The organism is Methanolacinia paynteri (assembly GCF_000784355.1).
Lineage (GTDB): Archaea > Halobacteriota > Methanomicrobia > Methanomicrobiales > Methanomicrobiaceae > Methanolacinia > Methanolacinia paynteri.
Map to the genome: position 1 here is coordinate 240362 of NZ_KN360928.1, position 57671 is coordinate 298032.

The 57671-nt window shown below is 47.4% G+C and carries 49 protein-coding genes (2 of these 49 running past the window's edge); 18 read left to right on the forward strand and 31 right to left on the reverse strand.

What is annotated here, in order from left to right; genetic code table 11:
• Positions 1–696: the beginning of a sodium-translocating pyrophosphatase gene (locus METPAY_RS04625; protein ID WP_048149559.1), read on the reverse strand. The gene continues 1341 nt to the left of window position 1, outside the view; 696 of the gene's 2037 nt are visible here — the first part of the coding sequence; its start codon is at positions 694–696; its stop codon lies off the left edge, out of view.
• Positions 697–982: 286 nt separating this feature from the next.
• Here METPAY_RS04625 and METPAY_RS04630 point away from each other — a divergent pair, with 286 nt between their 5' ends.
• From METPAY_RS04630 to METPAY_RS04640, 3 genes are read left to right on the forward strand one after another with little or no spacing between them, the layout of a single operon-like run.
• Positions 983–2065 (forward strand): iron ABC transporter substrate-binding protein, encoded by a 1083-nt coding sequence (locus METPAY_RS04630; RefSeq protein ID WP_245611524.1) that lies wholly within the window; start codon positions 983–985, stop codon positions 2063–2065.
• Positions 2066–2091: 26 nt separating this feature from the next.
• Positions 2092–3249 (forward strand): FecCD family ABC transporter permease, encoded by a 1158-nt coding sequence (locus tag METPAY_RS04635; RefSeq protein ID WP_052418662.1) that lies wholly within the window; start codon positions 2092–2094, stop codon positions 3247–3249.
• Positions 3246–4019 (forward strand): ABC transporter ATP-binding protein, encoded by a 774-nt coding sequence (locus METPAY_RS04640; RefSeq protein WP_211251517.1) that lies wholly within the window; start codon positions 3246–3248, stop codon positions 4017–4019. Before METPAY_RS04635 ends, METPAY_RS04640 begins: the two co-directional genes overlap by 4 nt.
• A gap of 13 nt (positions 4020–4032) precedes the next feature.
• Here the strand turns inward: METPAY_RS04640 and METPAY_RS14090 are convergent, their stop codons facing one another.
• The 4 genes from METPAY_RS14090 to METPAY_RS04660 all read right to left on the reverse strand — a co-directional run bounded on the left by METPAY_RS14090 (position 4033) and on the right by METPAY_RS04660 (position 7639).
• Positions 4033–5232 carry an META domain-containing protein gene (locus METPAY_RS14090; RefSeq protein ID WP_052418663.1) on the reverse strand — a complete coding sequence of 400 codons (1200 nt, stop codon included), beginning with the start codon at positions 5230–5232 and terminating at the stop codon, positions 4033–4035.
• 175 nt (positions 5233–5407) lie between these two features.
• Positions 5408–6052, reverse strand: a complete 645-nt coding sequence (locus METPAY_RS04650) for a TMEM175 family protein (protein WP_048149567.1) — start codon at positions 6050–6052, stop codon at positions 5408–5410.
• A 4-nt stretch (positions 6053–6056) separates the two neighbouring features.
• Positions 6057–6776, reverse strand: a complete 720-nt coding sequence (locus tag METPAY_RS04655) for a hypothetical protein (RefSeq protein ID WP_048149569.1) — start codon at positions 6774–6776, stop codon at positions 6057–6059.
• A gap of 62 nt (positions 6777–6838) precedes the next feature.
• On the reverse strand, positions 6839–7639 hold the full coding sequence (locus METPAY_RS04660; protein WP_048149571.1) for a tetratricopeptide repeat protein: 801 nt from the start codon (positions 7637–7639) through the stop codon (positions 6839–6841).
• A gap of 90 nt (positions 7640–7729) precedes the next feature.
• Here METPAY_RS04660 and METPAY_RS04665 point away from each other — a divergent pair, with 90 nt between their 5' ends.
• Both METPAY_RS04665 and METPAY_RS04670 read left to right on the forward strand, forming a co-directional pair.
• Positions 7730–8371, forward strand: coding sequence for a hypothetical protein (locus METPAY_RS04665; protein ID WP_048149573.1), 642 nt, complete (start codon positions 7730–7732; stop codon positions 8369–8371).
• A gap of 3 nt (positions 8372–8374) precedes the next feature.
• On the forward strand, positions 8375–8761 hold the full coding sequence (locus METPAY_RS04670) for a hypothetical protein (protein ID WP_048149575.1): 387 nt from the start codon (positions 8375–8377) through the stop codon (positions 8759–8761).
• A gap of 11 nt (positions 8762–8772) precedes the next feature.
• On the opposite strand, the gene METPAY_RS04675 is transcribed toward METPAY_RS04670, so the two are convergent.
• The 3 genes from METPAY_RS04675 to METPAY_RS04685 all read right to left on the reverse strand — a co-directional run bounded on the left by METPAY_RS04675 (position 8773) and on the right by METPAY_RS04685 (position 12408).
• Positions 8773–9537 (reverse strand): hypothetical protein, encoded by a 765-nt coding sequence (locus METPAY_RS04675; RefSeq protein WP_048149582.1) that lies wholly within the window; start codon positions 9535–9537, stop codon positions 8773–8775.
• 75 nt (positions 9538–9612) lie between these two features.
• Entirely contained in the window at positions 9613–10767 is a 1155-nt protein-coding gene (locus METPAY_RS14095; RefSeq protein WP_052418664.1) for a response regulator, read from the reverse strand.
• Positions 10768–10878: 111 nt separating this feature from the next.
• Positions 10879–12408 carry an SLC13 family permease gene (locus METPAY_RS04685; protein ID WP_048149584.1) on the reverse strand — a complete coding sequence of 510 codons (1530 nt, stop codon included), beginning with the start codon at positions 12406–12408 and terminating at the stop codon, positions 10879–10881.
• Between the two features lie 357 nt (positions 12409–12765).
• On the opposite strand from METPAY_RS04685, the gene METPAY_RS04690 reads away from it, so the two are divergent.
• On the forward strand, positions 12766–13509 hold the full coding sequence (locus tag METPAY_RS04690) for an SAM-dependent methyltransferase (protein WP_048149591.1): 744 nt from the start codon (positions 12766–12768) through the stop codon (positions 13507–13509).
• Positions 13510–13520: 11 nt separating this feature from the next.
• A complete protein-coding gene (locus METPAY_RS04695) occupies positions 13521–15038 on the forward strand; it encodes an MBL fold metallo-hydrolase (protein ID WP_048149593.1) in 1518 nt (505 codons plus the stop codon).
• Positions 15039–15155: 117 nt separating this feature from the next.
• Here the strand turns inward: METPAY_RS04695 and METPAY_RS04700 are convergent, their stop codons facing one another.
• The 4 genes from METPAY_RS04700 to METPAY_RS15240 form a co-directional block, all read right to left on the reverse strand.
• Positions 15156–15692 carry a hypothetical protein gene (locus METPAY_RS04700; protein WP_048149594.1) on the reverse strand — a complete coding sequence of 179 codons (537 nt, stop codon included), beginning with the start codon at positions 15690–15692 and terminating at the stop codon, positions 15156–15158.
• 110 nt (positions 15693–15802) lie between these two features.
• Entirely contained in the window at positions 15803–16681 is an 879-nt protein-coding gene (locus tag METPAY_RS14100; protein ID WP_052418665.1) for a response regulator, read from the reverse strand.
• A 4-nt stretch (positions 16682–16685) separates the two neighbouring features.
• Positions 16686–18374 (reverse strand): PAS domain-containing sensor histidine kinase, encoded by a 1689-nt coding sequence (locus tag METPAY_RS14105; RefSeq protein WP_052418666.1) that lies wholly within the window; start codon positions 18372–18374, stop codon positions 16686–16688.
• Positions 18374–18646: a hypothetical protein gene (locus tag METPAY_RS15240; RefSeq protein WP_211251518.1), complete on the reverse strand. Its 273-nt coding sequence runs from the start codon at positions 18644–18646 to the stop codon at positions 18374–18376. Before METPAY_RS15240 ends, METPAY_RS14105 begins: the two co-directional genes overlap by 1 nt.
• Positions 18647–18768: 122 nt before the next feature.
• Here METPAY_RS15240 and METPAY_RS04720 point away from each other — a divergent pair, with 122 nt between their 5' ends.
• Positions 18769–19173, forward strand: a complete 405-nt coding sequence (locus METPAY_RS04720) for an NDR1/HIN1-like protein (RefSeq protein WP_048149599.1) — start codon at positions 18769–18771, stop codon at positions 19171–19173.
• A 48-nt stretch (positions 19174–19221) separates the two neighbouring features.
• Here the strand turns inward: METPAY_RS04720 and METPAY_RS04725 are convergent, their stop codons facing one another.
• The 4 genes from METPAY_RS04725 to METPAY_RS04740 all read right to left on the reverse strand — a co-directional run bounded on the left by METPAY_RS04725 (position 19222) and on the right by METPAY_RS04740 (position 25439).
• Positions 19222–20868: an ABC1 kinase family protein gene (locus tag METPAY_RS04725; RefSeq protein ID WP_048149601.1), complete on the reverse strand. Its 1647-nt coding sequence runs from the start codon at positions 20866–20868 to the stop codon at positions 19222–19224.
• Positions 20869–20964: 96 nt separating this feature from the next.
• Positions 20965–21987: a hypothetical protein gene (locus METPAY_RS04730; RefSeq protein WP_157198997.1), complete on the reverse strand. Its 1023-nt coding sequence runs from the start codon at positions 21985–21987 to the stop codon at positions 20965–20967.
• A 72-nt stretch (positions 21988–22059) separates the two neighbouring features.
• Positions 22060–23760 carry a PAS domain S-box protein gene (locus tag METPAY_RS04735; RefSeq protein WP_245611525.1) on the reverse strand — a complete coding sequence of 567 codons (1701 nt, stop codon included), beginning with the start codon at positions 23758–23760 and terminating at the stop codon, positions 22060–22062.
• A 467-nt stretch (positions 23761–24227) separates the two neighbouring features.
• Complete coding sequence (locus METPAY_RS04740) at positions 24228–25439, reverse strand: PQQ-binding-like beta-propeller repeat protein (RefSeq protein ID WP_048149614.1); 1212 nt, start codon at positions 25437–25439, stop codon at positions 24228–24230.
• Between the two features lie 133 nt (positions 25440–25572).
• Between METPAY_RS04740 and METPAY_RS04745 the strand changes: the two genes are divergently transcribed.
• Positions 25573–26595 carry a type II glyceraldehyde-3-phosphate dehydrogenase gene (locus METPAY_RS04745; RefSeq protein ID WP_048149616.1) on the forward strand — a complete coding sequence of 341 codons (1023 nt, stop codon included), beginning with the start codon at positions 25573–25575 and terminating at the stop codon, positions 26593–26595.
• Between the two features lie 12 nt (positions 26596–26607).
• Here the strand turns inward: METPAY_RS04745 and METPAY_RS04750 are convergent, their stop codons facing one another.
• Complete coding sequence (locus tag METPAY_RS04750) at positions 26608–29034, reverse strand: tetratricopeptide repeat protein (RefSeq protein WP_048149618.1); 2427 nt, start codon at positions 29032–29034, stop codon at positions 26608–26610.
• A gap of 113 nt (positions 29035–29147) precedes the next feature.
• A complete protein-coding gene (gene modA / locus METPAY_RS04755; protein ID WP_048149621.1) occupies positions 29148–29972 on the reverse strand; it encodes a molybdate ABC transporter substrate-binding protein in 825 nt (274 codons plus the stop codon).
• Between the two features lie 174 nt (positions 29973–30146).
• Here modA and METPAY_RS14110 point away from each other — a divergent pair, with 174 nt between their 5' ends.
• Positions 30147–34844 (forward strand): PAS domain S-box protein, encoded by a 4698-nt coding sequence (locus METPAY_RS14110; protein ID WP_052418668.1) that lies wholly within the window; start codon positions 30147–30149, stop codon positions 34842–34844.
• A gap of 7 nt (positions 34845–34851) precedes the next feature.
• Here METPAY_RS14110 and METPAY_RS04765 read toward each other — a convergent pair whose 3' ends face one another.
• Positions 34852–35598 carry an ABC transporter permease gene (locus METPAY_RS04765; protein ID WP_048149622.1) on the reverse strand — a complete coding sequence of 249 codons (747 nt, stop codon included), beginning with the start codon at positions 35596–35598 and terminating at the stop codon, positions 34852–34854.
• A 2-nt stretch (positions 35599–35600) separates the two neighbouring features.
• On the reverse strand, positions 35601–36518 hold the full coding sequence (locus METPAY_RS04770; RefSeq protein ID WP_048149626.1) for an ABC transporter ATP-binding protein: 918 nt from the start codon (positions 36516–36518) through the stop codon (positions 35601–35603).
• Between the two features lie 128 nt (positions 36519–36646).
• Here METPAY_RS04770 and METPAY_RS04775 point away from each other — a divergent pair, with 128 nt between their 5' ends.
• Positions 36647–37792, forward strand: a complete 1146-nt coding sequence (locus tag METPAY_RS04775) for a PQQ-dependent sugar dehydrogenase (RefSeq protein ID WP_157198998.1) — start codon at positions 36647–36649, stop codon at positions 37790–37792.
• A gap of 219 nt (positions 37793–38011) precedes the next feature.
• Here METPAY_RS04775 and METPAY_RS04780 read toward each other — a convergent pair whose 3' ends face one another.
• The 3 genes from METPAY_RS04780 to METPAY_RS04790 form a co-directional block, all read right to left on the reverse strand.
• The gene (locus METPAY_RS04780; RefSeq protein ID WP_048149628.1) at positions 38012–39295 is read right to left on the reverse strand and encodes a Fic family protein; all 1284 of its coding nucleotides are present in this window, start codon (positions 39293–39295) and stop codon (positions 38012–38014) included.
• 114 nt (positions 39296–39409) lie between these two features.
• Positions 39410–40402: a hypothetical protein gene (locus tag METPAY_RS04785; protein WP_048149630.1), complete on the reverse strand. Its 993-nt coding sequence runs from the start codon at positions 40400–40402 to the stop codon at positions 39410–39412.
• Between the two features lie 372 nt (positions 40403–40774).
• Entirely contained in the window at positions 40775–41182 is a 408-nt protein-coding gene (locus METPAY_RS04790; protein ID WP_048149632.1) for a bacteriohemerythrin, read from the reverse strand.
• A 183-nt stretch (positions 41183–41365) separates the two neighbouring features.
• Here METPAY_RS04790 and METPAY_RS04795 point away from each other — a divergent pair, with 183 nt between their 5' ends.
• Positions 41366–41845 carry a DUF6653 family protein gene (locus METPAY_RS04795; RefSeq protein WP_048149635.1) on the forward strand — a complete coding sequence of 160 codons (480 nt, stop codon included), beginning with the start codon at positions 41366–41368 and terminating at the stop codon, positions 41843–41845.
• Here the strand turns inward: METPAY_RS04795 and METPAY_RS04800 are convergent.
• On the reverse strand, positions 41842–42639 hold the full coding sequence (locus METPAY_RS04800) for an ABC transporter ATP-binding protein (protein WP_048149988.1): 798 nt from the start codon (positions 42637–42639) through the stop codon (positions 41842–41844). The two genes, METPAY_RS04795 and METPAY_RS04800, sit on opposite strands and share 4 nt — an antisense overlap.
• Positions 42640–42728: 89 nt before the next feature.
• Between METPAY_RS04800 and METPAY_RS04805 the strand changes: the two genes are divergently transcribed.
• Positions 42729–43664: an ADP-ribosylglycohydrolase family protein gene (locus METPAY_RS04805; RefSeq protein WP_048149637.1), complete on the forward strand. Its 936-nt coding sequence runs from the start codon at positions 42729–42731 to the stop codon at positions 43662–43664.
• Here the strand turns inward: METPAY_RS04805 and METPAY_RS04810 are convergent.
• Together METPAY_RS04810 and METPAY_RS04815 are read right to left on the reverse strand one after the other, a co-directional pair.
• Complete coding sequence (locus tag METPAY_RS04810) at positions 43661–44005, reverse strand: hypothetical protein (protein WP_048149641.1); 345 nt, start codon at positions 44003–44005, stop codon at positions 43661–43663. The two genes, METPAY_RS04805 and METPAY_RS04810, sit on opposite strands and share 4 nt — an antisense overlap.
• Positions 43995–45191 (reverse strand): aminotransferase class V-fold PLP-dependent enzyme, encoded by a 1197-nt coding sequence (locus tag METPAY_RS04815; protein WP_052418669.1) that lies wholly within the window; start codon positions 45189–45191, stop codon positions 43995–43997. The genes METPAY_RS04810 and METPAY_RS04815 overlap by 11 nt, the downstream gene beginning before the upstream one ends.
• 62 nt (positions 45192–45253) lie before the next feature.
• Between METPAY_RS04815 and METPAY_RS04820 the strand changes: the two genes are divergently transcribed.
• Positions 45254–46102, forward strand: coding sequence for a class I SAM-dependent methyltransferase (locus METPAY_RS04820; protein WP_048149643.1), 849 nt, complete (start codon positions 45254–45256; stop codon positions 46100–46102).
• Positions 46103–46122: 20 nt separating this feature from the next.
• On the opposite strand, the gene METPAY_RS04825 is transcribed toward METPAY_RS04820, so the two are convergent.
• A complete protein-coding gene (locus METPAY_RS04825; protein ID WP_048149646.1) occupies positions 46123–47871 on the reverse strand; it encodes a radical SAM protein in 1749 nt (582 codons plus the stop codon).
• On the reverse strand, positions 47868–48524 hold the full coding sequence (locus tag METPAY_RS04830) for a class I SAM-dependent methyltransferase (protein WP_245611526.1): 657 nt from the start codon (positions 48522–48524) through the stop codon (positions 47868–47870). Before METPAY_RS04830 ends, METPAY_RS04825 begins: the two co-directional genes overlap by 4 nt.
• Positions 48525–48674: 150 nt before the next feature.
• Between METPAY_RS04830 and METPAY_RS04835 the strand changes: the two genes are divergently transcribed.
• From METPAY_RS04835 to METPAY_RS04845, 3 genes are all read left to right on the forward strand, one after another.
• Positions 48675–49211: a hypothetical protein gene (locus METPAY_RS04835; RefSeq protein ID WP_157198999.1), complete on the forward strand. Its 537-nt coding sequence runs from the start codon at positions 48675–48677 to the stop codon at positions 49209–49211.
• A gap of 201 nt (positions 49212–49412) precedes the next feature.
• A complete protein-coding gene (locus METPAY_RS04840) occupies positions 49413–49778 on the forward strand; it encodes a DUF5658 family protein (protein WP_048149653.1) in 366 nt (121 codons plus the stop codon).
• 104 nt (positions 49779–49882) lie between these two features.
• The gene (locus tag METPAY_RS04845) at positions 49883–51310 is read left to right on the forward strand and encodes a cryptochrome/photolyase family protein (RefSeq protein ID WP_048149656.1); all 1428 of its coding nucleotides are present in this window, start codon (positions 49883–49885) and stop codon (positions 51308–51310) included.
• Positions 51311–51448: 138 nt separating this feature from the next.
• On the opposite strand, the gene METPAY_RS14115 is transcribed toward METPAY_RS04845, so the two are convergent.
• The 3 genes from METPAY_RS14115 to METPAY_RS04860 all read right to left on the reverse strand — a co-directional run bounded on the left by METPAY_RS14115 (position 51449) and on the right by METPAY_RS04860 (position 56059).
• Positions 51449–53815, reverse strand: a complete 2367-nt coding sequence (locus tag METPAY_RS14115; RefSeq protein ID WP_084600691.1) for a PAS domain S-box protein — start codon at positions 53813–53815, stop codon at positions 51449–51451.
• Between the two features lie 140 nt (positions 53816–53955).
• A complete protein-coding gene (locus METPAY_RS04855; RefSeq protein ID WP_048149657.1) occupies positions 53956–55143 on the reverse strand; it encodes an ABC transporter permease in 1188 nt (395 codons plus the stop codon).
• Positions 55133–56059, reverse strand: coding sequence for an ABC transporter ATP-binding protein (locus METPAY_RS04860; RefSeq protein ID WP_048149658.1), 927 nt, complete (start codon positions 56057–56059; stop codon positions 55133–55135). The genes METPAY_RS04855 and METPAY_RS04860 overlap by 11 nt, the downstream gene beginning before the upstream one ends.
• Before the next feature lie 208 nt (positions 56060–56267).
• Here METPAY_RS04860 and METPAY_RS04865 point away from each other — a divergent pair, with 208 nt between their 5' ends.
• Positions 56268–57671, forward strand: the 5' portion of a protein-coding gene (locus tag METPAY_RS04865) for a PAS domain S-box protein (protein ID WP_048149660.1). 1416 nt of this gene lie beyond the right edge of the window; the window shows 1404 of its 2820 coding nt (coding positions 1–1404); its start codon is at positions 56268–56270; the stop codon falls past the right edge of the window.

Consider the following 57671-nt stretch of genomic DNA (forward strand, 5'->3'; position numbering starts at 1 on the left):
GTCGGCACCCATTCCCGCGATATCACCGACATTGTCTCCGACGTTGTCTGCGATTGTTGCCGGGTTCCTGGGGTCGTCCTCGGGGATTCCTGCCTCTACCTTTCCTACAAGGTCGGCACCGACGTCTGCGGCCTTTGTGAATATACCGCCGCCGACACGGGCGAAGAGTGCGATCGATGATGCACCGAGAGAGAATCCTGCGAGAGTGTTGACGATTACAGTCATATCAGAACCTGCAAACACGTTTGCAAGAGCGATGAAACATACCGAGAGACCGAAGAGACCGAGACCTACAACGCTCATCCCCATTACGGTTCCTGATGCAAAGGAGACCCTGAATGCAGGCCCGATGCCGTTCGTTGCAGCGTTTGTGGTTCTTCCATTCGCTGATGTGGCTGTAAACATTCCGATGTATCCTGCCGTTGCGGAGAGCACTGCACCGGCGACAAAACACCCGGCAGTGAGCGCTCCGTTCGGGAGCAGGACTGCAATTACAATTGCAAACACCACGACAAATACAGCAATTGCCCGGTACTGGCGGTTAAGGTAAACCATCGCACCGGTGTGGATTGCCGCGGTGATCTTTTTTACGACCTCGTTGCCCTCGCCCTCTTTTTTGACACTCATAAACGAGTATCCTGCAAAGAGAAGAGCGATTAAGGCACATACAGGTGCAAGATAGATCAACATATCCATAATACTACCAACTATCCCCTGGAATATTCTGGTGAGATATTCCCGAGTATCATTTCCTATTAATTTTGGTTTTTATAATAAAAATAATCCGTTTTTTATCGACCAACCGTTACGGCCCGTTCGTCATTTGACGAATATATGATCATCTCAATAATTATAAAAAGACCAGATCAGAAGTGGGGTCGTGTAAACTAAATTAATTGAACTGTATTGATTTGTTAAAGCTAATTCTAATATACAGTAATAACCAAAATTTACGAATACACAAAAATGGTGATTGAACTTGGTGCTGAAAAATAAAAAGGTGCTATTCTCTCTGGTTTTACTGATCTTTGTGCTTGCAGCGGCTTTTGCTGCAGGATGTACATCATCCACATCGCCGGCAGGAGATCAAAACCAGACCCGAACGATTACGGATATGGCAGGAAGGACCGTTGAGGTTCCGGTTGAAATCAACAGTGTTCTCTGTACATCTCCGCCGTCTACAGAGCTGATCTACCTGATTGCTCCCGACCAACTGGCAGGATGGAATTCAAAACTTTCAGATGTAAACAAGCAGTACATTCCGGAAAAATACCAGACCCTCCCTGTTATCGGAGGATGGTTCGGGACACAGACCGGAAATTATGAGACTTTCATCGAGATGGACCCCGACGTAGTCATGGAGGGATTCAATATTGAAGGCAATGTCTCGGATACGATCGTTGAAAGGCAGGAAAAGATGGGAGACATTCCTGTCGTAGGTCTTGAAGACACGACCAATGCAGCCGGGTACTCAGATGCCATCAGGTTTGTCGGGGATCTTTTCGGAGAAGAGGAGAGGGCTGACAACCTGATCACTTTCTACGAGGATATTCTCAATAAAGTCGAAGCCAGAGTTTCAGTGCTCAACGATTCGGAAAAACCGACAGTATACTATGCCGAAGGACCCGAAGGGCTCCAGACGGACCCCGAGGGATCCCAGCACTCGCAGCTGATATCGCTCTGCGGCGGAATCAACATCGCAGACTGCCAGATCACACCGGGCTACGGGAGAACTACGGTCTCGATGGAGCAGATAATAGAATGGGACCCCGAGATTATTCTTGCAGGCGACCCCGGATTCTATAAATCCGTCTACACCGATCCCAACTGGCAGGAGATCCAGGCCGTAAAGAACGGAAAGGTCTATCTTATCCCGACAACAGCATTCTGCTGGTTCGACAGGCCGCCGGGAGTAAACAGGATTATCGGAATCGCCTGGACTGCAAAGGTTCTCCACCCCGAATTGTTCGAGGACTTCGACATGAGGGAGATGGCGCAGTACTTCCATGAGAACTTCATACACCAGGCGCTGACCGAAGAACAGATGGATGAACTCGGCCTTTAGGCCACTATTTTTTTGGGAATTGACGGATGAATGAAGAGATAACCCTCGATCATTGCGAAGCCGTGACGGGGAAGGTTCACGAAACAATAAACCAGCTGGTTAACGGCATACGCAAAAGGGAGACATTTATAAGGTATCTTATATATCTCTCCGTTCCGGTAATCATCGTAATCTCATTATTTATTGGCAGGTACCAGATGGATCCCTTCCAGACCATTCAGGTCCTCGTCCTTGGGGTCTCCGATCAGGTTCTCTCCTTCATTCACAATGCCGAACATGCCGTCCTGCCTTCGGTCTTTACAGGGGAGTTCACGCCCCAGAGCTATGAATTGAAAGGCGAGACCGTCCTCTTCAACATCAGGCTGCCGAGGATACTCGGGGCAGCTCTCGTAGGCGCCGCCCTCGCGGTTGCGGGTGCGGCATTCCAGGGCCTGTTTAAAAATCCCCTTGTATCACCGGATATTCTCGGTGTCTCATCGGGAGCGGGATTCGGTGCCGCACTGGCAATTCTGCTTATCGGAAATGCGCTGGCAATCCAGGCATCCGCATTTGCATTCGGAATTGTAGCGGTTGCCTCGACATGTCTTATAGGAAAGATCTACAAAGGTTCGGGTACCCTCGTCCTGGTGCTCGCAGGAATAATCACGGGTGCATTCTTCTCGGCACTGCTTTCGCTTGTAAAATACATGGCCGACCCGTACGACACCCTGCCGGCGATAATATTCTGGCTTATGGGAAGTCTCGGAAGCGTATCGATGGACGACCTCGTCCTTGTATCCCCGGCGATAATTGCCGGGATTATTGTGATCTACCTGCTCAGGTGGAGGATCAACGTCATGTCCCTCGGAGAAGAGGAGGCGCTTGCACTCGGTGTTGACACGAAGAAGACTATGAGGGTAATAATCATCTGCGCAACGCTTATGACGGCCTCTGCGGTCTGCATAAGCGGTGTCGTAGGCTGGATCGGTCTCGTAATTCCTCACCTGGGGAGGATGCTCACAGGGCCTGACTTCAAGACCCTCGTCCCTGTTTCGGCATTCCTCGGTGCCACCTACCTGATCCTGATCGACGACCTTGCACGAACGGTTGCGACAGTCGAGATCCCGCTCGGAGTTCTGACCGCACTGATAGGGGCTCCGTTCTTTGCGTATCTGCTGTCGAAAAAGTCGGTGGGATGGGTATGATCCTCGATATCGAGAAACTCACATTCTCATACGACAAAAAGAACTACCAGTTTCGCGGCATCTCATTTTCCATAGACAGGGGCGAGGTCTTCTCGATTCTCGGGAGAAACGGTACGGGAAAATCGACTCTTATCAAATGCATACTCAATGTGCTTGTGCCTGAAGCAGGCAGAATAACAATCGAAGGACGGGACGTCAGGGGATGGAAGAGACAGGAGCTTGCATCGAATGTCGCATACGTACCCCAGTCGAAGAACATCGTATTTCCGTTCACGGTATTCGACTATGTCCTGATGGGGAGAACTCCCCATGTCCCGTCATTCTCCATACCAAAGGAGAGTGATGTAGAGATAACCGAAGAATGCCTGAAGAAGCTCGGGATATCGCAACTGAAAGAGAAACCCGTATCCGAGATCAGCGGCGGTGAACACCAGATGGCAGCGATCGCAAGGGCGGTAGCCCAAGAGCCCTCCATAATCATCATGGACGAACCGACCTCACACCTCGACCTGGGCAACCAGCAGAAGGTCCTTCGCATGACCGAAAAACTCGGTTCCGAAGGGATCTCTGTCCTGATGACCAGCCATTTCCCGGACCACGGCTTTATAGTCTCCGACAAGGTGGCAATAATGGAGAACGGGAACCTTATCGCAACAGGCTCCCCGGAGGACGTAATCACGAACGAGAACCTGAAGACCGCATACGGGATCGACGTCACTGTCAGTTATGTCCCTGAGGCCGGAAGAAAGGTCTGCATTCCCGCAAAATAGAGTTTTGAGTTTTTTATTCCGAATCTTCACCAACAGACAGTTCTGAAAAAATCATGATCGTGTTTCCTTCGGAATTCATGAGTTTCAAATTCCCGCCGGCAATCGAATATTCTGCTGTAGTCTCAAGAAGAGACAGGTAGCGTGATTCGAGATCCATCTTCCCCTCACAGTACATCTCCGTCATCCCGATCATTCCGAAGGTAAGCGATCGGTTTCCGTCAGTTTCGTAATCAGAAAAATAGGTGTTGCAGCCGGCATTTCCGCCTGCCTTCCCGTCTTCAAGCTTCAACGTTATTTCCATATCAGCAGGCATGAAGACCGTCGCATTATCCTTATCGTAATATGACGCCAGGTACCATCCGATGCCTTCAGGGGATCTCCTTTCGAACATGAGGGATTCAGCCCCTAAAAAGTTCAGGAGGTAAAGTTTATCCTCGTTTACATATGCACCGCCAATAAGTTCAAGATCATCAATATACCTGTATTCAGTCTCAAGCCCCTCCCCGGCCGGGCATATATTCCCTTCCGTTTCGATTTCGCCTATGGTAAGCCTCCCCTTTTCAAGTGAGTAATCCGTATAATAATTCTTGCACCCTGAATACCCGGAGAGTTCCCCGTCTTCACCGAAAGTCAGTGTTACAGTTACGTTTCCGGAATAACCGCTTTGGGGATTCCCGTCAATATCGGGGTAAAGATACCATGTGTACCCGACAACATCTCCGGGATCCGCCATGCGGCCGTGATTAAGCCTGTCCGGCTCTTTTCCCGAATCTACGAATACAAGCATTTCATTGTCGTCGGAATCGGCGAACACGAGCTTTCCGTCGAGAATATATGCCCTGCTCGCGTTTGTCAGTCGTTCAAGGAAATGTTTTTCGACCCCCATTACATCGAATTCCATCATATCTTTATCACTGCGTATGCACTCCTTATCCGTATGGAAAAGTGATACTATCGAGATACTCCCTTCATCAAGGAAGTATGCAGAAGAATACCCGTTGCAGCCCGCAGAACCTGCAATTAGTCCAGGATTGATACATTCGAGATCCACCTCAATGTCATCCGGAACATAGACCCGTCCCTCTTCTGTCAAGTAATATTCCAGATTCCAGACTGCAGACCGGAGATCAGACTGGTTTGCCGGAACCCACTCAGCGTTGCCCGGAGAGCTCCCGGTACACCCGGAGGCAAATACAAACGCAAGGCCGATCAACAGAACAAAAACCCCTGCCGGCTTTAATTTAAAATTTACATGCAAATCACTTTGTGATTTACATGAAACATTCCATGGAACCTTCGTTTCATAAACGTTTTTGAGAATTATTCCAACCCCCTTTATATTTAGACAGAGGCAGGAATGTATTAAAATATCCCGATCCGATCCGTTTTTAATCCGTCTTTTTATCAGGAGAGTAAATCCTCTTCATCAGGACACTAATCAGATACATTACTACCGGGATCAGGAGGAAGAGATATGTCGAATTTGATGCCGAAACCAGATTTGCATAGGCTATGATAATTATACTGATAAAAGGAATCATCATCCCGCGTGCAATACCGGACATATAAGCCTCCCTTGATACATTCTCAGAAACAAGCCTCCCCTTCCCTGCTATATAGATCCACGAAGCTGTGGTCAGAAGGCCTATCATGCAGAGGTTTCCTGCATAAAAAGTAACTGCAAGCGGATACTCTGCATATGTTCCGACGAGATCCGTTGTAAACGGTACAAGAGCAACAAAAAAGAGTGTCAGAACGTTGAGCCATATAAATACCTTGTCGACATGCGTGATGTAGTTGACCTGCCTGTGGTGAGCCATCCAGAAAGATATCAGCACGAAAAATGCGATCGCGTAATGAAGGATCTGGGGAAAAGTCACGGCAAGAGAGTCTATGAACCGCCCGTCGGCACCAACAGGGGGGAGTTCATCCACATCGATGGTAAGCACTGCAAGCGTAAGTGCAATAGCGTATATTCCGTCCGTTAAAGCCTCAATTCTGTTCTTACCAAGAACTCTTGTCCTTTCACTCATTACCTCACCTTATATCCCCGCATTTTTTCATATGATCGATCGTCTTTTCGGTAAAGTCCCTGGTATCGTGGAAATATTCGCGGCACAGAAGGAATATTCTGGCGGCATCGCCGAGAGCCCTGTGGTTCTTGAACAGGTGCCTTTTTCGTCCCGGTATCTGATACCTGAAATTCGACGAAACAATCTCATTCCCTTCAACTTTAAAACTATGCGCCACCGAAAGTTTGTCCAGCGAAGGGAGGGTTCTGATCACCGGACACTCTTTTTTAACTATCCTCTGGAGATCGTTGAGTTCATATCCCGAGAGATCATATGCGGCATGTTTGAAGATAGACTTCTCCATCGAATCGGAAAAAAACCAGAACGACGATATTTCGAACTCACGTTCAAGATATGCCATATAATCCTTAACCGATCTGTGCACCTCATTGAATGCGCCGATACTCCTCCTAATCTCACCGGTCCCGGCCCTGTACCTTCTGTCATATTTAATATCGTAAAGATCTTTTCCCTGGTTGACCACGACCACTGAAAAACCTGTTTTCACACCGTTCCCGTCGACAACATTCTTTCTGACTACGAGATCTATATCGGATAAAAACTTCTTCTGCCTGTATGATACAATGTCTGTGTCGGGATCGTAAAGGACCACTCCGATCTCGGTCGGGATATTTATCTGCCTCCCTTTGATCCCGTAGACCTGACCGGCCTCAAAGTCAAGCATTGCCGAGCAGGCCAGACGAACACCTCATAAATATTTATCGCAGGAAAATGAAAAAAAATCTCCTATAGGCCCTCAAGAATATCCTGGTAATTTTCTATACTCTGCTGGTAACTTCCGACAATCTTGGATGCAACAAGAGCATATGCAAGAGGATCCAGCTCTACTGCTTTATTATAAGCCTCAACAGCCTTCATATTCGACTGGTACGCATTGAAGTTGTATTTATTGACCCTCTCGGAAGGGTCCTTGCCGAGATCGGCGTAGAGATCCTTAAGCTGCCCCTGTTCGTACATCGACTTGAAAAGGTAAGCATCGCCAAGACCGATCCATGACTTCGAACTATTAGGTTCAAGGGCGGTCATCTTCAGGTAACAGTCTATCGCCTCGTCATACCGCTGAAGCTTTATCAGAACCTGGCCCCGGCTATAGAGAGTATCCGCAGTAGGGTCCTCGATATACATTTGAGTATAATATTCCTCGAGTTTGCCGTAGGCATCCACCGCTTCGCTCGTATTGCCGGCTTTGATAGTCAGAGAAGCAAGATTCTGCCAGTCCTCCTTCGTGGCCTCTTCAGGTATATCATATACTATATACCTCTGGAGTTCCAGCGCCTCATCCTGATTGCCCGTCTCGGTAAGGATCTTTGCCTTGACAGCGAGTGCATCCCTGTTGTCGGGTTCATCCTCCAGGACCCATTCGCACATTGACAGTGCAAAATCATACTTTTTGGAATCATGAAAACTCTCGGCGAGACCGACACCGATATCGGTTTTAAGGTCGGATTTCCCGAAAATAAAGCCGAACGACAGGAACACCAGAATGACAATTACAGCAATGACCAGAAATATTTGCCATAACTTCATAAGAATAATTTACAATCGGTATTCTTATTCTGTTCGATATTCGTACATTCAAACAGGAAGATAAAAAAAGAACAAAAATTATCCTTTATTATGAGACGATGCCGCACCACGGAAGGCCTTACCGGTCTTGAGATTATTATCATCATTGCAGTTCTTCTCATCTTCATGTACATCGCAGCATCGGCGATCACCGGCGCTTACGGAACGACAGAGAAGAAGGAAGGCGGCATGGTCGTCAATGCGGTCACCCCCGAATCGGAGATCCTTGTTATCGACGGGGAGACGGACGGCATCCAGGACACCGGAGGTGCTGTTATGAGCGTAAACCTGATCTGCGAAGATTCCGATCCGTCATCGATGGGAAGCTGCCTGATCCCCGTACGGCTTCTTGTCGGGAGCACCGGAAGCATCGATATAACGACAGTGAAGGTATTATTTAATCATAATTCTGTTACCGAGACACTTCCGTTTACAGCAGCCGGCACCATAAGCAAACCGGCATGGACCGTAGCCGACAGGAGCAGCGTTATACCTCTCCTGGATGCGGACGAGGACCTCTCCCTTGAAGCGAACGAGATTTTTACGCTCCTGATCTACCCGGAAAATCCCGTTCCTGCAGAAGATTTCTTTACAATAACAATATCGGCAGAGAAGATGACTCCGCTTGTACAGGAGTTCAGGGTTCCGCCGTCGATCAGGTCCCAGAGGATTGTTGAACTATTTCGGGAATGAATTATGAGGATCGTATTCGGGAAAGAGGAAAAGATCGGACTAATGCTTTTGCTCGCGGTAATCGCCATATCCGGTGTGATCTTCATTGTCCTGGATAACGCAGGAAAAGAGAGCTTCGCATCCGCATACAGCCCTTCCTCGGAGATCGGTGATCTCGTATCATACGACGGTGAGGCGGACGAGATAATTTATACGAATACAGGCGGGCACTTAATCGTTAAGTCAGGAAATATAACGATTTTTATCAGGAACGGTGCAGGCCTGGACCCGGAGCCCGGAATGCTGATTCACACAGTGGGCACAGTTGATATTTATAACGGGGAGCGGGAGATTTATGTCTCCGAACCGGCAGATGCCGGATTCATCAACAAAACCTCCGGGATTGAATAGATTAAAGAAATTCAGCTGAAGAGATCGTCGTCGTCACGCGTGAGTACAGACTGTCTCTTCGGCTTTTCCTCGGTCTTTGCCTTCTCTTCAGGGGCTGCTTCGGCAGGCTCCGGTTCTTCTTCAGAAGGTTCCTCGTCACTCCACCTTTTCGGGACAAGCTCCTTCTCGGGCATCTCGGGAAGCGTATCTCCTTCCGGAAAGAGTCCGCCGTCCGCCGGACTGTCCTTTCCTCTCTGGTCGGTATACCCGAAGCCCGTATAGAACGGATCTTTGTCCAGTTTGGAACCCTTTTTCGGTTCTTTTTCCTGTTCGGGCTCTTTAGAAAATGAACGTTCCGGAGACTCAAAAAGCTCATCCATCTCGTCCGAACCGAATGAGGAGCTTTTTTCAACCTTTTTCACCGGCCGTGAATATTCATCTCCTCTTTTCCCGGATGAAACCCTGCCGGCAGATACCATCTTTTCACGTTTTTTCTGGGTGGCTGATCCGAATCCCGTATCGAATATATCGGAGTCTCCGCCGATGACTGAGCTTTTCTGTGAAACCTTCTCGTCTCTCGGTTTTGCCGACCCGAAACCGGTGTAGAACGGATCGTTGGATTCTTTTGTTTTGGATCTCTCCTGCCGGGATTCTGCCTTCTCTTCCTTCTTCACGACCTGACCAAAATCGTGTTCTTCCCTTTCCTTTCTGGGAAATTCGCCGCCCGTTATTTTTTTGCGGTGCCCTTCGACACCGTCACCATCGAAATCTCCTGAGATTATTTTTTCATGCGGCATATGGAACAGAGTATGGTTTTTATCATCTATAAATTCTCGCGAAGATACTAAAAATGAAATATAAAGGCCCGATTGCTACTCTTTACAAAATCTTTCCGTGATTTCGTTGCCCACGGAGACTATTCCGCAGAGTTCCCCCGTCCTGTCGAATATGCCGCTGTTGGTCCAGCTTATAAGAACTGTACGGCCGTCTTTTGTTATATTTTCATTTTCGTTGTTTGTGAACGAACCCGGGTCCCTGGCGATCTGGGCAATCAGCCCACCCAGATCCTTTCCGCTATTATCCCTGGCGGAGACTATGGTGCCAACAAGGTTTCTGCCCAGCACCTCGGATTTTTCATACCCGAAAAATTTCTCCGCAAAAGAATTGAAATATGTCAGAATCCCGTCAGGAGTCCATTTAATAATTATTGAACTGGCATTCTCGATGATCTGGGACAATTCGTCCTCACCGGGACCGCTGCCGGATTCCATAATATTTTTTTCTCCGGGGATTTCGCCGGCCTTAATAAAAAGAGCCATATCACCCCTGAATGCTATTCTCCTGATTTTAAAACGCAGTCTTAAGGTGGCTCCGTCAGATCTCACAACCCCGGAATCGACGTAGTTTTCATCTCCCGGCTGAAGAGAGGCGACAAGCATCAGACGATGTTCATCATCGCCAATTCCTATGTCAGCCAGCATAAGATCATTTTCCCCGGCCTCTTTCAAACCCAGAAGAGATAGGAATGTCTTGTTTGCAATAACAGACGAGTCAGGGGATTTACCTGTGATGAAGGTGGGCTCCTTCAGCTCTTCAAGCAGAATCCTGTAGGTCTCATCCTCATTTTCGATGAAATTCTCCGCCTTTCTCCCCGCAACAGCATGAACTACTTTATGTATCAGTTCCGCGAACTGAACACCGGGATCGCCTCCTTTCTGGACATAAAAATCGACACCGCTTTTAACAGCTTCAATAAATACCTCTTCCCTTCCCCGTCCGGTGAATATAATAAATGGTATATTGCCGTAGTCTCTCCTTACTGCGATAAGCAGTTCCAGGCCGTCCATATCGGGCATCTGGTAATCAGAAATAATTGCATCAAATTTTTCCTCCTTTAAAAGCTCAAGTGCAGTGAAGCCTGATTCCGCAACCGTGACATTGCAGATACCACTCCTTTCAAGATAGATCTTTCCTATATCCAGAAGAGAAGGCTCATCATCCACATAGAGGACTAAGAGAGGAGACATTAAACTCATATTTATTGAAACCGCTATAAATTTTTTTCATTTTTATTCAAAATATGGAAATAGTTTTGATTTTTTTATCTGAAAATCGCCCGGCCGGAGGCTAAAAAAGTTTTATCCGCCTGAGATCACAGGTTCGAAGGCCCACGCAGGCATCTCGACGCCAAAGCCCAAAACCCACATGAATACGGTGAACATGAATATTACAAGCAGAATTATTCCAATGATGTTAAGCACCCATCCTGCCTTTATCATGTCTTTTATATTGATATAACCGGACCCGTAGGCAACGGCATTCGGGGGCGTTGCAACAGGAAGCATGAACGCCATCGAGCAGGCGAAAGTCGCCGTCAGCATGAGAATATACGGGTGGACCTCCATACTTACTGCCGTAATTGCCATTATGGGCATCATAACCCCGGCAATAGCAGTATTTGAAGTGACCTCGGTCAGCAGCGAAACAAGGATCGCGACTATCAGCACTGCAATAACGATATGTATGGTGTGTATAAATCCGAGACGCTCGATAATCTCATTGGCCAGTCCGCTTGCTATGAACGCCTTTGAAAGACAGATCCCCCCGCCGAAGAGTATCAGAATTCCCCAGGGAATCTTCTTTGCCCATTCCCAGTTCATCGTATAGATCCCCTCCGACCTGCTTACGGGAAGAAGGAAGAGCAGTATGGCGCCGGCTATGGCAATGGTCGAATCGCCGACACCGGGAAGAAAAGTATTGATTCCCGGAATTACGATATCGCCGATATTCTTCTGCGACCTTAGAATCCATGCGACAGCCGTTCCCGTGAATACCAGCAGGGTCCACTTTTCGCCTTTGCTCATGGCCCCGAGTGCCGAGATCTTCTCCTCGATTATGTCTTTTCCGGCCGAGATCTTCTCGGGAAGGTCCCTGTATGCCCCGTATGTCAGCCATAGCCATCCGATAGGTAAGAATACACAGGAAAGCGGCAGGGCGAAGAGCATCCATGTAGAGAAATCAATCGGAGGCGCAGCGGGGAAGATCGCCTGCATCTGAGCTATAAAGAAACCGTTGGGAGGGGTCCCGATGATGGTCGCCATCCCGCCGATTGTTGCGGCGTAGGCGATCGATATTACGATGCACTCGGAAAAATTTCTCTGTTTCAGGTCCATCTCTTCAAGCTTTGTCTCGATATTCGGGAGTATGGTTGCAATTATCGCAATTGCAATCGGGATCATCATCATGGCGGTCGCGGTATTGGAGATCCACATTGACAAAAATGCAGTTGCAATCATAAACCCGAGGATGAGCCTCCGCGGAGAAGAGCCGGTTTTTCTGATTATATGAAGTGCTATTCGTTCATGCAGACCCCAGCGCTGCATGGACATTGCTATTATAAAACCGCCCATAAACAGAAAGATGACTTTGTCCCCGTAAGCGCTGCAGGCTTCGGCGGGAGTGAGAACTCCAAGCAGGGGAAAAAGCACGATGGGAATAAGTGCGGTCGCCTGAATCGGTATCGCCTCGGTTACCCACCATACGATCATAAGGGCTGTAACCGCTGCAGCATATTTTGCCTCAACGGGAAATGCCGAAGGGTCGACAGGATATAATACGATGATAATAAAAGCTAGTATCCCGATAATCCGGCCCAGGGTCTTTTTCATACTTTAGATCATTGAGTTTAAAATTATAAATAAAGTCCTTTTTACATTAAAGCAAAATTCAGGACTTTTTTTTAATTTAAAGAATAATTGTCAATAATTTCAATACGATTGCCGGATAATGCCCCAATAATTTACAATAAACAAGAATAATCCATGCGATATGGGATTTAACCGATTTTCTCAGTTGTTTCTTATTATTTCCGACCGACTGCATATTGCCGGATACAATGCCCCATTCAATGGTGAATCCTTAAAATCCGGCCCCTGCATAGAACGGGTGCACCATAACATAAATGCCGTATAGGCAACCAATAATAATCGGTAAAAACCGGATTGAATTCCGGCGGTAGATAGCTAATGAATTTTCAGGATCTTGTAACGATATCGCAGGGGCCCCTGGGCATTATGAATCCTTTTTCACAGGAAAAGGCCCTGCTGGCAGGAGAGATGGCACGCCTTTCGGAAGGCATGACCGTCATCGACTTCGGATGCGGCAACGGAACACTCCTCGGCATATGGGGGCGTTCGTTCGGAGTCTGCGGGACAGGTATTGAGATCAGGGAGGAAGCCTGCTCCAATGCGGGAGAACTCCTTGCAAAGCTCGATCTTTCGGAAAATATTCATGTTTTTCTTGCCGACGCCTCCTTATACGATCCTGAAGATGAAACATATAACGTTGCGGTATCATTCGGAGCATCCCAGATCTGGGGCGGGATACCGGATGCAATCTCTTCGATGAAGAGTTTCCTGAAACCTGACGGGATCATAATCATCGGTGAAAGGTACTGGAAGAAAGACTCGGTTGCAGCCGAATTTTCAAGGGAATGGCCCGAGATCATGACTGAATACGAGATCCTCCAGTCCGCTAGGGAGAACGGATACGACATCACGAGGGTCATACGATCCAGTGAAGACGAGTGGGACGATTACGAGTCTTCCATATGGGAGAACTGCCTCGACTGGATGACTGAAAATCCTGATCATCCTGAAAAAGACGAGGTTTACAATTATTTCCTGAGAATCCAGGATGAATACCTCGCATATGGAAGAGAATACATCGGCTGGGCGGCATACATCCTGGTGCCATCTCTTTCACCATAAGGAGAATTGATATGAACAGGTTTTCTTTTGTTGCGCACATTCCCGATACACGCCAGTCTTTACAGACAGCATCACAGATTATCTTCGAAAACAACGGCAATATCAACAGAATTCACTACGACAGGCAGATCGATCCGCATACTGCCTTCATAGAGGTGACCTGCACATGCGAAGACTACCAGGCAATAAGGGAAAAGCTGGTCTCAAGCGGATTCCTGAGAACCTCGATCAGGAGCCTCCCTTTCCTCAAGTTCAAGGTGAAAGTCCCGCATAAAAGCGGCTCCCTGCTTGAATTCCTTAAGATTACCTCCGGGTCCGAAGCCGGAATTACATCGATCGACTTCGACGATACAGGCAGCATGCCTGACATCGTTTCCGTCAGCCTGATACTGAATGATACCGGGAAAGCCGAGGAACTGATGAACGTCCTGAGAGATACATATCCAATCGAAATCCTGGAATACGATGTTACCGGGGAATCGCTCGACAGGACGATATTCTATGTCAGGTTCGCCCAGCAGATCAGGAAATATCTCGAAGACGACAAGGACGAGGAGCTCCTCATGGACTTCCTGAAGGATATCAACCATACGGTCCAGGAGCTTACACATCTCGGAAACGATCCCGAGGAGGTCTTCGATAATTATTTGAGATGCGGTGAATACCTGCAGTCTACGACAGGAAACGGATTCTATGCCGATGTCCAGGAGATAAGGCTGTCGGATTCCCTGACGCTTTTCTGCTTCCAGCTTCCAGGCGGAGGAAGCATATTCCTTTTTGAAAACCCCGACGAGATCGTGATGATAGATACCGGCTATGGGATATATGCAAAGGATGCACGGAAGCTGTTCGAGTATTACGGCCTTGATATCGACGGGAAGCTGAAATATATCGTCACGACGCACGGAGATGCCGACCACTGTGGTGCGGGAGGGGCATATGAAGTCACTGCGTACATGCACCCTGTGACACTCGAGATCATAAGGAGAGGAAACCGTGCATGGGGATCGAAGAGCGAGAATTCGATCCTCGAACGGGTCTATACAACGATGATAGCCCTCTTTTCAAGATGGAACCCCCCGAAGGAGGAGAACATCAGGTTGTTTCCGGGATCTTCCGATGAGTTCAGGTCCATATTTCCAATTATAGGAAGAATGAATATCGCCGGGGTGGACTTCGAAGTTCTCATAAGCGAAGGCGGACACCAGTCGGGCCAGCTTATCCTCTTCAGCCCGGATAAGGGACTGCTGTTCACCGCCGACAGCCTGATGAACTTCCACAGCTTTTCAAAAGACAGGAGAACCTACAACTCCATCGCGGACTTCCTTGTTACGTCGGTTAACGTAGACAGCGATCTTGCAAGAAACGAGAGAAAGGCGCTTTTGGAGATAGCATCGGAATTCGAGAAGGATACAGGTATGAAATGCCTTGTCTGCGGCGGCCACGGCACTATCTCCGTTTTAAATGAGGAAGGAAAGCTCGAAACATACGAGGAGCCCGAGCACTACACGCATAATCTCGTCCAGTGATAACATGGTACTCTAAATTGGTTTTTGGATCTTTGAATGGGTAGAAGATTAGATACCCCCCACAATAGTGTGCGTTTTCCGGCCGCAGGCCGGCTATCACAAGGCGCAAATCCCTAATTATTCCCCGATATAATCGGATATTTTCGTAAGAACATATGTATACACCCACTCCTGGAGAGACTGCTCGTCGAGAGGAGATGATTTTAGTGCAACTGCATAGCAAAGAGCCAGTGCGTTGTCGAGGTTGTATTCTTCAGGAACTTTAATCTCATCCTGTGGAAGTACCAGGGCAAGATACTCCTCATCTTCGGGTGCGAAGTCACATTCAATAATCTCGGCATCCCCGATACTTCCGACACCACCGGCGGCCCGGCCTTCCCAGGTATAACTTGAGCTCATGCTCTTCTGCATCGGTGCAAGCTTAATCGAGCTGTTCCTGACAATAATAACGGCTTTTGACAATACGGCCGGACTTCCCCCTTTTTTAAGAAGCGATAGGGATTTGTCTGCGTTTTTTACTGCTTTTGAATAGATGGCATTCTTATAGGCACCAAGCATCGAAGCGATTGCATGCCCGGTCCGCTCATCAACGCCTCTGACCGATTTACTGATCCTTTCGACATATTCCTGCAGATATTCCTCGGCTTTAGTCATTATATTCACCCTTTGAATTATCGTTTGGTTTGAAATTTAATAATTACTTTTCAAAACGTATATTCCTGCCAGGCGGTTTGCCTTCGGAATAAAATTATGCATGAAGCAGTTCAGTAGTTTTTCATTATCTTCTCGATCTCAAGAGCATGTTCCGAAATCTCTTTGGCAACTCCGTCTTTTCCATTGCATAGAGAAAGAATCGAGGATATATGTCCGGTAATTTTGTTTATGCCGTCCAGGATCTCCCTGCTTCCATTATTATCGATAAAACTGATTAATATTGAATAATTTCCGCCGGAACCGATAAACCTGAGAAGATAACTGGCCCCGCTTTCTGCAAACCCGGATCTCAATACTACACTCCTCCTTCCTTCCGCAATAGAGCGGGAGACCGTTTCAGCCAGTCCGGGGATATAGTCATCAAGGTCTGCTTTGTTCTTCCAGAGCTCCCTCCCCGGTACTCCGAGGATAGCACAGGCCTTTTCGTTGATAGCCGCGATTGTACACCTCTCCTTATCAGGTTCATAGCCGGCTACACAGATGCCGAAATCGAGACTGTTTAGGATCTCCCACTGGGTTCTTTTGCTCTCCTTCAGCTCCCTCTCCGCGATCTCCGCACGATGCTTGTTCAGGACTGTCTCGATTGTCGTATAAAGCTCCTTGGGACGTACCGGTTTTGTCAGGTAACCGTAAGGATTTGTTCCTATAGCCCTCCTCATGGTTTCCTCATTTGTGTATGAGGTAAGATATATGACAGGAATATCCGATGTTTGTGCAATTTTTACGGCCGCATCTATACCGTCGATCTCACCGTCTAGGTTGATGTCCATTAAAACCAGATCCGGTTTCAGCTCCCCTGCGATCCTGATGGCATCCTCCGGTGATGTCGACAGCCCGACAACATCATAGCCGAAGGAGGACAGTGTTCTTTCGATGCTCATTGCCACAATTACCTCGTCTTCTACGATTAGAACTTTTGAACCTGACATATTCCTACTCCTCAGTTCTCCTGAAAGCCGCCCGGGGGATTAAAATCTCGAACCTGGCTCCCTGACCCGGAATTCCTGTTTCACGTATGCTTATGCCTGTGATGTCAAGGATCTCCCTGACAAGAAACAGGCCGATTCCGGTGTTCCTTCCGAACCCTCTCCCGAATATCTTTTCCTTTAAATCCTCTTCAATCCCACACCCGTCATCCTCGATTATAAGAGTGCACCTCTTTTTGTTCAGTTCGTACCAGGCGGTTATTCTTTTTGCACCGCCGTGACGGGAGGAGTTGTCGAGAATATTGAACAAAACCTTCTCAAACATAGGATCGGCGTAAATTTCAAGGCCCCCGGTATTGTCAGTTATTTCAATATTCATCAGGTTGGCATCCTTTTCAATTCGGGAAATTAACTCCGATACATTCTGCCATCCCGGGGAGCTGATACCGAGGTTCTGGTAATCTTTTGTAAACGTGATCTGCTCCTCTATCATCGCGGTTGCCCTGAATATTATCTCAAAAAGATCCCATTCTTCAGAATTCTTTTCCAGATAATCCCCGGCAAGAAGCAGCTCCTCCGAAAGCCTGATGGCGGTCACCTGGTTAAGTATGTCGTGACGGGTGATCTCGGATAAAAGGTTAAGTTTTTTATTGGCCTTAATTACAGTCTCCCTGTATTCATGAAGATTCGTCACATCCACCCTTATGCCAATCAGCTTTACAGGAGAACCCTCGTTATCCCTCTCGACAATCTTCCCGAATGAGTTCATCCATCTCCATTCCCCTTTTGGATTTTTCATCCGGTATAAAGCAGAATAGATCTTCGTTCTGCCTTCGAAGTGATCTTTTAAGGCATCTCCAATCATGTCCCGGTCATCTGGATGAACTGAATCCCAGAAATCCCTGTAGCTGTTAACAGTTCTTTTCTTTTCGAATCCCCCGGATATCTCATCCGGGCTCATTACTACCATTTTTTTGGTTTTCTCCCACATCTCCCATATTGTAATACCTGCGCTTGTCATTGCAAGTGCAAGATATTCGCGATCCTGCCTGATCTCTTCCTCGATCTTCTTCTCCGGAGTGATGTCTCTCAGTGTAACGGCAACTGATGAAACATCACCTCCGTTGTCTTTTACAGGATAAATGATAAGCCTGTAGAACCGGCCGTCGAACTCCTCGTCAAACTGTACCGGCATCTTTGTATTCAGGACATTTTCAAACTGCTCTTTCCTCTTCTCCCGTCTTCCGTCTGTCAACAGGTCATATAACAAGGACCCTGCCAGTTCATCTTCTCCCTTTTTTAAATATGCAGCGGCCTTGTCATTCATCTTTAGAATCCTCCCTTCCCTGTCTACCAGGATTTTTACATCAAAGGCGGAATCGATGATTGCCTTCAGCTGTTTTTCGCTATGCACCAGGGCATTTTCCGCTTCAATCCGGCGGATTACATAGAAAGAAACAATCACCCCCCCCGCTATACAGCCGAAAAGGAATAAAAGCCGGTTATACAGCGAATATGACGAAATGTTGAAAAAAACCGAATCCATAAACGATCCGGGATAATGAAGCACCAGCGAATTGAAATATTCCCTGATATAGAGGTACTCAAGACAGGCGCTAAAGATCCAGAACATGGAACCGAAAAGGAGGGAACACGCCATAATTACAACTGCAATCCTCCGGTTCTCTTTATTCATCAGGCAGCCCCCGCAGTCCTGAAAGATAAACACCCAATCTTTTTCATTAATTTCTTAAGAACTCCCCCCTCATGCCATCCGGCGGCTCTTTTCGATCCCCATGATGTGAGGGCCGTATTTGGAGACCGGTTTACGATATTGCCGGAATGAATAAAAATAGAAATAGCAGCCACTATCAACAGAATCGCCACCAGCACTGCAACGTGGATCCTGTAGTCTTTAGTAGCCCTGTGTGACATGCAAAAGGCCCTCAAAAGTATAAAAATATCCAAACCCGCAAGATTCTTCTTATACCGATGATAAAATGAAGGGAACTATTTAATATATTCCTTTTGATCGTTTGCATATGAAAGGATTCGAAAATTAAAAGGCAATTCGAAGCATTTGGATCAATATGCAGGAGTCAAAAGAACCTTCGATAGAGATCGCATCTGTCGGGATCGGCGATATCGGGATTGAAAGCACCACACTCAATGTAGCTCTTTCGATCAACAATCCCATGCCCCTCGGGGGTACCCTGAAATCAGTAAAGTTCGGAGTTTTTTTACTAAAACAGGATACCGAATCCTTTTTGGGAAACGGTGAAAAAGACAACGTCAGGATCGAAGGAGGGGGAGTCACCCGGGCGGAGATCCCCGTAAAGCTGAAAAACGCTGCAGTTATTTCAGCCGCAGGCGGACTGATAGGAGGCGATCTTGATATTGTTATCAGGGGTACCGCCGCAGTCGACCTGAAGATCGCCGCACCGGAGATCCCTTTTGAAAAAAAAGTTAAGATCAACGGTTTTCTGAAAGGATAAAAAAAGATCTTTTAAAATATCCCCTTTCCGTTGCCGGGTATTTTTCCCTCACTTCTTCTTATCCCGGTACAGGACTTTTATAAGCGTTGCAAGGCCCAGGACGAAGGCGATCAGGTAGATTATAACCGTAAGGGCTATGAGATAATCGGAATATTCAAAGTCTGCTGAGAACATCACAATAGATGCTCCTATAACGAGTGCCGAGGATACGAGTCCCATAAGGATCTTGTCAGACGCTCTCTCTATCGTGCTGCTCAGGTTCTCGACATCCTTTGCAACTATATCAACCTGAATATTTCCCTTTGCCATCCTGTCGAGTGTCCTGTTGATAATCTTCGGAAGCTTCATTATGCTCTCTGCACTCTCCAAAAGCGTGTGGGAGGTCTTTTGGAAGCTCGACCTTGAAAGATACCTTGCCTCCAGGATCTCCCTCAGGTAAGGTCTGGCCTCGCCATAGAAGTTGAACTTCGGGTTCAGCTCCGTTCCAATTGAAAGCACCATTACGATTACCTTCAGCAACGACATCAGGGTTCCCGGGATCTGGATCTTGTATAAGTTCATGATCCTCGGAATCGATTCGAGAGCAGAACCCGCATCAACGCTTTCAAGCTCGATGCCTTCGACATCGAAGAGGGCATAATAGAGCTGGTCCTTTATATCGTCCTCATTATCCTCGGTAATATTAACGCCGAGCTTCTGGAAGGTCTCGACTATCAGGTTGACATCGGTATCTACGATCGCCAGAAGGAGTTTAATAAACAGATCCCGCCTCTCAGGCCTGATTATCGCAATAGCCCCCAGGTCAAGGAATGCTAGCTCACCCGAGGGAGTTACCTTCAGGTTTCCGGGGTGCGGATCGAGATGGAAGAATCCGTCCTCGAAGATCATCTTAAGGTATGCCGTGAAACCGAGAGAGGCAAAATCAGTCGGGTCATAACCCATAAACCTGATCCCATCCACATCGTCGACCCTTATACCGTCGATGAATTCCATCATCAGGCATTCGGGGCCGGAATATTTCCAGAAGATCTTAGGAAACTTTATTCTTTCCCTGCCGGCAAAATTACGCCGGAATATATCGGCGTTTTTTCCTTCGGATACAAAATTCAGCTCCTTTTTGATCATCTTCGAGAAATCGTCGACCATTGCTGAGAGGTTGTAGGCCCTGACTGCAGGATTGACCCGTTCATACCTCTTGGCCATACTTTCGATTATCAGGGTGTCGGTCTCTATCGTCTCTCTAATATTGGGGCGCTGCACCTTTACAGCGACAATTGTCCCGTCCTTGAGAATGCCACGATGCACCTGGCCAATCGAAGCCGCGGCAAGAGGCGTCTCATCAAAAAATTCAAATGTCTCGTCAATAGGTCCGCAGTACCTCTCAATTGTCGGCCGGAGCTCTTCAAACGGAACCGGACCGACATGGTCGTGAAGCTTCTTGAACTCCCTTACAAGCTCAGGAGGAAGGGATTCGGTTCTCGATGCAAGCATCTGGCCGAATTTTACAAATGTTGGGCCAAGTTCCTCGAGGGCGAGACGCATTCTCTCGTATACCGACCTTTCATCCGGCTTTGTCTTCTTATCAAAGAATTTTCGCTTTGTGGCGTCGGGATCGATCTCATCCAAAAATATTCCGAAGCCATATTTGATCCCGACGTCGACAATCTGGCCGTACCTTCTAAGACGGGTAACCATGAATGAATTAACGAATTAATAATACAAAAATTATACGTAAATGATATGGTATTTTCAGAAAAAATAAGCTTATTTTTTATTTTTCAGGGAATATTTTTATCTGCGCCGGAAACTTCTGACGGCCGTACCGATTAAGAGCGCCGAAAATATCGAAACGACGGCAAGAACCGGTGAAACGGGTGATTGTGTCGCTGTCGCCGCAGTGGTTGTCTCCACCGTCATCTTTGTCCCCGTAGGTCCGGCCGATTCCTGTGAAGTCGGCTTCGCGGTGATTTCCGGTGTTTCGACAGGTTCGTAAAGGGTGATGTATTTCTGGAGTGCATTTCCTTCAGATACCGCTTCTATCGTAAAGATATATGTTCCCGGCTCCATTCCCGCTGTATCGATATCTACGCTCCAAAGGTTATACGGCATGCCGTATTCGACAGTACTCTTTCCTGCCATCTCCGTGGTATATGCAGCCCCCCCGGACTGCTTGGATGAAGGTATATCCCCGGAAACAGGTGAAAACGTATACACCAGCTGCTCTCCCTGAGCGATGTTTGTCGTTCCTTCAAGTTCGATTATCGATCCAGCCTGCCAGGCTTCAGTTTCATCTGCCCTTAACCAGGGCTCTTCGAGGAAGAAGGTCGTTACCGTATATGTATCGTCGATATTCTGCGAATCCAGCAGATTCATAAGGGCATAAGCCGCTGCCGAACCCTGCAGCTTTCCCTGTCCTTCGATTACGAAGCTGCCTCCCGCAGTCGAAACCGCGCTTGTCTGGCCCGATGAAGGCCAGCTTTCCCTGACTGTTACATCGAATACACCGTTGTACATCGGGTGCTGTATAATCACAAAGTACTGTCCTGAAGACAGGGAGCCTGTCAACCCGCTGCCTATCTCGTAGGTATATGAACCGTCGGATTCCGTATTTACATTCTCTGAAGACCAGTAGTTCTGACCGAATATCCAGGCCATAAGGCCCGTCGACTGTGAACCCGGCGCTTCACCCCTTATATATACCGGGTCACCGGAGGCGTAGAATTTCATATCGTCGCCCGACGCCGCAAGGGCAAATCCCGGAACCGCCAATAGCAATATTATAATTCCTGCCGGAAGAATGGCTGAAGCTCTCATATATTTTCTATCCTATTCTAACTGAGTTCATACCTGATAAAAGATTTATGTGCATTACCTGAAAGCACTATTTCATGAAATGTTTTGAGACGCGGACGATACTATTGCAGTAATCTCTCCTTCTGGGCTTTTTATTATAGAATTATGCCATAATACGGGTATTTCCCCGCCACCGGATGTAATAATGACGCCTTCCTCGCTCTGGGGGGGGCTGATCTCCCCCGCAATAATTCTCGAATACTGTTTTCTCAGGTGATCCCTTCTCCCGGCAGGAATGACTGTTTCGAACCAGTTTTTTCCGATTATCTGGTCTTCAGTGACCCCAAGCATCCTGCACCCGTAGCGGTTGATGCGGGTCAGGCGGCCCTGCCTGTCAACTACGGCAATCATGACACCAGCGAGATCAAGGTAGCTCTGTGCCTGGTCCCTCTGTGCAATAATCTCCTCTTCAGCCCTTTTGTCTTCTGTAATATCCTCAAGGAGGGTCAGGATATAATCCAGTCTGTTGTCCATCCCGAAGATCGGAACTTTGCGGGATTTGATTATCCTCTCGTTTTTGCCCGAAATCTTCAGCCTCAGTTCTGACATTGATACGGGTGCACCCGTGGATGAAACCTCCCTGTCCCCCGAAATGAGGTACTCCACGAACTTGTCGGGAAAGAGCTCCCACCCCATCTTTCCTGTGGCAGAAGCACTATTTATACCGAAGAACTCCTCGGTCTCCCTGTTGAAGAAGATATAAGTGCCTTTCTTTACCTCTTTTACAAGAACCATCGCAGGAATATTCATGACGACCGAATTCAGGAAGGATTTCCATTTGAAGAGCCCGCGGTATGCCTTTTCCCGCTCTGTCACATCTCTTGATACGAGCCTGTAGCCTGTTCCGATTCCGAACTCATCATACCGCCTGCAGAGGCTTGATTCGAGTATGATTTTGTGGCCGTTGCTGTGCATTACCGAGCAATTGAAAATTTCCGGACCGCCGCCATTATTTCGGCATTCACGGATGCATCTGTCGAGGGCCGACTTCCCCTCTTCGTTAAGGATCTCGTAAATTGGTTTATCTATAAGCTCCGAAGGCTGGAATCCGAGTATTTCCGTAGTCCTGGGGCTTACATATGTGAACCTTGCGTTGTCATCAAGATCCCATATCGCATCGTTGATCTCCTCAACAAGCGACCTGTAATTCCTTTCACTCGAGATTAACGCTTCTTCAGCTTTTTTTCTCTTCGTGATATCCTCAAGCGTGAGGGTCACACCGGGAGTGGAATCGTTTAAAACAGTCGGAATCAGTCGGATTTTGAAGTACTTCTCCTCGTCCACTTTCATAATCCGTATCTCGTCGGTGCTCTCCTTTCCTTCAAGCGCGGCCATGATCCTCTCGTTTATCACCGGGTGATCGAAGCCTACAAGAGGCGAGTTCCTGAGCTCTTTTCCGATTATATCCTCTCTTTTTATGTCAAGGAATTCGCAAAACGAATCGTTTACCTGGGCAACGGCCAGATCCCTGTCTATTACCGCGACCATATCGGAGGAGAAGTTGATCATGGCCGAAATCGGAGCACGCTGGGATATAAAGAACACCTTTGCCTTCCCGTATGTCTTCATATCAACCTGGCCCGATATCCGGAGCATGTCGAGGTATCTTGAAACGGTATTCCTGTTTACCGATATCTGCGCGGCAATATCGGTAACGGAAAGCCCACGGGGATTCTCCTTTAGAATTTCAATGACTCTTGATAATTCTTCAGCGTAGGAATCCATATCTACCATTATCATTTTTTTGAGCCATTACTTATTGATTTCGACATTGCTAAACACATGGCTTCCTACATTGCAATAGATAATGCAAAGCATTAGAAGATATATTTATATAATACTTCCAACAACCTATTATATGCAATCCAATAGTAATTTTTCCTGTTGGACAACCTCTACAACACACACGCGGGAACCACCAGCATATCAAGCAACCAGTTCCATAACTCATGAACACAAATCCTCCAAATGCCCAAATTTGCATAAGCAAAATAAATCGCGACCATAGCGATATACCTCTCAAACCAGGTTCCCGCGATCACCATGAAACACACGTACACCCCGCATGAATAACATCGGGGTTCATTTCACCAACAACCCCCAAACTCCTTTTTTTAGATTATTAAACTGTCAATAACTTCAAATTTAGAGTGAAACAATCCTAAATCAGAGTCACAGGATTAAAATCTGAGAAAAAAAGATTATTCAGATCCTTTCCGGAAAACCAGGTATACTGCGGCAAAGACAAATGCCGCAAATGCAGGAACGAGACCGAAGCCCGAAGCCTCTTTGGAGGTGTTATCTACGGCGTATTTAGCTAAAACGCTTGTATTTCCGTCATAACTGATGCCTCCAACCAGAAAACCGCCTTCGGACGTTGCCGTAAAACCGTTCAGTGCAACATCATCCAGCCCCTTTTCCCAGATTACGTTGCCTGAGAGATCGGTTCTGAGGACCTTATATTCATCATCTTCAAGCAGCTCTTCAAATTTTATTCCGGTCAGATAATATCCGTTATCGCCTGCATTTTCGATATGGTAGACATAGGAAACGGATGCGTTATAACCGGCACTGCCTGTCACTTCGCCGTCTGCATTCATGAATAAAACTGACGGGACCGCAACTGTTGAATTGTCTTCACCAGCCATGGTCTGAAGCCGTACCGCTGCATAACCTCCCGAATAGACGGGGGCGACCGACAGGAGCATTCCCGACGTATTTCCTGAATACTGCCTTGCCCAGATCTTCTCACCGTCTGCATCGGTCTTCATAAGAAATCCGTTATAATCCGATAACACCAGTATGGGATTGATATATCCTGCGATTATGAAGCCGCCGTCAGGATCATTCTGTACAGACCTCAGGATATACTGCCCTCCGCTTTCAGGGTCTCCCAGGGTCCTGTTCCAGGCCTCCGTTCCGTCCGAAGCGACCTCAGTCAGAAATCCCTGAAAATAAGTTCCGGCCAAAACACCGGAGCCGTCAGGTGTGGCGTCGACCGAAGAGACCTTCCCTACAGGATGGTGGAACTCCCATTCGAATACGGCATCATCTGTTGCCTTAATAAGATTCTCACCGTCAGCAAAGAGCATAAGACCGCCGGCCGGCGATTCCTTGACCATTTTTATGCTTCCGTTTTCATCGCTCCCCTGAATATACTTCTTCCACAGCGTGTTGCCTTCAGAATCGAGCTTCATTACAAGTCTTCCTTCAGGACCGGCGCCTGCTGCATAGTATCCCCCGTCCGCGGATTCGCATACCGACAATATTTCGATCTCTTCAACCGGATACTCCTTCATCCACTCGAGCTGAGGCCCATATCCACCGGCAGCGGCCGAGGACGCCTGCACAAAAAGAACAAATGCAAGAACAATTATTCCGCCAAAGAGGATTTTCCCCGAATAATGGTTCATATACCTACCTATTAAATCCCTTATCAGATTTAGAACTAATTACTGGATCGGATGCCTGCGCCCTGATCCCCCGGTCTGTGAAGGGACAGTATCGCGTAAAATATTATGTAGGAATGCCATAGATTAGCGTACTATGATAAAGGTTGCCGTAAACGGATTCGGGACCATCGGCAAGAGGGTCGCGGACGCCGTCTCCGCACAGACCGATATGGAGATCATCGGAGTATCCAAGACCAGACCGAGCCATGAGGCAATGATTGCACAAAAACGCGGGTACCCTCTTTATATTGCAGATATCTCAAAGAAGGAAAGTTTCGAGAAGGCCGGGATGAAGGTGGCGGGAACCGTCGAGGAGATGGTCCGGGCCGCAGATATCATCGTCGATGCAACCCCCGGCGGAGTGGGGGCCGGAAACAAGGCGATGTATGAGAAATACGGCAAAATGGCGATATGGCAGGGAGGAGAGGAGCATGAGGTCGCAGGATATTCCTTCAACTCGTCGTGCAACTTTGCGGATGCAAGAGGACGCCAGTTTGCAAGGGTCGTATCGTGCAACACCACCGGACTGTGCCGTATAATCAAACTTGCGGATACCACATTCGGTGTTAAAAAGGTCAGGGCTACGATGGTGAGGCGCGGAGCAGATCCCGGCGATGCAAAACGCGGGCCTGTGGATGCGATTGTCTTAAACCCCGTAACCATTCCGTCCCATCACGGCCCCGACGTCCAGACGGTTCTGCCCGATATCGACATCGTGACGACTGCACTCGTCGTTCCGACCACATTCATGCACATGCACATCATACAGATGGATCTTAAAGAGACGGGAGACCGGGAGAAGTTCCTTAAAATGATTGCCGACCACCCGAGGATCGGCCTTGTAAAGGGATACACGGGAATCAAGAGCACCGCAGAACTGAAGGAGTATGCATCCGATCTCGGAAGGCCCAGGTCAGACCTCTGGGAATCGTGCGTCTTCGAGGATTCGGTGTCCATAGTAGACGGAAAGGAGCTCTATCTCTTCCAGGCGATTCACCAGGAGGCCGATGTCGTCGTAGAGAACGTGGACTGCATAAGGGCGATGACAGGCGGGGCCTCAACGGCCGAAGAGTCGGTCGCGATGACAAACCGTGCCCTCGGTTTTGAGACGATATAAAAATTAATATAATTATTTTTTCCCAGCTGAAGAAGAGGGATCAGGACTTTTTTTTGGATCTTCGGTATTATCGCTGGCAGCTTCATCTTCTTCCTGTGGCCTGACACCTTTAAGAAGTTCGATATAGGCATCATTGTTTTTATCCTTTAACGGAAATTCGCAGAAGAGTTCCATCTGCTGGATGGTTGTTATACTGACTTCATTGAGATATTTATACATTTTTTCAATCTTCTGCCAGTCGTCTGGTGTTCCGGTATTTATCAGGTCAGCCTGTTTCTGAGACTTTTTAATCTCGCCGAGCAGATAGCTGCTCAATCCATGATGAGTGTGAATCCAGTTGTAGTATGCAATCAGCCACTGTGAATAATCGATTCTGTTCTTCTGGATTTTTCCAGGGGCAGTAGTAATTGAGGTTGCAACAAGCGCAGTGCCACCTACTGCACTAAGGGCACCAATAAAGATGTCTCCCAAACCAAAAAAGGGGAGAAATACCGCCAGAAACAAGAGGAATACGCCCAGTGCAAATTGGACATAAAATAATGTAGATACATGATCCAAACTGGATTCCATCTTTTTGCTTAATTTAGACAGATTATTCTGGGTTCCTTCAACTGCATTAGTAATACCCTCAAGCAGTTTCTTCTGGCACTTGAGCTCCTCTATCATGAGCTCTTTTCTTGCCTTAGAAGATCCCAAGCCGGTATATGCAGATGCACAGGACTTATCGATTCTAAGTGCTGTATTAAAAGAATTGTCCGCTTCCTCAAAACGGTCGAGCATCATCAGCGCATTGCCTTTTTGTGCATGTAATTCCGGATTTGATGGATCAATTGAAATTGCGATATTAAATGACTCCAAAGCATTCTGATACCTGTTTTCATCGGGACAGTTCTCCCATTCCATAAGAAGAATCCCTTTGCTGTAAAAGGCTTTCCAGTAATTTTTTTCTTGATCTGCTGCCTTTTCAAAGCATTTAAGAGCCTCAGTATACTTTTTTTGATTAAACAAAGCACGACCTTTGTTATTTAAAGCATTTAACTTCTTTCCCTGGAGAGTCTTTTTAATTTCAGGATTTCCTATAAAATAATTATTAATTTCTATAATGTATTTTTCGTCAGAACATTCTTCTTTATCTTTTTCATTCTGTTGCTCTTTATCTGAATTTTCCTGAAAACAGTCAATAACCACATTAAAACATTTTAATGCAGCATTATCGCGCCCCTGTCTGCTAAAAGAAACCCCTTTGCTGACCAGTGAGTCCAGATAATATCTTACGCCATCCTCTTTTTTTCCAGAACTCTCTTTTATATTTTTTTCAGTAACCTGAAGAGCTTTATCAAAGCATTTTATTGCTTCAGCATCATCTCCAAGACGGCTGAATGAAACTCCCATCCTGACTAATCCTTTCGGATCGTCATTCATTATTTCAAGAGCTCTTTTAATGTCATATATGGCATCGGCATATTTCAACAGCTCAATTAAAACATTCCCTTTCTCAATATAGATTTGATATTTTTGTTTTTCTTTTTCTTTTTCGTTTTGATTGACCTTTTCTATAGCTTCCAAAGCCCTATTTAAGGCCTGAAGAGAGAGCCCGTAATATTTAAGCTGTTTTGCTGAATTTCCTTTGTTTATATATGCCCATACATTATAAGGATCGATCCTGATGACCTCATCAAAACATTCTATTGATTCTTCGTAACGCTTTAATTTCCTTAAGGAGATTCCCTTGCTAATATATGCTTTCTTATTAGCTTCCTGATTACAAGGATCAAAACTGAGGACTTTATCAAAGCATTTTATTGCAGCATCGTCATCATTATTTTTACTCAAATAAATGCCTTTTTTATAATATGCTTCTTTATTATCAGAATCAAGACGAATAATTTCATCAAAACATTTTATAGCTTCTTTAAATTTTCCAAGTTTAGCTAAGGAGATGCCTTTACTATAATATGCATCCATATTATCACGATCAAGACCTATAACATCATCAAAACATTCTATAGCTTCTTTATATTTTCCAAGTTTAGCTAAGGAGATGCCTTTACTATAATATGCATCCATATTATCACGATCAAGACCTATAACCTCATCAAAACATTCTATAGCTTCAGCCTCGCGATTTAGAACGCTTAAAGTGATTCCCTTCTTCCTTAGTACATCATTAAATTTAGGATTATCTTTTGAAATATGCTCTAAATATAAATTGAAATAAACTAATTCTTCCTCATAGTTTTTCAATTTATAGCAAAGATAACAAATATCATCCAGGGCCTGAATATTACCTTTATCCAGTTCAAGAATTTTCTCTAATGTTTTCTTTGCTTCAGAATAGTTTTTAGCCAAATATTGATCTTTTTCCTCTTCGAAGAGTTCATCTATTAGATTTTGATCAGATTCAGTTTTAAGAGATCCTTCAGGATTTTTTTCAGACATTCCATTCACATCAAGATCCCATAATAACTAAAGTAATATATATAACTTACTCAATTTGGCTGATTGCTAAATAACAAGAGAAGATCCATAATATCAAAAAAATTGAATTTGGTTTAGGCCTTCACATCGGCAGACTTGTCAGCCGGATAGGTGCTAAATCCATAGTCCTCAAAGACTGAAAGACCCTTCTCGGATGAAACGTATTCGACGAACTCTTCGGCCTCGTCAGGACTCGCCGAGAATGTCATAACGCCGATCGGGACAATCTTCACGATGTTCTGATTGTTCGGTATGTATATGATCTCAAGGTCGTCCGAATCACCAAGATCCTCCCATATTATCGAGCCGTCGACAGTTCCGAGAGATGTCTGCAGCACGATCTCGTTCACTGTTGCCGCACGTGTCACCACATTCGGGTAGATCGTTTGATTCAGGCCGTTTTTCTCAATTATCTTGTTGGATAACTTTCCAATTGCGCATGCAGACGCATCACCGAGCTCGACTTTAACTCCCTCGTTTCCGAGATCTGCAAGGCAGGTGATTCCCGCAGGGTTGCCTTTCGGCACTGCAATAACCGGGACATGATACACTACGAGTTTCTCGGTATCGTTGACAATGAACCCCTTGCTCATCGCGGTGTTGAAATCTGCCGTCGATCCGGGCATGTATACGTCACCTTTTTCGGTAAGCTCCATCTGCGAGAGAAGAGTTCCCGATCCGCCAAAGTTATAGTTGACTACAATACCTGTCTCTGTAGTGAACCGTGATGCGATCTCTTCCATCGGTTCGCTCATTCCTGCTCCGCAGTAGACCAGAATCTCACTGGTATTTCCGGCCTGACCGGATGCACTGCCGTTATCCCCCTGGCCTGTACATCCTGAAAAGACAGCAAACAAAACCAGAAGGATGAAAGAAATGATAAAAATCTGTTTCTTCATGCTAACAATATTAAAAAGATTGATAAATAGTATTTACCATTTTGCCCTGCAGGTTAACGTCATTAGATTAATATAATTCATGGCACAGGGAAACAGGTGATCGCCGTTTATCCGGACGCAATCCAGATAAGTTTATATTGCATTTTATCGTTATCACCCATAGAGACCGCTAAAATGTCCAAAAAAGAACCGGAAGAGAGAGCAGAAATCCAGGCTGACAAATACGGCAGTTGCGATGAATGGATAAAAGCCATTATCGGTGCATCTCCGATCCCGCAGTTTATCATAGACAGGGATCACAGGATTCTCTTCTGGAACGAAGCACTGGAGAAATACAGCGGAATAAAATCAAAGAACGTCCTGGGGACAAATCAGCACTGGAAGGCATTTTACCGGAAGAAAAAACCCTGCCTCTCTGATCTGCTTCTTGACGGAAAGGAAGATTTGATTCCTGAACTCTACAGGGGCAGATACAATAAATCGGAATTTATCGACGGTGCATATGAAGCGATCGACTTTTTCCCCCATATGGGGGAATCGGGGATCTGGCTGGATTTCACCGCAAGTACAATCCGGGACAGCAGGGGCGTTATCATCGGTGCGATCGAGACGCTGAAAGATGTAACCGAACAGAAAATACTTGAAGAGGAGCAGAACAGAATCCGTCTCTGGCAGGAGGGGGTTAACAGGGTCCTCGAATCGGTTCTTGCTCCTGAGCCGTTAGAGAGTAAATTAAAGATCATAACCGACGGGGTTACAGAGATCTTCGGGGTGGATCTCTGCCGGATCTGGCTCATTGAAGACGGAGATCTCTGTGAAAGCAATTGTATTCATGCCAAAGCCACCAAAGGGCCGGACAGATGCGATTCCCACGACAGATGCCTGCACCTGAAAGCGAGCTCGGGCCATTATGCATATCTCGAAGAGGAATTATACCGGCGTGTCCCGCTGGGTGCCTACACTGTGGGGCGGATCGCCAATGGAGAGAACGACTCTTTTCTCACAAACGATGCTGCACACGAACCGCTGGTGCAGGATCATAAAACCGTGAAGGAAACCGGTCTTTCCTCTTTTGCGGAATATCGCATGAAACCGCCCGGAAACGAAATTTTAGGGGTATTTGCAGTTTTTTCAAGATCACTCATTTCGCCTGAAATGGACAGAATCCTCCAGGGTTTGAGCCGTTCCCTGGCACTTATCATCCAGAAAGAGATCGCCGAAAAGAAGGTGATAAAATCAAGGGATTATTACCTTAAGCTCTTCGACGAATTCCCAAATCCAATCTGGCGTTCGGACAACAGCGGTAAATGCGACTATTTCAACAAAGAATGGCTCCGTTTCACCGGCCGGACTGTCGACCAGGAGATGGGGGGCGGATGGACGGAAGGCGTGCACCCGGAGGATTTTGACCTGTGCCTTGAGATCTATACCAGGGCTTTCAGTAAACAGCAGCCGTTTGAGATGGAGTACAGGCTCAGGTACAATGACGGTACCTACCACTGGCTGCTTGACAGCGGCAAGCCGTTCTATGACTTTGATGGTCGGTTTGCCGGGTATATCGGAGCCTGTTACGACATCAACGATCGGAAACTGGCGGAAGAGGCCCTTAAGACGAGCGAGGAGAAATATAAAGCCTTCTTCGACACTTCTGTCGACTGTGTATTCATCACTACAATCGAAGGCAGATGGGTAGATTTCAATAACGCCGCCATGAGGTTGTTCGGCTACGATGACCATGAAGAACTGATGGATATAAAAATCAGCGATCTCTATGCAGATCCTGGAGATCGGAAAAAACACATCCGATATATCAGCGAAAAAGGCTATTCGCACGAATATCCAGTCGATCTTCGCAAAAAAGACGGAACCGTCATCAACACGCTTATAACTACAATTGCACGGAAAGACGACAAAGGCAGGATAAGCGGTTTCCAGGGCACTATCAGGGATGTTACAGAGAAGAAACGGGCAGAAGAAGCGATTCAGGTCGCTGTAAAATTAAACCAGATGATAGATTCGATGTCCGTCGATGAAAGCATGAGATATACTCTCGATGAAGCGGAACGGCTGACGGAAAGCAGGATCGGATTCTTCCATTTCGTTAACCCGGACGAGAAGACAATTCACCTGGTCGCCTGGTCGACAAAAACAAGCAACAAATGCTATATCCCAAAAGAACCGGAAAGGGAGTATCCTATAACAAAAGCTGGCGTATGGGTGGATTGTCTCCGGCAAAGAAAAGCAATAATACACAACGATTACGCAGGCCTGTCCCATAAAAAAGGTCTGCCAAAGGGTCATGTCGGGGTGACGAGGGAGATTGTAGCTCCGATATTTGACAAAGGCAGGATTGTCGCGATCATTGGAGTAGGCAACAAATCAACGGATTATAATGAGAATGATCTCAATATTCTGACCCTTCTTGCAAAAAATGCCTGGACCCTGGTCAGGCGCAAACAGGCTGAGGAAGAGCTCCGCGAGAGTCACAAGCTCTATCGCGAACTCGTGGAGAATATCGATGATGTAATATTCTCCCTTGATCTTCAGGGAAATTTTATGTATATCAGTCCTGTTGTCGAGAGCCTGTACGGCTACTCGCAGGAAGATATGACGGGCCGGCATTTCACCAATTATATCCATCCCGATGATCAGTCCGCATGTATAGAGGCCTTTAAGAAGAGGCTTAAGGGTGAATATGGACGAAACGAGTTCAGGATCGTTGCCAAAAACGGGAAAATACATTATGTAATGGTCTCCCAGCGTCCCATCCTCGATGATGACGATAAGCTTAGCGGTTTCAATTACATCATGACGAATATCACCAGGCGCAAACAGGCGGAAGAGGAGGAACAGCTGACCAGGGAGCGTTTTGAAACTCTGTTGAAGGTTTCCGAGATGCATGACGCCAGCGAAGCGGAGTTGTCGGAGTACGTTATGCAGGCAGCCTCCCGGATGACAGACAGTTCGCTCGCCTTCATCGGTACGATGAAGCCCGACGAATCCGTGATGGATATCATGGCATGGTCTGAATCGACCATGAAGGAGTGCAAAGTCGCTGCCTCACCGATTCATTACCCGATAGACAGTGCCGGTATCTGGGCGGATGCAGTGAGGAAACGCGTACCGAAGATTGCCAATAATTATTCGAAGCCCCTTTCAGGCAAGAAGGGGCTGCCGAAAGGGCATGTGAAGATCACGAGGTTCCTCTCCGTCCCGGTCGTCGACGACGGGAGGGTTGTGATGGTTGCAGCGGTTGCAAACAAACCGCAGGATTATGACAAGGCCGATGTCACCCGACTGACACTTCTTATGCAGGGTGTCTGGGTGAATCTCCAGAGACGGAGAGCGGAAGAGGCATTACGCGAAAGCGAATACAGGTTCAGGGAGCTCTTTAATTCCATGAGTAGCGGTGTTGCTGTATACCGTGCTATAGACGACGGAGCAGATTTCGAATTTATAGATTTCAACCATGGTGCGGAGATTATTGAGAAGATCAAAAAGAAGAAAGTGATAGGAAGGCGTGTCAGCGAGGTTTTCCCTGGTGTTACGGAATTCGGACTGATGGATGTATTCAGGAGGGTCTGGCAAAACGGCAAATCCGAGCATCACCCCGTATCGCTGTACACTGACGAGCGTATCAGTAGCTGGCGCGAGAACTACGTCTACCGTTTACCATCGATGGAGATTGTTGCAATATATGAAGATGTAACCGGGAGAAAGCAGGCGGAAGAGGCGCTACGTGAGAACGAAAACAGGTACCGGACTTTGTTTGAGGAATCCCCTATTTCCTTATGGGAAGAGGACTTTTCAAAGGTTAAAGACTGGATAGATACCAAAAAAAGTGAGGGTGTCACGGATTTCGGTTCATATCTCGGGGAGCATCAGGATGAATGCCGCAGATGCGCCAGGATGGTAAGGGTGATCCAGATCAATCATGCAACTACGGCGCTGTTCGGTGCAGACTCCTCAGAAGAATTCTCCAGGGGTGTGGACATGCCGTTTTCAGCCGAGTCGCTGGATTCTTTCTGTGATGAGATCGTTGCACTCTCCAAAGGCGAAACCGAGTTTGAAAAAGAGGTTATTCTCCGGACATTCCAGGGAGAGGACAAGATCGTCATCATGAAAGTAATTGTAGTCCCCGGTTACGAACAGTCACTTTCAAGGATCTTCGTCTCGGTGATAGACATCACTCAGAGAAAGAACGTCGAGGAGTCACTAAGGGAGGCGAATAAGAAACTGAATATGCTCTCCTCCATTACAAGGCACGATATCCTCAACATGATCATGGTAATACGGGGTTACCTTGAACTATCGGACGATCTGGATGACAAAACTGTAATGCAGGGATATCTCGAAAAGGAGAAAGAAGCTGTCAATACGATTCAAAGGCAGATCGAGTTTACCAGGTATTACCAGGATATCGGAGTAAAGGAGCCCGACTGGCAGGATACCGAAGCAGTGGCCGATTCGGTTGCAGGGACACTGGATCTAAATGGGATCAAATTTGAAAATTCCCTTAAAGGGCTTGAAATATTCTGCGATCCCCTGATAGAGAAGGTCTTCTATAACCTGATCGAAAACTCCCTCCGCCATGGCGAACACGTGACATCGATCGGTTTTTCCTATTCGGAGGAAGACGACGGACTCGTGATCTCTTACCGTGACAACGGTACCGGGATAAGCGAAGAGGACAAGGAAAAACTCTTCAAAAAAGGATTCGGAAAACATACCGGCCTCGGGCTTTTCCTCTCAAAGGAGATCCTCTCGATAACCGGAATCACCATTGCTGAAGACGGTGTGCCCGGGAAGGGTGTCGACTTCAGGATCACCGTCCCGAAAGGCAGCTACAGGTATAACGGGAATAGTTGCTGAAACAGTTTCATACTCCTTTTGCAAGGTTCCTCTTCTGTATCGCCTTCGCACCGCCGATGAACAGTAGTATTACCGCCAGCATCACTAGCACGTCCATCCAAACCGGGTACACCCCGTCGCCGTTCAGGGAAGAGTGGAAGAGATCCACGATGTAGGTCAGCGGGGAAAATGACGTCAGTACATAGCTCCAACCCCCAAGCTGGCTTAATGGAATGAAGATCCCGGAGATGAATATTATCGGGAGGCGGACAAGACTCGACAGCATCATTATATTGGAGGGATTGTTCGTCGCCGGGGACGACAGCAGGGTTCCGAGGGCTGCGAATGCTATCGATCCGAGTATAATTGCAAGCAGCAGAATACCTGCATTTGCGATATTTAGAGGGAGGATCAGTGCCGAGATGCAGAATACCACTATCGTAATTGCTGTCCCGAATACGGCTCCGGCAAGCACGTCACCGATTATTATGCTTTCAAGGATCACCGGAAGGGAGACAAGGCGCTCGTATGTCTTCTCCCTCTTCTCCCACGGGGTTATAAGCGGACCGACCGATGATGCGGTGAAGAAGAGCATCATGCCGAGAAAGCCGGGATAGAACAAAACGAGATCCAGGTCTCTCCCGATGAAGAAGGTGAAGAACATGATCAGTGGGAAGAGCAGGCCGAAGATCATCACAGGCCCCTTGAAGTAATATATGCGCATGTTCTTCTCCATTACGGCCAGAATGCTACCTGCAAAGGTCTTCCAGTCCATAATCAGGCTTCCTCCGTAAGTTTCACAAATGCCTCTTCGAGTGTCGGATTCGATGTTGCAATCGAGATAATGGAGAGATTTTCGTGCTCTGCCATCGATGCGACATGTTTTACGGCGAGATCGGGATCGTCCGAGTATATCCGCCACTTGTCCCCCCACTGCTCGGCACGGGTGATACCCGGGGCTGCAAAGTACGATTCCGCGACCGGCTTGTTGAAGGAGACCTCCACGTATCTTGACGTATCGAAGGTCTTTTTGAGCTTCTCCGGGCTGCCCGTCGCAACAATCCTCCCCTTGTTTATTATGCCGATGTCGCTGCAGAGCATGTTCGCCTCCTCGATATTGTGGGTTGTAAGGAGGATGGTGCTGCCTTCAGAATTCATCCGGCGGATGGTGTCGATGACGAGCCTCCTGCTGTATACGTCCAGGCCTGTCGTCGGCTCGTCGAGAATAAGAAGAGGCGGTGAATGGACGATTGCACAGGCGATGCTTATTCTCTGCCGCATTCCCTTCGAAAACATACGCACGAGATCGTTTCGCCTTTCGGTTAATCCCAGCCATTCAAGGATCTCTCCGGCACGCTTCTCACGGAGCTCCCTGTCCATCCCGTAGAACTTTCCGGTGATGAGTATGTTCTCCTCCGCGGTGAGATCACTGTATACGGTACCGTTCTCGGGAATCACACCCATCTTAAGCTTTGCAGCAAGGGGATCGCTGTGAACGTCGTTTCCGAATATCCTTGCAGAGCCGGAATCCGGGATCAGGACTCCGGTCATCATCCGGATTGTCGTGGTCTTTCCCGCCCCGTTAGGGCCAAGGAACCCGAATATTCCTCCTTCAGGGATCGACAGGCTGACCCCGTCAACGGCGGTTACAGACCCGAAAGATTTCCTGAGATCTTCAGCTTCGACTGCATTCATGAGTGTTCTCCCGGAATAATGATTCTTTTGGATGTTTATTGAGATTTACGATTCTTAATCATCTGCTTCATGGCCGGGGAAAGATACATGAATATGGAGTGACAATTTCCCTCATAGGTGAATTGCCCATGCGCCTGATAATTGCCGGACTTAGTATTGTAGTGGTCTTAGCACTGATATTTTTCGCCCTTTTAATCATTGAAGGGCCTGTTCCGGTCCTCGGAAACAATTCCGGGACTGCAGGATTTATCTCCCTTCCTACGGGATTTAAAGCAGAAGTTTTTGCAGATAATGTTCCGGGTGCACGCTCCCTTGCCACCGGGGATCAGGGAACGATATTTGTCGGCACCCGGAATGAGGGAACGGTTTACGCACTTAAGGATACCAACGGCGACGGCTGCTCCGATGAGCAGTGGACTATTGCTGAAGGGCTCTTTATGCCGAACGGGGTTGCATTCAAAAACGGATCGCTCTACGTGGCTGAAGTCGACAAGATAATCCGGTACGACGGTATCGAGGAAAGTCTCGACAAACCGCCGGAGCCTGTGACGGTATTCTCCGATCTCCCGTCCAATACGAGTCACGGCTGGAAATTCATCAGGCTCGGCCCGGACGGGATGCTGTATATACCGGTCGGAATGCCCTGCAATATCTGCGATCCTCCGGAGAGTATTTACGGGACTATTTCCCGCATCAATCCAGACGGGACCGGTTTTGAGATCTACGCCACAGGAATCAGGAACACGGTCGGATTCGACTGGGACCCCGAAACGGGCGATCTCTGGTTCACCGACAACGGAAGGGACTGGCTTGGGGATGATCTTCCCCCGGACGAGCTGAACCGTGCACCGGAGTCGGGCATGGATTTCGGGTTCCCCTATTATTACGGCGACAATATTGAGAATCCAGAGTATGCAGGAGGGGACAATCCGGCCGGCACCATACCTCCGGTTGTTGAGCTTCCCGCCCATGTCGCTCCCCTGGGCATGCGGTTCTACACGGGATCGATGTTTCCGGAGGAGTACAACAATACGATATTCATAGCCGAACACGGCTCATGGAACAGGGAGACGCCGATCGGATACCAGGTCGTAACTGTCAGGCCGGGGGATGAAACACCCGAGGCGGTCGTGTTCGCCACCGGGTTCCTGGACTCCTCGGGAGAGGTAAACGGAAGGCCGGTTGACGTCGAAGTCCTCCCCGACGGCTCGATGCTTGTCTCGGACGATTATGCAGGAAAGATCTACAGGATTTCTTATGAAGAAGCGGGATGAAGGTCGTAGATTTGCAGAGTTTGGCAGCAAAATAGCTATATTTTTTTCTTTCTGCCTGTTGCCCTAATATTTAGGTTGCCTGATTCTGGATTCTTTGAAGTGAGATTTAGGGTAAGATTTGTGATGAGCCTATGCAATGGGGCCGTTATATATCAATTTGGCCTACGAACCATTCGAGAGTGACTTTCTCCACATCAGATCCAATGAATCTATAGTGGCTCACTGATTCTTCAGACCTTGGAATATGAAGTAATACTCTTTTCCGGACATCTGCTTATGGAGGTATCCTGATCTTTCAAGATGGAAGAGATCTTTTCTCGCCGTTCCATATGCGATGTGATATGTCTCCATTATCTCCTTGATTGTTACTGGTTTGTCCGGGTCTTTTATAAGCGACTTAATTATATCGGCTTGACGAAGATTCAGACCATCGCTTTCCTGGAGAATTTTTAACGCCTGTTTGTTTTCTTTTTGTTTTTTCTCGATATATTTCTGGATATTGTCAACTGCAGTCTTCACTGCCGAAAGATTGTACCTGATAAAATATGTTAGATCGTTTTCGTCACTTTCGGTATATTGGTAGGCCATCTTGTACTGACCTGTCGTATCCTTTATCGCCCTTGATACAGCCATATATTCGAATAGCCAGTAGTCTTTCCTGAGCATGTACCAGTAAAAGATGCTTCTTGCACACCGACCGTTACCATCATTGAATGGGTGAATATAACCCATGAGATAATGGAGAATGATCCCCTTTATCACAGGGTGGATGAACTGTCCCTCATCGTTGTTTGCAAATTCACAGAATTTTCCAATAAGTTCTTCTACTTTTTTAAAATCGGGAGGGGTATGCAGGACGTTTCCGCTCTGGTCAAATACCCTTATCTCGTTATTGTCCCTGAAGCGGCCTTCGTCTTCCGGGTTATCGAGAGTATTTCGGGTAATGCTTGCATGAATATGCAATATCAAATCAGGCGTCAATTCCCGGTTCTTTATCGTAGTGATCTCCTTCATAGTGAGATAGTTATTCAGAATCATCCGCTCATCCTTATTGACGGGCTTTCTCTTCTCACGGAGCATCTGTTTTGCTATCTTTCTCGTGACTGCAGCTCCCTCGATCTGGCTTGATGCGATTGCTTCCTCCATCAGGGAATTGATGATGAATTTGTCCCTGTCACGAGACATAGAGTCAAGCCCGGACGAGATGCTTCCCGCAGCAGATTTGTCGAGATAATGGAGTTTTTCGAGGAAATCATCAAGAAGATTGTATTTCAGTCTGAGTTCATCGAAAAAGAGATACTTCATCTCCCTGTTCCTGAAGATCTTCATCAGTATCCAGACATAGAGTGGATCTACGGGGAGTTCTCGGTACTTTAGTTCCTCCCAGTGGAGATATTTATTATTGTACCTGAAGACCGCATCCATGATTTCATAATTTTCAGCATATTCCCATGCCTTTTTGGCATCATCTTCGGAATACTCAGGGATCCGTGGGAGCTTCATGACTAATTTTCTATATCTGCCTGATCCTTATTATCATTATCTATCATTTTGTTACATTTTGATAGATTTTGTAAACGAGATTCAGGCGGTGAGGAAAATGTAGGGTTCTATATTTTATTGAGTTAAATCATCTAATGAACTCTTAATTGAATTAGCTAATTTTTCAATAATTGGAATTAAGCTTTTAATATCCTCTAAAGTAACTGTAATTTTATGTCCTATCATCGATGGGGGAACACCTGTTTTTTTGACATAATCTTTATCGATAATACCCATTTTATGAGCTAAAAGGTGGCGTTTTTGGAAGCAGATCTCTGCATTATTCCATTCATCATCAGATAGATTCTGGGTTATATCAATACCAAAATAATCGTTTATATTGTCTCTTACAGAATTCAAATTTTGAAAATGTATTCTCCAGACTTTTTCAGGAGACGAGGATTTTTCTGCATTAATTTTACAAATTTCACGACCAAATCCATCAAATGCTGAAATACAATCTTCTAAAGCATTCTCTACTAATTTTTCTTTTAAAGAGTCCTCTACTGAGTTTGCTAATTCAACCATTTTTTCTGCAATTTCAAGATTTTTCTGGAGGATTTGTATAGAATTATGTTGACCACAATCAGGACAGAAAGCAAAAAGCCCATAGACACTGTATTTTAATGTACATTCCGGGCATTCTATAAAAGTTTCAAGCTCTCTTTCTCTGTAATGGTGTATTGGATAAGGCTTTCCAGGTTCAACCTTTAAACTTAAACCAATACCAAAAGATTCTTTTGATTTATTGTCAAATTCAAGAGATTTGAGATCTTTCACTAATGCGTCTGTAAATTCTCTGATAACTTTTGAAGTTGCAAATTCTATTTGATCCTTTGTAAAGAATTCACTTTGATCACCACTATAGCCGCAATAAGGACAATAACATTTTGCAGTCCCCTTTAAACCTGTTCCAAGAACAATTTTGAAATATCCTTCACATTCAGGATTTGGGCATTCCCTCCCAATGTATCCTTTTTCATCAGGATGCAGTTCTATTTCAAAGGAATTTCCAAGTCTTTCAATATGAGTCATAATCATCTTGATGTATTTTTCTTTATTGCTCATACGATGCCAAATAATAAATAAATTCGTTCAATTATCTCTTGAATTAAAAATATCTTCTCCTCTATAAAGGAGAACATTCATTCATGCAGTGAAACTTTGATCTCCACGGATTTCTGCAAGGGTTTGTGACTTGCGTATGTTATTTTCAAAAACCTTGTTGATAGGTCATACTGTAAATTCAATGTTCTTGTTTATATAGCAAGGAGAGGCAAAATAGACTCAGATTTAAAGAAATTATCCATATTAATGGCCAAAAAGAATCTATCAATATCTATCAATTTATTACATTTTGATAGATAATGTGAAAATAAAAACCCGATCAAGTTTCTGCATCAAATACTAATTTAGTAAAAAATAGTATTTCATTAGTATTTACAAAAGGCCGTGGTCTTTGAAGCATCCGGTGTAATTCTTGTCCGTTCCCTTGATATGGCCTGCGACCCATCCGCTCAAAAACTTCATGACGTCGATCGAAAGGCCGAGTTTTCCCGAAGAAAAAGCGTTTTGGAAGTCCGCAACTTTTCCCACGAATGCGTCATGCTCTTCCCTGTGCTTTTCGAAGTCAGGGTAACCGAATTTCTCCATGTACTTCTCCTCGGTCTTGAAGTGGTACTGGGTGTAGTCTGCAAGCTCGCCGAGTGTTTTCTCCAGGGTATCCTTTCCCTGCCCGGACCTCATTCCGTCGTGGAGTGCGTTTATCTGCGATACGAGTTTCTTGTGCTGTTCGTCGATCTCCTTAATTCCGACAGAGAGATTCTCTGACCATTCCATATATGCCATAGCATATTGTTCGTATAAGTACTAATTAAGTTTTATCAAGGTGCCTCAAAACCGATCGAACAATCGTGAATCTCAGGGAAAAAAAGGAAAAGATCCGCCTACCGGCGGACGAGCGGAACTATAGTCGCCCTTGCATTATCGCCGGCACAATGTATAAAATCGATACAGGCTGATTTTATTCACGTGACAAAAGAGCAGAAGATCGCATCCCTCTTCGCGATGGACGACGAGACCTGGGAAAAGCATGCGAACCCGTGGAGCGTATGGACCAGGAACACGGTCCTGCCCGTACTCGTCATCGCGTTCTGGAGCAGGGTCTGGCTCGGGTGGTTGGCGATAGTCCCGGTCGCAGTCGCGATCTTATGGATGTGGATAAACCCGAGGCTCTTCAAAAAGCCGAAATCAACAGACGACTGGGCTTCAAAATCCGTCCTCGGGGAGATGATCTGGCTCAACAGGAAGGCCGTACTTGTACCCGAACGCCACCGCCGGGCGCCAAATATTCTTTCGGCCGTATCGGGCACAGGGTTTCTGTTCGTGATATACGGCGTCTATTTTCTTGAGATCTGGCCGGTTCTCTTCGGTTCGGCCCTCGTATACCTCGGAAAACTCTGGTTCCTCGACAGGATGGTCTGGCTGTACGAGGATACAAAAGAGGATTAAAAACCGCTGGCGTAGTACCAGTCGCCTTCCTTCCTGATATTCACCGGGACATCGAAGAGGCCGCCGATTATATCGTCCTTCAGGATCTCTTCCTTTGGGCCGTCTGAAAAGAATCTCCCGTCCTTCATCAGGACAACCCTCGATATCTCCGGGATTATATCATGGAGGTTGTGGGTCACCATGATGATGTTCGTTCCCGAGGCCGCGATCTTTCGTATCGCCGACCTGAAATGGTGGAGGGCATGGAGATCGAGGCCGGTAGTCGGCTCGTCGAGTATAAGCGCCTTCGGGTCGTGGACCAGTGCACGCCCGATCAAAAAACGTCTCGCCTCGCCTGTCGACATCCTCGTCATCTGGCGGTCGGCAAGGTGCTCTATCTCTAAGAATTCAAGGATCTCGCAGGCCTTCTCCCTCATCTCCGGTGTTACCTCGTGCATGAACAGCCCGATGCTCGAGAAGAAGCCCGAAAGGATCACGTCCCGCCCGGTCGTCTCCCTGTTGTACCTGGACTGGAGCTCTGGCGAGACGATCCCGAGCATGGTCCTGAGCGTTCCCACGTGCCAGATCTCGTTACCCATGATCATGAACCTGAGGCCGTCGCAGAGGACAGGATAGTTCTCGCGGGTTATCGCCCGGATCAGCGTCGACTTTCCCGAGCCGTTCGGACCGAGAATCGCGATATTTTCCCCTGATTCCACTCTCAGGGAAAGAGAATGGAGGATTTCGTTTCCCTCCCTGATTATGGAGACATTTGCAAAGTCGAGAAGCGGAGGTGCAACGGTCTGCGTATCCATCGCATTATTATTGCCCTTCATGCAGATACCGGTTGCTGATGCCAACCGGGCCAATACCATTTTGTCCGGCTCCGCCGATACTATCGTATATGGAGCTCTCAAAGGCGGAGCGGATGATGCTCGGAATCGCCATCGGGGACGCACTCGGCAGGGAGTACGAGAATATACCCCGGAAGGAGATCACGATAGAAAAAGTCCCGGAGGGGTATGCAAAAGGAACCGGAGTCTATACCGACGATACCCAGATGTCGATCGCAGTTGCGGAGACCATGATCTCCGGACCCTTTGAAGCCGAAACTCTCGCCCTGAAATTCACCGAGGCATACGGACGTGACAGAAGGGAAGGTTACTCACGTGAAACACTCTCGATGCTCGAAAACTCCCGCACAGGGGAAGAGTTCATCGCCTCGATGACAGGAGAGGAGAAGGCCGCGAGAAGATCGGATGGGGCTGCAATGCGGGCGGTTCCGATCGGCCTCTTCCCCGGTACTGAAGATGTCATCAGAAACGCGATAATAAACTCGGAGATCTCCCATACCCACCCGCACGCAGTCTCGGCTTCAGTCGCAATCGCACTTGCATCGCACTACTTCTACTACGACAAGGGCCCAAGGAAGAATGTTATTGAATATATTATGTTACATATGGAACATAAATGGCCCAACATTTGCAGTTACCTGAAGACCGTCAACGAACTGGAAGGGTTCGATCCCGAAACTATACTCGGTGAATATGCAGATTATGGCCCGCCCTACACCGATGCAAAGCCTGTTCTCGGTGCGGTCCTCTTCATCATTAAAAAGCACTCGGACGATCCGCTCAGGACGATACGGGAGACGCTCTCGCTCGGCGGAGATGCCGATACCACCCTCAGCATGGTGCTCGGGATAATAATGACTGATCACCCGGCAGGCGTACTGCCTGAAAAACTCGTCAGGGATCTTGAAAACGGAAAATTCGGTAGGGATTACCTGCTTAAACTTGGAAAAGAGCTTGACCGGAGATTTCCGGCCGGTTTAAATTAATCTTCCGCGATCCTCTGCATCTCGTCCTTAATTTTTTGGACGCCCCCGCTTCCTTCCGTATACGAGGATAGGATAAGCTCGAACAGCCCTTCGGTCTTCTCTACGTACTTAAGCTGCCTCCTCATCTCTACATAATCGTCGTCGAGTACACCCTTCATCGAGAGATAACCCTCCGAGTAGAAGAAATATGCCGGCACCTTCAGGTTCTCCCTGATAGTCATATCCCCGAAATTCCCGAGATAATCCAGGAATTCCCTTGTTACGGGTTCGTCAAGCAGCAGTTCGTCCTTTGTCGAGCCGTCCGAACAGACGACGTGTTTTCTTGATAATTTAATCTTCATATTGTGCAATCTCCAAAATGGCCTTAACAGTTTTTTCACACTCTTCCACAGTATTCATGCAGGAAAGGCTCAGGCGGACAGCCCCCCTGCCCCCGTCGATCGAATTATGGACCAGCGGCGAGCAATGCAGCCCCGACCTCGATACGATCGAGTAGACGTTCGAGAGCATGAACCCGGTATCCTCGCAGTCGATCCCCTCGACATTGAATAAGACGATCGGGAGGGCAGGATCTTTATTGTATACCTTCACTCTGTCGCACCCGGATATGCCGCCGATGATCATATCCGTCATCTCCAGCGACCTTCTCCGGATTTCACCGGGACCGCTCCGGTTTATGAAATCCAGACCCGCGTAGAGGGAGGCGATCCCGGGATAATTGTGAGTACCAGCCTCGAATTTCTCCGGCGGAATATCGCCCATATAGACATTCGATGAGTCTGCACCCGTTCCTCCCTGCCGGACAGGTGCCAGTTTTTCAGGCGAACGGATCACGAGGCCGCCGATCCCCGCGATACCGAAGAGATATTTATGGCCGGTGAACGCCAGGGCGTCCGCGTGGATCTTCTCAAAATCCACAGGCACAAGACCGGCCGTCTGGGCGGCATCGATGACGAAGAAGATATCCTCAGCCGAGAGTATCCTCCCGATGCTTTCAAGATCCTGCACGGTTCCGAGGACGTTGCTCCCATGATTAAATACGGCCATTCCGGTATCCGGCCGGACGGATTCGGCAACCATTTCAGGATCGATGACCCCGTCCTTCGAAGGTATTATCGAGAGGTCGATCATTCCAGCCCTTCTCAGGGTGAACAGCGGACGAAGAACCGAGTTGTGCTCGAGATCGGACGTAATGACATGCATCCTCCCTCCGGCTTCGAGAATCCGCCCGTGGATCGCCATGTTCAGTGAATCGGTGGCGTTCTGGGTGAATATAACATTCTCAGGCCTTCCCGAAGAGAAGAAGTCCGCAACCCGCTTCCTTGTTTCATAAGGATAATCAGTCTGCTCCTTCATCGTCGTCCTGCCGGGCTCATACACCGGCATGGATATGCAGTCCATGACAGCATCCTTTACGCAGTCCGGCTTCGGCCACGTGGTCGCGGCATTGTTGAGATATATCATTTCATCGTCCACGGGATTCACCTGAAAAGTTCCGGCGTCTCTGTTAATATATTTGAGTGTCAAATCTTTTTATTAGATTCTTGTAGTTTGTAAATCATATTTTTATCAGACAGGAGCCGGAAAATATGGAAAATACCGATATAGACTGGAATTTGGAATGGAAACTCCGCATGGAGAGAAACGAGGCGCAAAAAGGTTCGGGGTGCTCCTCGTACTGGGACACACGCGAGAGCGCACTGAAGTTCTACGAGTCTTCGTTTGAGGACGGCGGAGAGAGGGTAAACTGGATCGTCGGCAATATCCCGTACACCCCCGATTCAAGGATACTCGACGTCGGAGCAGGCCCCGGAACGATTGCAATTCCCCTCGCGGGAAGGGCTGCCACTGTTACCGCAGTCGAACCATCTCCGGCAATGGCCGGCGTCCTGAGGGAAAAGATCGCAGAGAACGGAATTCAAAACATCACGGTGGTTGAAAAGCCTTGGGAGGATGTAGACCCAGGATCCGATCTTAATCCCCCTTACGACATTGTCTTCGCCTCTTTCTCACTCGGGATGCACGACCTCTGGGAGGCCGTAGACAAGATGAACTCGGTCTGCCGGGGCAGGGTGCTCGTCTTTCACTTTGCAGGCGGGAACTCATGGGAGCCGATGATGCGTGAGCTATGGCCGGTCATGCACGGTGAGGAGTTTCACCCCGGGCCTAAGGCGGACATCATATTCAATCTCCTGTACAGCAAAGGGATCTATCCCGATATCGTCTCGGCACCGCACAGCTACAGGCTGGATTATAAATCAATCGACGATGCTGTCAACGAATTCGGAAAACGTCTCAATGCCGAAACCGAAGAGCACTACGATATCCTGAGAAAATATTTCAGCGAAAAGCTGGAGCAGGACCCGCAGACCGGGGAGTATTTCATGAATATGAGATCCCGCAAGATGTGCATCAGCTGGGACTCTCCGGGAAAATAAAATTTTTTCCTGATCTTTTTTCAGGGCAGGTATTTCATAAAAGAGCGGTTGGTTATATCGTAATCCGAATCCCTGTAGAACATCATATAGTACTCTTTCCTCTCCCTCTCGAGATCGAACGAAAAGATATCGGGATGCAGGATATTTGCAAGATGCATAAGCCCCAGGATCCATCTCGGGCTGCCGAAGTCCCACCCCGGAACCATATTGAATACACGCCCGTTACTGACTGCACCTGCATCCAGCCCCTCGCGTATGCAGAAGTCCATGTAGTCGCTTGCCGGAGAGGAGAACAGCCCTGAAATGATGATATAATCAGGATTGAGACACTCGAACTCCTCCTTCGAAAGCGTTACACCAGGCTTTCCCTTCCTGGTGATCCTCCTGTTGAGGCTCCTTCCACCGGCGCACTCGACGAGACTGTTCTCAAACCTCGTCGAGATAAGCCCGAACAGGGGAGTGCCCATCGAATAGTATACATTAGGCCTCTTTGAAACAGGTAAATTCCCGGCCTTTTCAGTCACTTTCCGGCTCTTCGCCTCGAGATAACAGACAAGATCCTCTCCTTCGTCGATCTTTCCGGTTCTCCTGGAGAGATCCCTGATCATCTCGTAGTAGGTCTCAAAGGAAGCCAGTTTTTCATGGACATAGGCGAGATAGTTCTCTTTTATAAGGTCCTTCCAGAGCCAGTCGAGCTTTATGCCGTCCCTGACACCGAGGCACTCGAGGATAGCAAGCACCATCTCGAACCCCCTCGTCGGCCGGTATCCACCCATCATTCCCTCCTCGTGGAAGACTCCCTCCCTGAACTCTCCCTTCAGGGGGAGGACATACCCGCATGCACACTTTCCACCCGGGCTGAACCATTTGGTCTTTGAACCCATTGGACCGTAGAACTCCCTCTCCGCGATCAGCGATCCGCATTTAGGGCAGTATGTATTCAGCATAGGAGTTCCCGGCGAATTGAAAAGATACACGTGGTCAAGCATATCCTTCAGCTCATTGCAGAGCAGTTCCGAACTGCTGACCGAAGGCTCGAGATCTATCGCTGCATCACCGAACGGGACGAACCTCATGATCTGCAGCGGTATATCAGACGAAATCCCGGAGATCCCCTCTGCCGTCCCGAACACTTCGTTCTCCATCCCCTTAAGATGCATCACGGATGCCTCGACATGCACGCCTGCATCATTGAACAGCTTCAGATTCCTGAAAACAGGTTCGGATGACATTACCCCGCAGTCGCGGTACCTTGCATCAGATGCACCCTTGAACCCGATATTGATAAAATCAATTGTATTGGAGAGGAAATGCGCCGCACTCTTTGTAAAATAGCAGTTTGAAGAAATTCCGGTAAAAAGGCCCTCCTTTGCCGCTTCCTCCGCAACACCCATAACAGTATAATAGGATACGAGCGGTTCGTTGAGGCAGAAGGCGATTCCCTCGCAGCCTTCGTCGATCGCCTTGGAGACCACCTTTTCCGGGGGCACTCTCTTCAATGCCCCGGAGACGGATCTCGGGTTCGAGGTGAATATCCCCGATATGCAGCCCCTGCACGAGAAGTTGCAGCCGACGGAGGAGACCTGCAGGACTTTTGCCCCGGGAATATAGTGCAGAATCGGAACAGTCTCCATCGAAACCGGCATCATCGCCATATACGAGTTCCCGTGGATCTCGGCTATTCCCTTCCCGAGACATGTATACATCCCGCACCGGCCCACACCACCTTCCGGTATATCACAGCCGATCTCGCATACGGGGCATTTCATGATACCTCTACCTTCTTTTCAATAATTATCCAGAGCCCTGTTTCGTCATCGATGCACCGGACGCTGCAGTCTTTCAGCTTCGAAGCATTGTCCAGGAACGTCTGCTTCATATCGGGAGACATATTCCTCCTGTACTTCTTCTCCCAATCCGGATCTCTGCGGATCATCTCCTCTACGATGCTGTCTCTCAGCTCCGCATTGCCGAAACCGCCCCCAATATAGGATCTTCCCCCCGGTTTCAGGATCCTTCCAATCTCGGAGAACGCCCTTTCATAATCCTCCCAGAAGAATGCCGAGCCCCTGCTGACGACAAGGTCGGCAATTCCTGATTCAAGTGGGATCTTCTCTACAGGACCATTCACAACGGTTATTCTCTCTGAAAGCCCCGCATTTTTAATATTTTTCTCCGCGATCTCGTTCGATGCGGGCGAGTGATCCAGTGCATAGATCCTGAAACCGGGATATGCTGCCATGGCGATAGCCAGGGAAGCCGGACCGCTTCCGAGGTCGACACAGACTCCTTCACTGATACCTGTCTCTTCCACCGCATTCCCGGCAATTACCGGATATATCGGCTTAAAGAGCGTCTTTGCAATTCTGTCCATCCCCCCGGCGGCGTTCTTCTCATCAGCTTCCCTAATAATTTCAACCACGACCAGATACCGAGCATATAAAATATAGTTTACATAATGACTTTGTTGAAGATGCATAATTAACTAAACGGTTGGATTCGATGACACCCCGGATATTTTTAATCCAAAAACCCGGCAAGGCATATATTGGAAAATATCCATTATCCTCTTATGAAAAAGATCATCATCAGTCTGCTGTGCCTCTTTCTTCTTGTGAGCGGGGCATCTGCCTACCTGATCAATTTTGAGGCGCCTTCGACAATCGAATCCGGCACAACACTGTACGTCTCCGGAACAAGCACGCTTCCAGAAGGATTTTCAACTGTTATGGAGTTCTACAAAAAAGCCCCCGTAGGCAACAACAAGGTTGCAACAGTTCCTTTTACAATCCAGGAGGGAGGAAACTGGTATCTTGAGATTGATACTTCAGGATGGACTGACGGGGACTACACCATGAGCATTCCGGCAAACTCCCAGTACTCCTATGGAGGTTCTTCAGTCACACTTAAATCATTCACTGTAACAGGAAATCCGGCCACAAAGATCGCCACAGCCACACCCACTGAAACAACGGCTGAAGAAACCACTCAAACCCGGCAGACCGAATCGACACCAGTGCAGACGCAATCACCGCTCCCGGCATGGATCTGTATTGCGGGGGTGCTCGTATCATTGCTCATCCTGAGGAAGAAAGGTCTGACTTTTTAATTAATAATTACAAATTTTGGCTATTCATACAAACAGAGGATTTTTTGCGATTATACAGGTTAACGAATATTAATTTTTTATAGTGGCGTATTAATTAATTTCATTTGGCCACCAATTTCGAATATAACATGTCATAAGGCGTAATTATATAAACTGTAAGGATATATTGGACTTCAGAGCCATCGTTACCCCGGTGGAAAAATGGAGGCCAGAAAGATGGATGTATACAATAATACTCCGGTTTACAGGAAATCAGGAGATGCCAGTCATTACCTCTGGTACGGTATATTCATCCTGTGGGGCCTCTTCATGATGGACGTGATCACGACAGAAGTGATCCTTTCGTTCGGGGGATACGAGATGAACTCACTGATGAAAATGGTTGTCAGTTCGGTGCCGTTGCATGCCGCCCTCAAGATGGCCGTCCTTTCGCTTATTGCAGTGGTTGCATATGTCTCCAACAGGATAACAAAAAGATCCGGAACTGTCGCAGTCACAGTAATTATAATCTGGTACACCTTTGTAATCGTCCATAACGTAACCCAGATGCTCCTGATAATTCCTTAAACTCCGGCCGGCCGGCAAAAAATTCTTTTTTATATCCACGTTATCCCCGCTGCCGGGAACTGTCAGCAAACATTTTTCATACAGGAGGTCAACCCGGTATCATAATGCCGGAAAAAACCTTCAGCCTGTCTGCACATATTTTCACGAGAGACCTGAGAATCGACGATAATCCCGCTCTTTTATCCGCACTTGCCGATTCAGAAAGAGTCATAACATTTTTTGCAGTTGAAAAAAAACTTGCCTGCGAAAATCCGGCAGGATGTGAGAACAGGCTTGCATTTTTATCCGAATCCCTCTCCGATCTATCGGGTACGATTGCAGAAAAAAGAGGAGAGCTCCGGTTTTACAATGACGGTGCTTTGAAACTGGCAGAAAGGTTATGCAAAAACGGTGTTGAAGCGGTATATATGACACGGGACTACACACCGTATGCAATAAAAAGAGAGAAATATTTGGAGAGGATATCCAAAGATGCCGGCTGCAGTTTTTTTTCCGTGCCGGGAACCCTCCTGAACGAACCCGAAGACGTAAGGAAGAGCGACGGTGAACCGTATAAGGTATTTACGCCGTTCTACAGGAATGCCTCCCTCATTCCGGTACACGAGCCTGAAACCTGCACATTTCAGAACTTTTCGCGGGAGGAGCTCTTTGACGGAGCATCCCCCGGCAATCCCTTTGGAAAATCCGGAACGAGTGAAGCCGAAAACAAGACCTTTTCAGGGGGGAGATCGGAAGCGCTGAGGCTCCTCGGGGAGACAGGAAGACTGAAAAATTATGAAAATGAGAGGGATTTCCCGGCCAAGGCGTGCACCTCCATGCTCTCCGCACACCTGAGATTCGGAACGGTATCGGTGAGGGAGGTCTGCCGCAGGATATCCGATACCCTGGGGCCCGGGCACGGGCTTATCAGGCAGTTATACTGGAGGGATTTCTTCACTCACATCGCTTATCATTACCCCTATGTATTCAAAGGGCCGTTTCAAAAGAGGTTCGAATCGCTGCACTGGACCGGCAGCAAAGAGCTCTTTGATAAGTGGTGCAAAGGTATGACCGGGTTCCCGATTATTGATGCCGGAATGAGAGAGCTGAATGATACAGGATACATGCACAACCGCGTACGGATGGCTGCCGCCTCATTCCTTGTGAAAGACTTGCACATCGACTGGAGATCCGGTGAGAGGTACTTTGCGTCTAAGCTTACCGACTATGACCCTTCCGTAAACAACGGCAACTGGCAGTGGTCGGCCTCAACAGGATGCGACGCACAGCCCTATTTCAGGATCTTCAACCCGTGGCTGCAGCAGAAGAAGTTCGATCCCGACTGCGTCTACATAAGGAGATGGGTACCTGAACTTTCTGATCTTGAGCCAAAAGAGATACATAACCTTGACAAAACAGGATCCGTTCCGCCCGGCGGCTACCCGAATCCCATAGTGGATCATAAAAACGAGGCCCGGGCTGCGAAGATCATTTATTCAGGGGCGGCCGGAAAAACCACGGACTCAGCAGAACCTGCAATAAAGCATCGTTGACGCAACGACTACGGATATGGCGACGAAGAACAGGACACTTCCCAGGGCTTCATCGGACATTCCCCCATCCATTGATTAATCTATAAAAATTTTTTAATAATTAATCTTTCCCTTTTCATACCCAGGCAGAATTCCTATCTACCCTGCGAAAGAACCGTCTCCCGTTCTGAACATCCCGGGAGGTACAATTATTTCGATCCGTATTCCCTTTCCGGGGTCTCCTGTCTCTTTTATGGAGATATTCGTAACGGACAGGACCTCTTCTATCAGGAAGAGATCGATTCCGGTATCGGGATCGCCACCCCTTGAAAATATCTTCCCCTCCGACTCTTTCGGAATGCCCCTGCCGTCGGTTTCAAAGATTATTTTAAGCATCTCTCCTTCAGTCTCCGGCTTCAGAGAAAGCCTGGTGGCTTCCTTATTGTAGGAGAGGAGTTTCGAAACCATCTCTGCAAGGGCCTTTTCAAGAAGATTGTCTGTAAATATCGATATTCCCGATACATCGAAGTCCTTTTCGAGATGCGCAGTGTTTGTATGCGAAATAGCGAAGATAAACGTCTTCTCAAAGTCGTGCCACTCGGGGGGCGATATCCCCAGACCCTGGTAATTCTTGGCAAACTGAAGAATCCTGGCGATTTTATCAAGATTAAACGCCTGTTTCCCGAGAAATTCCTTCTGTCTTTCATTCTCTGAAAGATCTGTTGCGAGCTGGAGATAACCCTGTTCGCAGAAGAGATAGTTTTGTATCTCCGAGAGGGTCACATTATTCAGAATATTGAGCTTCTTTGCAGCCAGTGCAAGGGCCTCGTCCTTTTGCCGGGCTTCTGTAATATCCCTTTCCACAGACTGGAATTCGATAAAATTTCCATTTTCATCGGAAATTGCCCGGGTCGACCACGCCTGCCACCTCACTCTTCCGTCCGGAAGAATGACCCTGTGCTCCACATATTCAATGGGATTTTCAGGTGTCAGTTTCTTGATATGCTCTTTGAGCCATTCCATGTCCTGTGGAAGTATAAAAGAGGATATTTTTTTACCCGCAACACTCTCTTTTTCAAGGCCGAAGTAACTGCAGAACGCATCATTTGCAAATTTTATCGTAAAATCATTATTGAACCTGCATATGAGCTCGGTCTGGTCCTCAACGACATTCCTGTATCTCCTCTCGCTCGCTTCGAGTCTTTTTAATGCGGTAATTCTTTCGCTTATATCCCTTGCAACGGCAAGGACGACCTTTCTTTCACCGAGGACGAAGAAATGGAGAGATATTTCAACAGGAAACACAGAACCGTCCTTTCTCAGGTATTCTGTCTCAAAGATCGCATCTCCGTCTTTTTTGATTATTTCGGAGGCTGTATCGAGATCAGCCTTCCCTTTTTCAGAGTGGATTTCAGGAGGAGACAATGACATCAGCTCATCCTCCGAATACCCGAGCATCTCCCATGCGGCCCTGTTTACGGAGATTATCGCCCCCTTTTCATATGGCGATTCTGCGGATATGAGAAACACAGCATCGTTTATATTGTCAAATATCTTCCTGAATCTTTGTTCGCTTTCGAAAAGTTTTGCAGTGATCTCTTTTCCGGAGTCAACCTCCCTTAAGAGTTCTGATGTCTTATCCCTGACTCTTAATTTAAGGATATGGTTCCACCCGGCCAGGAGGAGCATACAGAGAAGAATTGCCCCTATAAAGATAAACAGCGGCGTGAGATCTCTCTCCTGCATTTCGGAAATACCATACCACTTAGTATCTATCGATTTGTACTCGTCTTCAGAAATACTGTCGAATCCGCTGTCGATAACATCAATCAGGGCGGAATTTTCCTTAAGAACAGCCCTGTGCACCTTACTGGAATATAACGGTTCCGTACGCCTGAACTGGTCCTGCAGCCCTGATTTATAGAGATAATAGTCAGCCTGGGGGGAGTCCATAACGAATACAACCACATCTCCCTCCTTTGCGGCAAGAATAATGTCCTCATAACTGTCATATTCGGCAAAGTCCGTGACACCTTTCTCCACCAGATAATCATATGAAGCGTCGCCGGACATGACCGCGACAACAAAACCCTTCAGCGACTCAGGTCCGCTGATCCCAGAAATTCGGCTGTTAAAGTAAATCGCCGATTCTACTTCCGCATAAGGTTTTGAGAACTCATACTTTTCAGCTCTCTCAGGTGTATACATAGGAGTTTCAAGCACATCATACTCCCCGGCTTCAAATGCCGCCTGCGCATCCGCCCAGGACATCCCGGTTATATCAGCTTCTATACCGGTCTTTTCCTCCCAGATTTTCCACTGGTCGATGCTTATACCCTGCAGATCTCTATTGCTGTCCCTGAATGAAAAGGGGGGATAATTGTCACCCGTAACTATCGTAATGGCATCGCCGGAGTAAGCCATATCGGCTGCCGATACCTGCGCCGTTATGATCAGAAACAAAAAAAATACAGTTGCCAGGAAACTTCCTGTAATCCTGCTATTACTCCCACCTGCATCCGCCATACAGAAACCTCACCTCTCGGGCAGTCACGGCCTCCCCGGCTTCAATTAACATCACAATGCAAAATACCCGGCTGCCCTTGATGAAAAAAAGTTAAAATGAAAGGAATATAAAGGTATCATTTGTTCCATATTTCCTCTTTTCAGCCCTTCAAAAATTTGATTACATCGGCAAGCCCGGCCCTTTTGCCGGTAAGCAGCATTCCCATCCTGAATATCCTGGCTGAGAGCTTTGCCGCGACATATATGGAGATCAAAAGTATTGCAAGGCTTGCGGCGATCTCAGGATAAGATACGTCCCCTGTCGAAAGCCTGAAAATCGTGATGAAGGGTGCCGTATAGGGGAAGTATGTAAGTACAGTAAGGACGGGCGAATCGGGAGCGCTCACTATGAACTCGGAGAACGCCACGGGGATAATGGCAAACATCGTAAATATCATCGAGGACTGCTGGGCTTCGGCCGTGGTTGTCGAGATCGCCGCAGTGCATGCAATGGATATGGAATAGAGGAAATAGCCGAGTACGAAATAAACAACCACCGGGACGATTATCCATGAAATGCCGATCCCTGAGATCAGTCCCGAGAAGGGGGAGAGAAGAAGAACGGAGGCCACCATCGCAATCCATACGCCCATCTGCAGGATACCGACCGCACCGTACCCGAATATCTTTCCCCTGAGCAGCTGATCTGCGGATACCGAGGAAAGGAGCATCTCCCCGCTCCTGTTCTCCTTCTCCTCCCCGATACCCTGCATAAGATAGCCGGATGAGGTTATAATTGAAAATACGAGCATAAAGGCAAGAACCATCGGAATTATAAATGCTCCGGGAGGTTCATTCTCCGCCAAATTGCCTTCGTCGTCGAGTTCTACAGTCTCTGTCTTTTCCACAGGATCGATTATCCTCTCGGATGTGGAATACGGAAGACCGGCATTATTCACGATGCTGCTGCGGATAAACACCCCTATATCGCCGTAGTCAATGCCTGCAACAGGGCTCTTTGTTGTATAAACGGTCACCACCCCGGTATCCGGGTAGTCCGCCCGGAGAACAAAAAAGTCCGTGATCTCCCCTTTTCCTACTGCCGCTTCGGCGGAAGACTCGTCAGGGTATGATATATAGCCGTCACCCGCCGTGAGAATTCCGGCATAATCGACAAAACCCGTATCCTGCTGTTCCGTGTCCCCTATAAGCCCGGGCATCTGGGAGAATGCGATCCCGAATATCAGCATTAAAAGAATAGGAAGCCCGAATGTTCCGAATAAAAAGCCCTTTCTCCGTACGGTCTTTGAAAATTCATGGCGTGCTATTACTGCCGTTTTACTGCCCATCTTCAGCAACCTCGATAAATATGTCGTTGAGCGACCTTGCTCCGACTTCAAACTTCTTTATCCTGACGCTGTCGACAAGTTCTTTCAGGATATCCTGGGTATCGGCGCCTGATTTTATCACGAGCTCCGCATGGCTCTTATAATCGTTTACGGAGACAACCCTCCCGCTGTCGAGTTCAGGCAGCACCCCCTCGTAGCCGAGGCTGACGGAGTAACCGAAGCTTTCCCTGATCTCGTTTATTCCTCCGTAAAGAACGATTTTACCCCTGTTCAGCATGAGGAGGCGATCGCACATCCTCTCTACCTCGTCCATCTGGTGCGTGCTCATGATAATGGTCATCCCCTCCCTGTTCAGTTCGAGCAGGGTGTCCTTTATCAGTTTCTTGTTCACCGGATCAAGGCCGTAGAACGGTTCGTCAAGAATAAGGATCTCCGGGGTGTGTATGACCGCGATTATAAACTGCAGCCTCCTCGACATTCCTTTGCTGAGTTCACCGACCTTCTTGTTCCTGTAATCCGACAGGTTCATCCTGGAAAGCCATGTTTCAGCTGCAGGATCAGGATCGGCCATTCCCTTCAGGGAGGCAAAGAACCGGATGCACTCCCATAATTTTAGTTTTTTGTCAATTCCTCCCTCTTCTGGAAGATAGCCGATCCTGTTCTTGGTCTCCTCGGAAAACGGAGCGCCCAGAACAGAGACCCTTCCTGAATCCGGCCTGAAGATATCCAGGATGATCCTAATCATCGTTGTTTTTCCGGCACCGTTGGGGCCTAAAAGCGCGAAAATCTCACCTTTCCTCACTTCAAAACCGATATCAACGAGTACAGGCTTTTTATCGAATGATTTGAAAAGCCCCGACAGTTCAAGGACAGGAATTTCGCCGCCCGTCTTCCCCACACTCTTTACATCATCCATAATGCTGACGATTAGTATTTGATCCGGGGCATGATAACTGCACTGCAGGTTTTAATTCCGTTTTTTTACGAAGTTCAGCCCCGGACAACAGAAAAATTCGAACGAAGAATCAACGAAAGCAATTTACTGCCAACCCGGTTATCAACGGTTGACCAGCCGATTCAATTCTTAAAGATTAAGTCACCCTCGTTCAATCTACTATTATAAGATGATATCCGCCCTTTACGTCGATGACGAAGAACTCCTGCTTGTTGTTGCAAAAGAGTATCTTGAAAAAGGCGGAGAATTCCGGATTGATACTGCAAAATCCGTGAATGAAGCACTGCTGATGATTGAAGGGAACAGCTACGACGCCATCATCTCCGATTACCAGATGCCGGGAAAAGACGGCATAGAGTTTCTCTCCGAAATAAGGGATGCCGGAAATACCATACCCTTCATATTATTCACCGGAAAGGGACGCGAAGATGTCGTCATACAGGCAATAAACAACGGTGCGGACTTTTACATCCAGAAAGGCGGCGATCCCAGGGCACAGTTTGCAGAACTGGTTTACAAACTTAAGATTGCGGTCGACAGGAAGTTCAAGAACGATGAGATCGTCCGCAAAAACAGGGAACTAAGAGATATCAACAGCAAACTCGAACTCGCCGAAAAGGAGCTGAAGGACAATCTCGAGGATGCCCGCAGGAATAAAGCGGAACTTGCAGAGAGTCTTAACAGGCTGCAGCAGATTATCACATTTCTTCCCGACCCGACATTCGCCATAGATAACGAAGGAAGGATCATCGCATGGAACAGTGCTATGGAGAAGCTTTCCGGTGCAAAGGCCGAAGATGTCATGGGCAGGGGGGACTACGAACACTCTTACAGGCTTTTGGGGCGAAGACATCCGATCCTGATAGATCTCGTAATAAATCCGGACCTGGAGATAAAATACAACCATTCGCCTGTGTCCTCCTACGGGAACAGAATTGTATCCGAAGGTTTTTTCCCTGTTTTCGGGGTGGAGAAAGACGTTTCGAAATGGTTCACCTCATCGCCCCTCTACGATATAAACGGGAGTCTCGCCGGTGCAATAGAATCGATCAGGGATATTACCCACATAAAGAAAACCAGCAGGCTGCTTGAAATACAGCGGGATCTCGGTTTTTCTCTTGCCGGCAATTCAACATTAACCGGTTCAATAAAGGCTGTTTTAGACTCCCTAAGCGAACTTGACGGTATAAATGCCTGCGGAATATATCTTGCAGATACGGATTCGGGGATGTTGAAACTCGAAGCATCAACAGGAATATCCGAAGAATTCAGGGAAAGGGTTTCAGTCATGGTGCTGAAAAATCCGGGCAGCTTTTTTGATACGGGCTCCGCATGCACAAGGACAGGGGACGTATTTATCCCAGAATTTGATGAAAAACGGATCGGTGACGAGGGGATAAAATGCTTCCATGCAGTAAGAATCGTATATAAGAATGAAATCCTTGGGTTTTTGGTCTGCGCCTCAAAGAAAATAGATGAGATCCCGCCTGATATTAAAACCTCGATTGAAAACCTTGCTGCACAGGCTTCAGGTGCAATTTTCAGAAGCCGTGTTAACGAAGAGAAAAAAAGG

Bases quoted from the DNA above. Each gene is read 5' to 3' on its own strand.
- METPAY_RS14095 (WP_052418664.1), bottom strand. From the start codon at position 10,767: ATGTCTCCTCTCTTAGTCCTCTATGTGGATGATGAGCCTTCTCTTCTG.
- METPAY_RS04665 (WP_048149573.1), top strand. From the start codon at position 7,730: ATGAGACGATGCCGCACCACGGAAGGCCTTACCGGTCTTGAGATTATT.
- modA (WP_048149621.1), bottom strand. From the start codon at position 29,972: ATGAAGAAACAGATTTTTATCATTTCTTTCATCCTTCTGGTTTTGTTT.
- METPAY_RS04810 (WP_048149641.1), bottom strand. From the start codon at position 44,005: ATGAAGATTAAATTATCAAGAAAACACGTCGTCTGTTCGGACGGCTCG.
- METPAY_RS04640 (WP_211251517.1), top strand. From the start codon at position 3,246: ATGATCCTCGATATCGAGAAACTCACATTCTCATACGACAAAAAGAAC.
- METPAY_RS04685 (WP_048149584.1), bottom strand. From the start codon at position 12,408: ATGAAAAAGACCCTGGGCCGGATTATCGGGATACTAGCTTTTATTATC.
- METPAY_RS04855 (WP_048149657.1), bottom strand. From the start codon at position 55,143: ATGGGCAGTAAAACGGCAGTAATAGCACGCCATGAATTTTCAAAGACC.
- METPAY_RS04820 (WP_048149643.1), top strand. From the start codon at position 45,254: ATGGAAAATACCGATATAGACTGGAATTTGGAATGGAAACTCCGCATG.
- METPAY_RS04690 (WP_048149591.1), top strand. From the start codon at position 12,766: ATGAATTTTCAGGATCTTGTAACGATATCGCAGGGGCCCCTGGGCATT.
- METPAY_RS04720 (WP_048149599.1), top strand. From the start codon at position 18,769: ATGCAGGAGTCAAAAGAACCTTCGATAGAGATCGCATCTGTCGGGATC.
- METPAY_RS04670 (WP_048149575.1), top strand. From the start codon at position 8,375: ATGAGGATCGTATTCGGGAAAGAGGAAAAGATCGGACTAATGCTTTTG.
- METPAY_RS04835 (WP_157198999.1), top strand. From the start codon at position 48,675: ATGAAAAAGATCATCATCAGTCTGCTGTGCCTCTTTCTTCTTGTGAGC.
- METPAY_RS04740 (WP_048149614.1), bottom strand. From the start codon at position 25,439: ATGAACCATTATTCGGGGAAAATCCTCTTTGGCGGAATAATTGTTCTT.
- METPAY_RS04800 (WP_048149988.1), bottom strand. From the start codon at position 42,639: ATGGATACGCAGACCGTTGCACCTCCGCTTCTCGACTTTGCAAATGTC.
- METPAY_RS04735 (WP_245611525.1), bottom strand. From the start codon at position 23,760: ATGGTAGATATGGATTCCTACGCTGAAGAATTATCAAGAGTCATTGAA.
- METPAY_RS04770 (WP_048149626.1), bottom strand. From the start codon at position 36,518: ATGAATGCAGTCGAAGCTGAAGATCTCAGGAAATCTTTCGGGTCTGTA.
- METPAY_RS04650 (WP_048149567.1), bottom strand. From the start codon at position 6,052: ATGAGTGAAAGGACAAGAGTTCTTGGTAAGAACAGAATTGAGGCTTTA.
- METPAY_RS14115 (WP_084600691.1), bottom strand. From the start codon at position 53,815: ATGGCGGATGCAGGTGGGAGTAATAGCAGGATTACAGGAAGTTTCCTG.
- METPAY_RS04655 (WP_048149569.1), bottom strand. From the start codon at position 6,776: ATGCTTGACTTTGAGGCCGGTCAGGTCTACGGGATCAAAGGGAGGCAG.
- METPAY_RS04675 (WP_048149582.1), bottom strand. From the start codon at position 9,537: ATGCCGCATGAAAAAATAATCTCAGGAGATTTCGATGGTGACGGTGTC.
- METPAY_RS04845 (WP_048149656.1), top strand. From the start codon at position 49,883: ATGCCGGAAAAAACCTTCAGCCTGTCTGCACATATTTTCACGAGAGAC.
- METPAY_RS04805 (WP_048149637.1), top strand. From the start codon at position 42,729: ATGGAGCTCTCAAAGGCGGAGCGGATGATGCTCGGAATCGCCATCGGG.
- METPAY_RS04635 (WP_052418662.1), top strand. From the start codon at position 2,092: ATGAATGAAGAGATAACCCTCGATCATTGCGAAGCCGTGACGGGGAAG.
- METPAY_RS04825 (WP_048149646.1), bottom strand. From the start codon at position 47,871: ATGAAATGCCCCGTATGCGAGATCGGCTGTGATATACCGGAAGGTGGT.
- METPAY_RS04730 (WP_157198997.1), bottom strand. From the start codon at position 21,987: ATGAGAGCTTCAGCCATTCTTCCGGCAGGAATTATAATATTGCTATTG.
- METPAY_RS04725 (WP_048149601.1), bottom strand. From the start codon at position 20,868: ATGGTTACCCGTCTTAGAAGGTACGGCCAGATTGTCGACGTCGGGATC.
- METPAY_RS14105 (WP_052418666.1), bottom strand. From the start codon at position 18,374: ATGAATAAAGAGAACCGGAGGATTGCAGTTGTAATTATGGCGTGTTCC.
- METPAY_RS04700 (WP_048149594.1), bottom strand. From the start codon at position 15,692: ATGACTAAAGCCGAGGAATATCTGCAGGAATATGTCGAAAGGATCAGT.
- METPAY_RS04660 (WP_048149571.1), bottom strand. From the start codon at position 7,639: ATGAAGTTATGGCAAATATTTCTGGTCATTGCTGTAATTGTCATTCTG.
- METPAY_RS04695 (WP_048149593.1), top strand. From the start codon at position 13,521: ATGAACAGGTTTTCTTTTGTTGCGCACATTCCCGATACACGCCAGTCT.
- METPAY_RS14110 (WP_052418668.1), top strand. From the start codon at position 30,147: ATGTCCAAAAAAGAACCGGAAGAGAGAGCAGAAATCCAGGCTGACAAA.
- METPAY_RS04765 (WP_048149622.1), bottom strand. From the start codon at position 35,598: ATGGACTGGAAGACCTTTGCAGGTAGCATTCTGGCCGTAATGGAGAAG.
- METPAY_RS04860 (WP_048149658.1), bottom strand. From the start codon at position 56,059: ATGGATGATGTAAAGAGTGTGGGGAAGACGGGCGGCGAAATTCCTGTC.
- METPAY_RS04780 (WP_048149628.1), bottom strand. From the start codon at position 39,295: ATGAAGCTCCCACGGATCCCTGAGTATTCCGAAGATGATGCCAAAAAG.
- METPAY_RS14100 (WP_052418665.1), bottom strand. From the start codon at position 16,681: ATGTCAGGTTCAAAAGTTCTAATCGTAGAAGACGAGGTAATTGTGGCA.
- METPAY_RS04840 (WP_048149653.1), top strand. From the start codon at position 49,413: ATGGAGGCCAGAAAGATGGATGTATACAATAATACTCCGGTTTACAGG.
- METPAY_RS04790 (WP_048149632.1), bottom strand. From the start codon at position 41,182: ATGGCATATATGGAATGGTCAGAGAATCTCTCTGTCGGAATTAAGGAG.
- METPAY_RS04750 (WP_048149618.1), bottom strand. From the start codon at position 29,034: ATGTCTGAAAAAAATCCTGAAGGATCTCTTAAAACTGAATCTGATCAA.
- METPAY_RS04745 (WP_048149616.1), top strand. From the start codon at position 25,573: ATGATAAAGGTTGCCGTAAACGGATTCGGGACCATCGGCAAGAGGGTC.
- METPAY_RS04775 (WP_157198998.1), top strand. From the start codon at position 36,647: ATGCGCCTGATAATTGCCGGACTTAGTATTGTAGTGGTCTTAGCACTG.
- METPAY_RS04785 (WP_048149630.1), bottom strand. From the start codon at position 40,402: ATGAGCAATAAAGAAAAATACATCAAGATGATTATGACTCATATTGAA.